The sequence below is a fragment of the Devosia sp. Micro-HW1 genome (assembly GCF_056341075.1).
This window is the reverse complement of the sequence record NZ_CP094375.1, coordinates 115,344-172,106: the sequence shown is the minus strand read 5'-3', so window position 1 is coordinate 172,106 and position 56,763 is coordinate 115,344. Positions and strand designations below refer to the sequence as shown.

Below are 56,763 nucleotides of genomic sequence, written 5' to 3'. Positions count from 1 at the left end.
GGCATTCTGGGTGGCGGTGACGCTGACGCTGTTCACCGGACCGATGCCGGCCCCCACCAGGAACATGTAGACGGCGATCTGCCACGAGGGCGTATCGAGCTGCATGGTGGCCAGGAGGACGCAGCCAATAGCGAGGACGAGGGTCGAGACCTGCGGCGGGATCTTGTAGCGACCCGTGCGGGTCATAACGAAACCCGAGGCCATCGACATGCCGATCATGCCCACCATCATCGGAACAAGCTGCAAGGCCGACTCCGTGGGCGATACGCCCTTGGCCAGCTGCAGATACATGGGCAGGAAGGTGATCGAGCCGAACATGGCCATGCCCACAAGGAAGCCGACGGCGCTGGTCACCGAAAAGGTATTGCTGGCGAACAGGCTCAGCGGCAGGACCGGCTCGGCGGCACGGGATTCAACCCAGATGAAGCCGGCTAGCATGGCTGCTGCCAGGGCAATGAGCCCGATGATCTCCACCGACAACCACTCAAAAGTCGTGCCACCCAGCGAGGTCGCCAGGACGAATGCCGTGAGGCCGCCCGAGAGCAGGACGAAGCCGGCATAGTCGATCGAATGCCTCACGCGTTCCCCACGCGGCTTGAGCGCTACGGCAATGACGACGAGTGCCAGCACGCCCAGCGGCAGGTTGATGAGGAAAATCCACTGCCAGGAGAAATGCTCGACGATGAAGCCGCCCAGCAAGGGGCCGACCACGGTGGCAACGCCGAAGATGGCGCCGAACAGGCCCTGGACCTTGCCTCGCTGACGCGGCGGGATGACGTCGGCCACCACTGTCATGGCGACAACCATAAGGCCCCCTCCGCCGAGCCCCTGAATGGCGCGGGCCACGATGAGGAAGGTCATGCTGGTGGCCATGGCCGACAGCGTCGTACCGACGAGGAAGATGACGATGGCAACCTGCAGAACGATCTTGCGGCCAAAGAGATCACCGAGCTTGCCATAGATCGGCGCAACCACGGTGGAGCTGAGGAGATAGGCGATGACCACCCAGGTGAGGTGATCGAGACCTCCGAGCTGCCCAACAATCGAGGGTACGGCGGTGGACACAATGGTCTGGCCAAGGGAGGAGAGCAGGAGAGTGACGGCGACGGCGCCAATTACCAGCTTTGTAGAAGGATCATCCGACGTTTCCGCCGGTTGAATGGATTGGGACATTGGGGCATTCCTTCGGGGTGCAGGGCGGCGCAAAATGCCGACACTTGCGAAATTCATTCTGAGCGCATACATGTGCCGCTAGCAATTACATGTCAATAGCATGCAATTGTGAGTAGCATGCAAAACTGCGGTGGCTGCCATGCCCTTGAGCGACAAGACCCAACACAGCGCCCTGCTCGCCCAAGCAGGCATCGACCCCGAAACGGCGGAGGCGGTGATGGATATTGACTGGGCCATGCAGAAATGGCGCCGCCGCGCCATGAAGCGCGAATTGGGCACAAGGGCCCTGCAGGATCTCAAGGTGGGAATCGATCTCGCCCAGTTCGATGTGCTCTCGGTCATCGTTGGACATCTGGGCGACCCCGATACGTCACCGGACGAGGTGATGGTGTCCACAGTGGCCGAACGGCTCAATATCGATCCATCGCGCGCGAGCCGGCTGGTGAGCGAAATGGTGGAACAAGGCTATGCGCGCCGGGCCGTGAGCCAGGCCGATGCCCGCCGCACCATTATCGAGCTGACCGAGCGCGGTCAGGCCGTGGTGGAGGCAGTGCGCGCCTACAAGTTCCTGATCCTTGGGGACTTCCTGTCCGAATGGGACAAGACAGAGCTGGCAGCCTTCATCCCGATGCTCAAGCGTTTCGCCACATGGATTGACGGTATCGACCCTTCCACGGAAAAACACGCCACCGAGATTGCAGTGCTGGCGCGGGGGCTTGCGGCCGACGCGCCGTCCAAGCAGACGGCGTGAGGTCAGAGCGCGGCCTGCACGTCATATTCTGCGACGGCGGGGCCCGATACAGGATCGGTGACGCCCATGCCGCCGCCCAGATCCTCCAGCATGGGCCGCAATCCATCCAGAGACTTGATCATGGCGGGGCGGCCGGCAACGATGCTGTCGAAGGCATTCCATTCGCCCAGGACACAGAAGTCGCGTTCGCCGGTCTTGACGAGGGTGAACCGGCGCAGGCCGGCGCGGCGCAGTTCCTGTCCAACCTCGCCCATCAGATCGTCATGATGAGAGACGAACTTCTCCTCAAAGCCCGGCTTTACCCGCATACGAACGATATTATAGGCCGTCATGGAGGCCTCCCTTGCTGGTCGGTCGGGCCCACGCAGGCCGACGCGGAGCGCGCATTCTACCGCCGCGGCGCGGCCGATCCCAGCAGCGATGCTGACGCAAGCAAGGTTCCTGCCCGCCCGTCCTACGCGTTTGCGTGATGACCCCCATGAACAGCATTTGTTAGACAATACAGTGTGCTCGCGTTAGCAGTCGTGCCGCCTCGGGGAGGAGGCGATCCATGACGCAAGCGCGCTTGCCGGTCACGGCCCTATTGGGCACCAGCATGTTCTTTTCCGGCGTCACCTATGCCGCGACCATGCCCTATGCCTCGCTGGTGGGCGTGGACACGCTGGGCATGTCGCCGGGTTTCTTCGCCGCGATCATGAGCTGTGGCGCGATCCTTGGCACATTTGTCTCGCTCGGCCTCGGCTACCTGTCGGACAAGCTGCCCGACCGGCGCCTGCTGGTGCTGATCACAGCGATGGCCGGTATCCTGGCGCATGGGCTGATCTACTTCTTCCCCTCGCAGTGGAGCTTTGCGCTGGCGATGGGCGTCATCATGCCCTTTGGCGGGGCCAGCTATGGGCAGAGTTTTGGCTATCTCCGGGTCTACTACCTCAAGTATCAGCCCGATCGCGTGGACTTCATGGTCACCACCCTGCGGACGGTGTTCACGGTCGCCTGGATCGTCGTGCCGCCTCTGGCCGGCTGGGTGGCGGCGGAGTTCAGCATTTTCGACGTCTATCTCGCCTCGTCGCTGAGCTACGTCGCCGTCGCGGGGGTCTTTGCCCTGCTGATGACCGACAAGGGCACGGCTGTACAGATGCCGGCACCAAAGCGGGCCGAAGGGGCTTCGTGGCTTTCGGTGTTCGAATTGAAGCCGGGCGCCCTGGCAGGCCTTGCCGGGCTCATCGTGATGACGGGGGCCATCAGGCTCATGACGCTGACCATGGCGCTGTTCATCGTCACGGATCTGCGCGGATCCATCACCGATGTAGGGCTCTATGCCGGGATCACGGCGGCCACCGAAGCGCCGTTCATGCTCATGCTGGCCTGGCTGACGACGCGGGTGAGTAAGGAAACGTTGCTGGCCGGCGCAGGCGTGGTCATGGCCATCTTCATGGGACTCGCCAGCCAGTTGACCAGCGTCAGCGCGCTGTTCTGGCTGCTCGTGCTCAACGGGCTGGGGACCGCGGCGCTGATGAGCATCAACATTGCCTATGTGCAGGACGCCATCAAGGGGCGGGTGGGCCTGTCCACCTCGCTCATGGACATTGTGGCCATCGGCGCCCAATTGCTGGGCGCCGGGGCTTTTGGCGTGCTGGCGGCGAACGGCGACTATCGCTTTGCGCTGCTTGTCGCGGCGGTGCTGTCGCTCTCTGGTGCAGGCGTCCTTGTGGTGGGAAACCTGCCGCGGCTGGGCCGGCTGAAGCCGGCCTGAGCCCCTATTCCGCGCGGGACTTCTTGTGGTCCTTCTTCCTTGGCGGACGCGCTTCGCCTTCAGCGGCGGGCTTTGACCACTTGGGCTTGCCCTTGTCCTTGGAGAAGGTCTTTTCCTTGGCGGCGTAAGGCTTGGGGGCCTTGGCCTCGCGGGGGGGACGCGGGGTTTCCATGAAGCTGTCGAAGCCATCGGACTTCGGCTTGCTGTAGCGTTCCTTGCGATCCGCCTTTTCCGGCCGCGGCTTCATCGGATCGTACTTTTCCGGCGGGCCGGGCGGGCGACGCTTCGGCGCCGGACGCTCGGAACGCTCTCCGGGACCGTCTACCGCATTGATATGGACGCCCTTTTCGCCGGTGCCGTTGGCGCCGACATTGCGCAGGAAGCTGTCGACCTTGTCTGCGGCGATTTCGAAGATCGTCTCGGTATCGAAAATGCGAATGGAACCAATGGCTTGCTTGGTAACGCCACCAGCCTTGCAGATCATCGGCAGGAGCCAGCGGGGCTCGGCGCGCTGCTTGCGGCCGAGATTGACCTTGAACCAGGAGCCGCCGGCAAAGGCTTCGCGGGTGCGCGGGGTGCGGTCGCCGAAATCATCAGCAATTGCAGTGACTTCCTCGGGAACCGGGCGGGCAGCGAGCTGCAGGCGCAGGTAGGCGGCGGCCAATGCCTCGGGGGCCCAATTTGCTAGCAGACTGCTAACACTATCCCTCTCGTCATCAGTGATCGCGTCGCTCAGAAGCGCATTGGTGAGGATGCTCTCGCGATAGCGCGCGTCGATGGCCTCGGCGGTCGGCGGCGCAATGTTCTCGGCTTCGATCTTTGCGGTGCGCAGGATCGACTGGGCGACGCGCTTGCGATGGGCCGGCGAGATGACCACACAGGTGCCCTTGCGACCGGCGCGGCCGGTGCGGCCCGAGCGGTGCAGAAGGGTTTCGGCGTTCATCGGCAGATCGGCGTGGATGACCAGGTCGAGATTGGGCAGGTCGATGCCGCGGGCGGCGACGTCGGTGGCAACGCAGATGCGGGCGCGGCCATCACGCATGGACTGGAGCGCACTGGTGCGCTCGGCCTGGCTCAGCTCGCCCGACAGGGTCACGACGTCAAAGCCGCGATTGTGAAGGCGCGCCGACAGGTGCTTTACCGCTTCGCGGGTCGAGGCGAAGACGATGGTGTTGGTGCTCTCGTACCAGAGCAGCGTGTTGATGACGGCATTTTCGCGCTCGGCAGCGGGCACCGACATCAGCTTGTATTCGATGTCGGCGTGCTGCTGGCCGGAACTGGCGGCGGTGATGCGCAGTGCGTCCTTCTGGAAGGTCTTTGCCAGTTCCGCGATCTGCTTGGGAACCGTGGCGGAGAACAGCAGGGTACGGCGATCCTCGGGAGCAGCGTCGAGGATGAATTCGAGGTCTTCGCGGAAGCCGAGATCGAGCATTTCGTCGGCCTCGTCGAGGACGACGGCGCGCAGGGCCGACATGTCGAGGGCACCGCGGGTGATGTGGTCACGCAGGCGACCGGGGGTGCCGACGACAATATGGGCGCCACGTTCGAGGGCACGGCGCTCGGTGCGCTGGTCCATGCCGCCGACACCGGCAGCGGTCTGGGCATGCATGCTGGCATAGAGCCAATCGAGCTCGCGACGGACCTGCATGGCCAGTTCGCGGGTCGGAGCGATGACCAGGGCCAGCGGCGCGCCGGGAGGGGGCAGGATCAGGTCATCGCCAAGCAGCGTCGGCGCGATGGCCATGCCGAAGGCCACGGTCTTGCCGGAGCCGGTCTGGGCGGAGACGAGAAGATCGCGGCCATCGGCCTCGTCTTCGATGACGGCGGCCTGAACCGGGGTGAGGCTTTCATAGCCTTTCGCGGTAAGGGCGGCGGCGATGGGGGCGATGATATTTTCGGGCAGTGACATCAGGGGCTTTCATGAAGCGGAACGGCCCCCGGCAAGCGCGACGTCCACTCCCAGAACTCCGGGACATCTTCGCTCAAAAAGGGCAATTGGTGGTGTGTGGCTCCCGCGTTTCGCGAGGGAGCATCGGCCTTGTCGATGCAGTATAGCACGATCAAGCAAAAAGGCCGCCCGGCGGGCGGCCTGGTGTTTGGTGCGTGAGGAGAAGGCGGCCCGGCCCTTCGCAAGGCTCAGGGCGTAATCCCCTCAAATCGCTCCACCGGAGCGATTTGCCGGCCGGCTAGAGCCGGCCGTCGGGGCTTACCCAACCAGTTCTTCGTCCGAGAAGAAGAACTTGATTTCCTGGGCGGCGGTTTCCGGAGCGTCGGAACCGTGGACAGAGTTTTCGCCGACGGAAAGGGCGAATTCCTTGCGGATGGTGCCTTCAGCGGCGTTGGCCGGGTTGGTGGCGCCCATGATTTCGCGGTTGGCGAGGATGGCGTTCTCGCCTTCCAGGACCTGAACGACGACCGGCGAGGCGATCATCTGCTCGACCAGTTCGCCAAAGAAGGGGCGTTCCTTGTGGACCGCGTAGAAGCCTTCGGCCTGCGCGCGCGTCATGTGGATCTTCTTGAGGGCGATCGGGCGCAGACCGGCTTCCTCGAACTTGGTCAGGATCTTGCCGATCAGGTTACGGCGGACGGCGTCGGGCTTGATGATGGAGAAGGTGCGTTCGATCGCCATGGCGAGAAATCCTGCATTAGCTTGGAAAAGGTGGGGCCTTTTAGCGGGAGAGTTTGACGGGCGCAAGACGGGGGTGGTTCGCTACAAACACCGAACCGCCCTTGGGCCAGACCCGAGGGCCAGTTGCGACATGTGCAATGTGGACAGTGGCCCTCGGGTCTGGCCCGAGGGCGGGCCGGTGGTTCGGGCGAAGGCCCCCTCACCCGGCGCTTCGCGCCGACCTCTCCCCCAAAGGGAGAGGTGAAAAGGCTCAGTCGTGGTCGACGTCGGTGGAGCCGGCGCCGATTACGCGCCCGTCCGGCGCGGTCAGGCTGACGTCGATACGCGACACGATGTGCTCGGCCTGGATGGTCTGCTCGACTTCAATCTCGACCGCCTGCATGGTGCAGACTTCGGCGGTGGAAATGGTCGGGAAGGTCACGGCCAGCGTGCCATCGACCAGCTCGCCCACTTCGGCGGGTCCAACCTCCTCGCAGGCGCCGCCAGTATAATCGAACTCGATGGTGATCTGGTTGGGATTGATGCGCGTGGCATCCAGGTCGTTGAGAGGCTGCGCCTCGCCAGAGGTTTCGGCGGGTGCCGGCGCGGCTTCGGCGGGCTTGGTCTTGTCCTGCGCCATAGCAGGTAGTGACAGGGCAACCAGGGTGGCAGCGAGGGCGAAGGCAAATGGCTTGGCAGTCATGAAAATTCCTCTCGATGATACGGATAAATCAATGCGCCCCGCCCGCTTTGGATGCGGACCAATTCCGGCGACAGGATGACGCCGGTTGCCTTATCGGCGACAAGGACCTAAGTCCGGGGCAACGAATTTTGCGTCCCCTGCCCCATCAGGCGCGTGCGGGGTCCGACGCCAGCGCGAAAAAGACCTGAGCCATGTTGAACATCAATAACCTGACCTATCGCATCCAGGGCCGCGTGCTGCTGGAAGACGCAGCCCTTGTGCTGCCCGACGGGGTCAAGGCCGGCTTTGTCGGCAAGAATGGCACGGGCAAGACCACGCTGTTTCACCTGATCCAGGGCCATATCGCGGCCGATAGCGGCTCGATCGAAGTGAACAAGAAGGCGCGGATCGGCGCGGTGGCGCAGGAAGCGCCGGCCGGCGAGGAGACCGTGCTAGAGGTCGTGCTGGCGGCCGACAAGGAGCGCACGGCGCTGCTGAAAGAGGCCGAAACCGCAACCGACCCGCATCGGATCGGCGACATCCATATGCGGCTGGCCGACATCGATGCGCATACGGCCGAGGCACGCGCCTCGTCCATTCTGAAGGGTCTTGGCTTCGAGCATGACCGGCAGAATGCCCCGACGCGGGAATTGTCGGGCGGCTGGAGGATGCGCGTGGCGCTGGCGGCGGTGCTGTTCAGCCAGCCCGACCTGCTGCTGCTCGACGAGCCGACCAACTATCTCGACCTTGAAGGCACGCTGTGGCTGGAAAAATACCTGGCCACCTATCCCTATACGGTGTTCCTGATCAGCCACGACCGTGACCTCCTGAACAAGGCGGTCAATGCCATCGTGCATCTCGAGCACAAGAAGCTGACCTTCTACAAAGGCAATTACGACACGTTCGAGAGCACCCGTCGCATGCAGATGGAGCTCAACAACAAGCAGCGCGAGAAGACGCTGGACCAGATCGCGCATCTGCAGAAGTTCGTCGACCGGTTCAAGGCCAAGGCGACCAAGGCCAAGCAGGCGCAAGCGCGCGTGAAGATGATCGAAAAGCTGCGACCGCCCGAGGCCATGTTCGACGAGCATGCGGCGCCGTTCCAGTTCCAGCAGCCCAAGGTTGAATTGCCGACGCCGATGATCACGCTGGACAAAGTGTCCACGGGCTATGGCGACAAGGTGATCCTGCGCAATGTGACCCAGCGCATCGACCCCGATGCGCGCATAGCGCTGATCGGCGTCAATGGTAACGGCAAGTCGACCTTTGCCAAGCTCCTGGCGGGCGACATTCCCATCATCGATGGCAGTCTCAAGATCAACAAGAAGCTCGAGATTGCCCATTTTGCCCAGCACCAGATGGACAAGCTCAAGCCTGAGCAGACGCCGCTGGAGCATGTGGCCGAGCTTATGCCGCTCGACAACGAAACCAAGCGGCGGAGCCGGCTGGCCCAGATGGGCCTGACCACCAGCCGCATGGACACCAAGGCCAAGAACCTCAGTGGTGGCGAGCGCGCACGCCTGTTGATGGGTCTCATTACCTTTGGCGGGCCGTCGATGATGATCCTCGACGAACCGACCAACCATCTCGATATCGATAGCCGCGACGCGCTGGTCTATGCGCTCAATGATTATCAGGGTGCGGTACTGATCATCAGCCACGACCGACACCTGATCGAGGCGACCTGCGACACGCTGTGGATCGCCGAGAATGGCACGATCCGCGAGCTGGACGAGGACCTCGACAGCTACCAGCGCAACATTACCTCCAGCAAGGACAAGCCGGGCAAGGGCGCTGCCAATGGCGACGACCGCAAGCAGTCGCGCCAGGAAGCGGCAGCCCGCCGGGCGGAACTGGCGCCACTGAAAAAGAAGATCAGCGATGCCGAAAACAAGATGGGGCGCCTCAAGACCGAAATCGACAAGATCGAGGCGCAACTGGCCGACCCGAGGGTTTACAACGGACCGCCGGACAAGCTGATCGCGCTGGGCAAGGACAAGGCAAGGTTCGCCGGAGACCTTGAGGCGCTGGAAGAAAGCTGGCTGGAGCTGAGCGCGGAGCTCGAAGAGGCGGAAAGGGTTTAGGGGAGGCCGGGTTCGCCGGGTCACCTCCAAGGGCGGAACCGTGTTGCGACAGCTTCGCTTCACCATTCCTGCCACTGTTCTCCACTGTTCTGTTGACTGTGTCGGCTGGCTGGCCTTTGCTGTGGCAAAACAAGCGAGGCCCGAATGACCCGCCTGCCCGCCTTGATCCTGACCGCTCTTATGACCCTGAGCCCCCTGCCCGCCATGGCGCAGGATTTGAGCGGCCTCAGCAAGCAGGAGCGCGCCGATACGCTGCGCTTTGCCGTCAACAACGGGTTGTTCACGCTCTATCATGAAGTGGCGCATCTGCTGATCGACAGACTTGGCCTGCCGGTTCTGGGCAAGGAAGAGGATGCAGCGGACAATATCGCCACCTGGATGCTGCTCGAAAAGAAGACGCCCGATGCCAACCAGGCATTGGAAGACGCCGTGGATGGCTGGGTCCTTACGGGCCTCAGCTATGACGACTATTTCGCGGGGCAGGACTATGTTTCGGGCTACAGCCCCGACCGGCATAGGGCCATGCAGATTGCCTGCCTGATGGTAGGTGCAGACGGCGCCGCCTTCCGTCGCATGGCGCGCGCCTATGACATTCCCGAGGAACGGCAGCAGACCTGCTTTTACGACTACGAGCTGATGGACCAGACGCTCGACCGTCTGCTTGGTGATACCGGAACCGGAACACGGGTCGACGTCACCTATCACGATGGCGGCGCGCGGCTGCGGCTGGCGGAGCGGGTGTTGCGCGGCAGCGGCATCTTCGACGACGTGGCCGAAGAAGTGCGGCAAGGCCACAAGATCAATGGCCGGGTCAAGTTCACGGCGCGGCGCTGCGGCGAGGCCAATGCCTATTATGATGCCTCCACAACCGAGGTGATCTTCTGCTATGAGCTGATGGAGGAATTCATGCAGCTCTATGTCGATGACTTGCCGTATCGTAGCCGCTGAGCGCTGAAGGCCGGGATTGGGCGGGCGCCTCCCGCCCCTGGGGGACTTTTCATGAAGACGATCAAGGCGGTTCTGACCGCCGCTTTGTTGTGCCTGAGCCTTGGCGCGGCACCAGCCCTTGCGCAGGATGACGACCAGGTGCTGGCAGAAGCCATGACCTTTGCCATGCATGACGCGGCATTCACCATGTACCACGAGGTCGGCCACCTGCTCGTGGGCGAACTCGGGCTACCGGTGCTGGGCAAGGAGGAAGACGCGGTCGACGCCTGGGCAACCATCTGGCTGCTGGAATTCGACCAATCCGAGGACAGCTATGACGCGCTGATCAATGCCGCTGACGGCTGGTATTACAATGCGGTCAACTCCACCGGTTCGGGCGTTGAAGACTTCTCCTACTATTCGGACCACAGCCTCGATATCCAGCGCGCCTATGCCATGGTCTGCCTGATGGTGGGCAAGGACATGGATGTATTCGGCGAGACGGCTGACGCCTATGAGATGGACAGCGAACAGCAGGAAGCGTGCGGCTATACCTATGAGCAGGCATTCAGCTCGTGGATGGCGCTGCTGGAGCCGCATCTGAGCGAGGATGACGAAGGTGCCGGGGTCGAGGTGGTCTATGAGGAGGCCGGCGACTATGAGGACTTCGCGCAGTCGCTGAAGGACTATCAGCTGCTCGAATATGTGGCAGAGACGGTGGACATGAGCTTCGACCTGCCGGGGCCGGTGACCATCCGCGCCACCCAGTGCGGCGAGCCGAACGCCTTCTACGACCCCAGCGCCAGCGAGGTGATCTACTGCTACGAACTGGCCGAGCACATGTACTACATGTACCTCTACGACATCATCGGCTGGGGCGACACGGCCAACTGATCGTTTAAGCTGATCTTGACAGTCATGTTATGACGCTCCAGAAACGGGCATCCCTTTTGGAGCGTCAGACATGACCAAGATCAGCCGTCGTACCTTTACCCTGGGCGGTACCGCCCTCGGCCTCGCCGCGGGCCTGCCGAGCATCGCTTTCGGCCAGGAGGTGCGCACCGTCACCACCAAGTACGGCACCTATGACATTCCGGCCAATCCGCAGCGCGTCGTCACCATCGACTCGCGCCTGGACCTGCAGCCGGCCCTGGCCCTGGGTCTTCCCGTCGTCGGCTACGGACATTCCAAGCCCGGCAGCTGGGTTCCGGTGCCCGAGGGGCTCGAATTCTACGGCTCCGAGATCAATATCGAACAGGTGCTGGCTTCTGACCCGGACCTCATCATCTGCGCCGGCTATGATCCGGACAGTGTCTGGTGGCCGGCCAACAAGCTGCGGGAAATCGCGCCGGTCGTTCCCACCGCCAATGACCAGCCGTGGAAGGAGGCGTTCCGCGAACTGGCGACGCTGCTGGGCCACGAGGGCGCGGGCGAGGATGCCATTGCCGAATATGACGCGCTGATCGCCGAGATCAAGGCGAAGCACGGCGACAAGCTCAGCACCAGGACCGTGGTCAGCGTGCAGCCGGCCGAAGGCGTGCTCTATGTGATGAACGGCTCGATGATGCTGCAGACGCAGGTTCTGGCGGACCTGGGCGCCAGGACCATCCCGCCCGGGGCCGACCAGAAGTATGACGCCGGCGAAACGCCGGCCGAGTCCTTCGGCGACGTGCTGGGTGAGGTCGACGGCATCCTGTTGGCCACTACTGCACCCGAGCAGGCCAGCCTGCTCGACAGCCAGGAACTCTGGACCCGCCTGCCCGCCGTTGCCAATGGCGCCCTCGTCGCCTCCAACGGCAATATCAACTATGGCAGCATCTATTCGGCCGTCCAGGTCGCCAGGTTCATCGACGAACTCTACGGCAAGATCGCCTGATCCGTTGCGGCGCGTCCTGCGGGGCGCGCCGTTTCTTCAACTGAAGCCGACATAGCGCCCGGGCCGGTGGTTGAGCGCGACGATCATGTTGAGCACCAGAGCACCCAGGATCGAGTAGATCACCCGGTCCAGCGGCAGGACGAAGAAGGCGATGACGAGGATCACCGCGTCGACGCCGAGCTGGAAATAGCCGGCGCGGATGCCGAAATTCTCCTGCAGGTAGAGCGACAGGATATTGATGCCGCCAACGCTGGCCTTGTGACGGAAGAGCGAGAGAATGCCCAGGCCGATCAGGCCGCCGCCGACCAGCGCCGCGAAGAGCGGATTGATCTGGTCAATGCCGATCCAGCCCGAAATCTGCCCGGAAAAATACGAGACCAGCGCCACGCTGGCCACGGTCTTTGCCGTGAAGGGCAGGCCCATGCGCAGATAGGCCAGCAGGTAGAATGGCAGGTTGATGGCGAAGAACAGCCAGCCGAAAGAAATGCCGGTCATATATTGGAGCAGCAAAGCGAGGCCGGCGCTGCTGCCGGTGGTCAATTGTGCTTCCGTGTAGAAGGCGATGCCGAGCGACACCAGCATGGTGCCGATGAAGATCGCGAATATGTCCTCGTGCAGCAGGTGACGGCTGGGCGTGGAAAGGTCGGGGGTCATGCCTCTGCCTTCTTCTCCCAGCGGCCATTCTGGTCCTGCTGCCAGTAGGTGAGCGTGTTGCTACCCCGTAGCGCGCGCCACGCGTCGCGGGCGGCGGCCACGGCATCGGGATCGTGGCCGGAGAACAGGTAGACCAGGCGCACATAGCCCTCGCCCGATTGCGGCACCGCGCCATCGGCGAAAAAGCGGACGTCAGCGCCATTGGGATTATCCTGCTCCGTGGTGATCAGCACCGGCTGCAGGGCGTCGAGTTCGTCGCCGGCCAGGCCATGGGGCAGAAAACTGTCCTCGCGAAAGGACCAGAGATGGGCGTCGATGGCCTCGGCGCGCTCGCGCGAGCCGACTTCGACCACGGCCCGCCAGCCGCGCTCCAGCGTCTTTTCGAGCAGCAAGGGCATGACCGCTTCGAGCGGACGGGTTTCGAGATGATAGAAAAGGACTTCGGCCATGGGGCCAAACTAGCTGCGGCCGGCGGTTTTCACCAGAGCGTCAGATGCGGATGCGTCATGCGGCAGCGGAGCGCTCAACGCGTCCCGAACCGAGGGGAAGGAACGCCCCCCCGCCACCAGCGCCGCGAACCAGGGGTCGCGGGCGGCGACGGCGACGGCATCGCCCGCCAAAGCGGCAATCCTGAGCTCGATATCCCTGGCCGCCAGTTCGCGATCGAGATCGGCAAACGCCTCCAGGACCGTGACCGAAACGTCCCTCTGCGCGGTCGCATCAACCACCACAACGCGCACCCCCGGCTCTGCTGCCACCTGAACCAGGATTTCCTGTTCGGTCGACTCGGCATTGGCCGTGTAGAGCGGACCGCCAAGCCGGGCGATGAACACCGGACCAAGGCGTTCGCCGCTGACATCCACCCGTGCCAGCGCCTTGAGCACAAGGATCAGCGTAGCCGCCACGCCGACAGCGACGGCTGTGAGCAGACCCGCCGTCATGCCGATGACTGAGGTGAGCATTGCGATCCAGAAGTCACGCCGCGAAATGCGCCACAGGGTGGCAATCGCCTTGATGTCAATCAGGCCGACGACAGCGACGAAAACCAGCGACGCCAGTGTCGCAACAGGCATCAGCGACAGGACCGGTCCGAAAAACAGCCCCACCATGACCGCCAGCGCCGCCGTTACGATGGAAGAGAGCTGCGAGCGGGCGCCGGCATTCTTGTTGACCGCGCTCTGGGAGAAGCCGCCGGCAGCAGGAATGGTGGAAAAGACCGACCCGACCAGATTGGCCGCCGAGGTCGCGAACAGTTCGCGATTGGCGTCGACCGGTGGGTCGCCCGGATCGCGCATGCCCCGCGCCACGGCTGCGGATTCAAGAAATGCCATGACCGATATGGCAAAGGCGCCGGGCAGCAGGGCCGCGATATGGTCGATGGATGGCAGGCCCGGCAGCGGAAAGCCCTGCGGAACCGGGGCGATGAGTCCGATGCCGGCGGCCTGAGGCAGGCCGGTTGCCGCGAGCAGTATCCCCGCTGCAACGACCAGTAGCGGCGCCGGCAGCTTTGGATAGAAGCGCCTGGACAGGAGGAGAGCGGCAATCGAAAACCCGGAGAGCAGCACCGTGGGAAGATTGGCCGAAGGCAGCGCGCCGATAACGGCATTGAGCGAGCGCAGAAAACCTTCTCCCGAGGGTTCGAGATTTTCGCCCATGAGCTTGGGCAATTGTCCCATGGCGACCGTTGCGCCCACGCCGACCTGGACGCCGACAATGGTCGGCCGATTGATGATCTGGATGATCGAGCCCAACCGCAGCAGCCGCGCGGCCAGCAGGATGAGCCCAACGAGCAGCGTCAGGGTGATGAGATCGTGCGGAATGTCATCGGACCCGGCGGTGACGCCGGCAGAGACAAGTGTCGTAGCCGTCAGAGTGGCGATGGTGGACGTGGTCGACACGCTCATGGACCGCGATCCGCCGAGCAGGGCATAGACCAGCATGGGCACAATGCAGGTATAGAGCCCCGCCTGCACCGGAAGGTTGGCAATGGTCGCATAGGCCATGGCCTGCGGGATGACCACGGCGCCGGCCGAAAGGCCCGCAAGCACATCGCGGCCAATCGAGGCGCGTTCATAGCCCTGCATCGTCGGAAGCAGCCACCGTCCTTGCTGGGTGTCGGCGCTCATAGGCAAGCTCCCTGCTCTGCCGTGTGGGCGGGAGCGAGCGGTCGATCCAGGTTGCGTGGAAGGCGATGGTTTGCGACCATGGGCACTGCACCTGTCCCTGCAGTTTTGCGCCAGAGCGTCGCATCCGGCATCTGGGGCGCGCGCTGACGGCGAAGTGCCAGTATGCTCAGGAAAATGTACGGCGCCCCACTTGAACGAGTTGCGCGTGAACGATTGTGCCAGGGCGCGAACTGCCGCAAGGTGCGCGCCGACTCATCCTGGCCCCTTGGCAGACTGGCTCCCCATTTCGCATGAGACGACTGACGCGGTATCTGACACGGCTGTTTGCCACGGACGCACTGATCCTGTTCGGGATCGTGTGTTTCCTGCTCTGGCTGGTCAATTGCCTGCGCTCTTTCGACGTCGTCTCGGTCAAGGGCCAGGGCTTCGGCACACTGGCGGTGCAGGCGCTGTACTCGATGCCGCCGCTGGCCCTGAGCTTTTTCTACATCTGCGTGGGCATTGGCGTGGTGCGCGCATTGACGGCGCTGCAAACCAGCCACGAGCTGCACATCATTCACACCAGCCACGGTCTTGCCAGCCTGTGGCGGGCGGCGGCGGTGACCGGTGGCGGGGCCGTGGCCATGGTGATGCTGTTCGCTCATTTCGTAGAACCGCTGGCCTATCGGCAACTCAACCAGCTTTCGGCGGCCGTGGCGGCCGACCTCGTGAGTTCGACGCTCAAGCCGAACCGATTCACACAGGTGACGCCGGGCGTGATCCTGCTGATCGGCGGACGCGCCGATGGGGGCGAGATCACCAGTTTCTTTGCTGACGACCGCCGGGACCCGGCCACCCGCCGCACCTATATCGCCGAGTCTGCCTGGGTGCGCGGCGTGGGCGACGACTTCGTGCTCGAGCTCAACAACGGCACCTTGCAGTATCTCGAGGCCGACGGCCGCTATTCGGAGATCCGGTTCACCCGTTATGACGTCAGCGTGCAAAGCCTTGCCCAGCAGACGCTCTATGTCGATGCGTTGGCCGAGATGGACAGTGCTGCCCTGATCCAGCGCGGTTTCTCCAATGGCTGGGAGGCCGGCGTCGTGAAGCGGCTGCTCGACCGCTCGGCAGAGGCGCTGCGGGTGATCGGACTGGTCCTGCTGGTCGTGGGGATCGCCGGCTTCCCGAGCGGCAACCGCACCCGGGTGAAGCTGCCGCTGGAAGCCATAGTCATGCTGGTGGCCTTCGGGGAGCGCGGGATCAGCGCCTACAGCCCCTTCGGTGTCGGCACCGGAGCCATCATCCTGACGGCCCTCGCCCTGGCGGTGCTTGCGTGGCGCATGTGGCCGCGCCGGCCCCAACCGGGGGTCATCGCATGATCAGCCGGATCGACCGGGTCGTATTGGCGCGCCTCGCCAGCCGCATCGCTGCGACGGTGTTCATCTTCTACGGGCTGATCGCGCTGGTGGAGTCGCTCGATACGTGGCGCTTCAATTTCGTGGCCGGTCAGCGCGGCACACACATGGCCATTCTGATGGTGGCGATGAGTGCGGTGCGCTGGACCATCAAAACCCTGCCGGTGACCGTGCTGATGGGCGCGATCCTTGGCCTTGTCGACCTCAAGGTCCGGCATGAGCTGACCGTCATCAAATCGAGCGGCATTTCGATCTGGCGGGTCTTGCGAGCCCCGGTCCTGGTGCTGGCGGCAGTCAGCCTTGTCATCGCGCTGGGCGCCGAAACGCTCAGCACGCAGATCAATCGTGACCTCGCCCCGACCCCGCCGGGGCAGGCAGCACAGCTGACCCCGGCCGGCGAGATCTGGCTGGAGCAACATGGCGATGGCGCCAACTACATTCTGATGGCCCGCAGCATGAGCCAGGGCGGCTCGACGCTGGGCGATGTCATCCTGTTCGACCTGGAAGCTTCGGAAATCCCGCGTCTCGAAGCACCCGAAGCGACGCTGGAGGGCGGGAACTGGGTCTTCCCGACCGCGACTGCCCGCACGCCGGACGGGCCGCCGCGCTACCTCGTCAATATCAGGGTGCCTACAACCTCGACGGCTGCCGAAATCAGCCTGAAACTGTCCTCGACCGAGGATATGACTTTCTTCGAGCTGGCGCGCCTGCTGCAACGGGGCGTCAGCGACCCCAGCGTTCGCGCCGCCACGGCCATGCGCGTGATCAAGCTGCTCGCCCTGCCGCTGGTGCTGACCGGATCGCTGATGATCGCCTTCGCCTTTACCGCTGGCTACAGCCGGCGCACCCAGTTCGGGCCCGCAGTGCTCTACGGGATCACGCTGGGATTTATCGTCTTCGTTATCACCGAAATGGCAGACCGCGCGGGCACGACGGGCGTGCTCAATCCGTTCTTCGCGGCTGTGGGGCCGGCGATCGTGGCCATCGTCATCGGCGTGACCGTGCTGCTGCGCCAGGAAGATGGCTGGAACTGAGGGTATACGAGCACCCCCACCCGGCCTCCCCCTGGAGAAGGGGGAGGAGAAGAGCGGCGGGCCCCGCCGGAGATCGGATTTTGGCCGCATTCATCGACCAATTGACAGCGTGGCCACAACGCCCCATTGAAGGCGTTACTCAAGAAGCGGATCCGACAATGACCCTTGCAGACCTCCGGCGCGCCTGTGGCGCCATGTTCATCGGCCTGGCCCTGACCTTCACGGCCGCAGCCCCGGCCATGGCGGCGACTGTCGTCACGGTGAATGGCGAGCCGATCAGCGACCTGCAGGTCGATCAGCGTCTGCGCCTGTTCCGCATGGAAGGCAACAATACCGGCCGCAACGGTGCGCTCGAACAGCTCATCGACGAAGCCGTGCAGCTTCAGGAAGCGCGCCGCCTGGGGATCAACGTCTCCAATTCGCAGGTCGACGAAGCCTTCCTGCAGATTTCACGCAACCTCAATGTCAGCCGCGACAGGCTCCAGGAAATGCTGCTTCAGGGCGGCGTGAGCGGCACCACGCTGCAGGATCGCCTGCGTGCGGCCATTGCCTGGAATGGCGTGGTGCAGAGCGCAGTCGCGCCGCAGGTACAGGTTTCGGAACTGGAACTCGACCAGCAGGCTGCCAGCCAGATCGCCGATTTCCAGACCTTCGACTACATCCTCAAGGAAGTGGTGTTCGTGGGCGGCGGCGGCCGTTCGGGCCAGGCCAACCAGTATCGCTCGAGCTTTGCCGGCTGCGGCACGGCCGTGGAACTCTCGCTGGCCTATAATGACGTTGCCGTCGTCGATGTCGGCCGTCGTCATGCCACCCAGCTGCCGGATGCACTGGCCAAGGAACTGGCAGGCCTCAATGTCGGCGGCATCACCAAGCCGCGTGCTGTCGAAAGCGGGCTTTCGATGCTGGCCGTGTGCGAAAAGGTGCAGGCCCAGGACCTGACCTTCGTCAAGGGTGGCCTGCGCGAGGAAGCTGGTGGCAGCGCCATGGAAGGCGAAGCCGCAAACTATCTCAAGACCCTGCGCAGCCAGGCCAAGATCATCTATCAGTAAGGCCGGGGGCGGCGAGCGCCCGTGACCATCGGCCCATGATCGGGTATTCAGGCGGCCGCAATAGCGGCCGTCTTTCTTTGGGGACCAGTATGTCTGCACCTTTGGCGGTGACCATGGGCGAACCGGCCGGCATCGGGCCGGACCTGCTGCTCGCGCTCTACGCGCAGCGGACCGAGCGTGCCCTGCCGCCATTCCTGGTGTTCGGCCATGTGGGTTTTCTGCGGGCTCGCGCCTTGCGGCTGGGGCTCGACATTGCCGTTGAGGAAGCCTCGCCGGGCTCGGCCGCGACGGTGTTTCCGCGCGCCCTGCCCGTGCATCATATTGCCGGGACTGTCGGCGACCAGCCGGGCACTCCGGACGAAGGCGCAGCGCCGGTCGTCATCGAAGCCATTGCCCAGGCTGTTGCAGCCACCTTGCGCGCCGATTGCCGGGCCGTGGTGACGGCCCCCATCCACAAGGGCGCGCTCTACCAGGCCGGATTCAGACATCCGGGGCACACCGAATATCTGGCAGAACTCTGCGCCAGCAATGGCCAGTCGCCCTTGCCGGTGATGATGCTGGCCCATGAGGACCTCCGCACAGTGCCGCTGACCATTCATGTGCCGATCAGGGATGTGCCCGGGCTCATTACGGCGGACCTCATCGTCGAGACTTTGCGCGTAATGGCGGATGACCTGCGGCGGCGCTTCCACATCGCGGCGCCGCGAATTGCGGTGGCGGGGCTCAATCCGCATGCGGGCGAAGGCGGTTCGATCGGGCGCGAGGATATCGAGATCATTGCGCCGGCCATCGCACGCGCCCAGGCCGAAGGGATCGACGCCATCGGTCCCCTGCCCGGCGACACCCTGTTCTATCCGCCGCACTGGCGGCAGTATGATGCGGTTCTGGCCATGTATCACGACCAGGCGCTGATCCCGATCAAGACGGTGGCGTTCGACGCCGGGGTGAATGTGACGCTGGGCCTGCCCATTGTGCGCACCTCGCCTGACCATGGCACCGCCTTCAGCCTTGCCGGCACCGGCAAGGCTTCTTCTTCCAGCTTCGCTGCGGCCATTGCCATGGCGGACCAAATGACGATGCCAAAGCCATGAGCCAGATCGATAACCTCCCCCCGCTGCGCGACGTCATCGCGACCCATGGCCTCCGGGCCAAGAAGGAGCTGGGGCAGAACTTCCTGCTCGACCTCAACCTGACGGCGCGGATCGCCCGGGTCGGCGGGTCGCTCGAGGGCGTGCGGGTGATCGAGGTTGGTCCCGGCCCTGGCGGGTTGACGCGCGCCCTGCTTGCAGAGGGGGCCCGCGAAGTTGTCGCCATCGAGCGCGATGCGCGCGCCCTGCCGGCGCTGGCCGAGGTGGCCGAAGCCTATCCCGGGCGGCTGACGGTCATCGGCGGCGATGCCATGGAAATGGACTACCGGCTGCTGGCGGACGGGCCGACGCGAATGGTCGCCAACCTGCCCTATAATATCGGGACGCAGCTGCTGACCGGCTGGCTGACCATAGAGCCCTGGCCGCCCTTTTTCGAGAGCATGACGCTGATGTTCCAGCGCGAAGTGGCCGAGCGGATCGTGGCCAGGCCCGGCGATGATGCCTATGGGCGCCTTGGCGTGCTCGCCGGCTGGCGCACGGATGCGCGCATCGCCTTCAATGTGGGACGGCAGGCCTTCGTGCCGCCGCCCAACGTGACCTCGGCCGTGGTGCATCTCGTGCCCAAGCCTGTGGAGGAAGGCCTGCCGGTGAAACTGGTGGAGCAGGTGACCAAGGCCGCCTTCGGGCAAAGGCGGAAAATGGTGCGGCAGTCACTCAAGTCGCTGGGGGTGCCGGTGGAGGGCCTGCTGGCGGCGGCCGGGCTCAAGGGCGACGAGCGGGCCGAGGATTTGCCCATCGAGGCGTTCCTCGCCATGGCGCGGGCACTGCCGGGGCTGCGGTAGCTCTTTCTCCCTCCCCTAGGGGGGAGGGCAGCGTAGCTTGGCCGATAGGCCTTAGCGCAGCTGGGTGGGGTGACGACAAAGCACAGCACCCCCGAGCATTGCTCACCCCACCCTCAGTCCCTCCCCCTCAAGGGGAGGGAGGCGCAAGGACCGAAACTTCGGGTTTTGCCAACGGCTTAACAAACACCAGCCGGATCGCCACCAGCAGCGCCAGCAGCGCGGCGCCGCCGCAGACGAGCATGACGCCGGGCCAGGTCCAGGCGGTCCAGGCGTATCCGCCCAGCGTGCCGAGGATCGAGGCGCCGAGGTAATAAGCCACGAGATACATGGCCGATGCCTGCGCCTTGCCGGTGCGAGCGCGGCGGGTGACCCAGGCACTGGCGACGCCATGTGCGGCAAAGAAACCCATGGTTGCGACGGCAAGGCCGAAAATGATCGCGATGGTGTTGTCGATGAGGGTGACAGCCATGCCCGCACCCATCAGCGCGACGAGGGCCCAGAACACCTTGCGACGCCCGAGGCGCTGCGACAGCGCACCAGCCCAGGTCGAACTCAGGCTGCCCAGCAGATAGACGAGGAAGATGGCCGCGATGGCCGAATGGCTAAGGGCGAAGGGCGGCAGGGCCAGACGGAAGCCGGCATAATTGTAGACCGTCACGAAACTGCCCATGAGCAGGAAGGACGCGGCGAATAGCCAGGGCAGCGCCGCATCGTCGAAGCTGGCGCGGCAGCGACGCCAGAGCTCCGGCAGGCCGATGGGATCGCGCACAAACTGGCGCGGCTTCGGCAACAGCACGGCGACTGCGATGGCGGCGCAGAGGATGAGGCCGGCGAGAATGCCGGTGCCCAGGCGCCAGCCGAGAAAATCGGAAAGCACGCCGGAAATGACACGGCCGGCCATGCCGCCGAGGGCCGTGCCGCCGATATAGAGGCCCATGGAATAGCCTAGGGCGTCGGGCTCCATTTCCTCGGAGAGATAGACCATGGCCACGGCGGGGATGCCGGCGAGGCTGAGGCCCATCAGCGTGCGCAGGGTGATGAGCTGCCACCAGACCTGGGTGAAGGGTAGCAACATGCCCAGAATGGCTGTGGTGAGCAGCGCGCCGACGATAAGGCGGCGGCGCCCGAGCCGGTCGGCGAGCATGCTGGCGGGAATGAGGGCGAAGGCCATGGTAGCCGTGGTTGCCGAAAGGGCGAGAGAGGCCGTGCCAGCATCGCGCACCCAGTATTGCGCAAACATGGGCAGCAGCGGCTGGACCGAATAGAGCGAGGCGAAAACGGAGAAGGCGGAGAGGAAAAAGGCAATGTTGGCGCGGAGGAATTCGGGTGTGCCGCGGCGGATGGCTGGGGGTGGGGTCATGGGGCCCACCTCATCCCTCTCTTACAAGCGGAGAAGGAACACCCCCACCCTTGGTCCTTCTCTCCTCCAATCTCTCCACTGGAGAGATTGGTCCTTCGGCACGGTTCGAAGCCCACAAGGGGGAGGGAGACGATGGACACTGGCGGCTGGTGCCTGCGCCTCCCTCCCCTCGATGGGGAGGGAATGAGGGTGGGGTGACGTCCAACACTCAGCATGTGGACGCCCACCCTAATCCTTAAAGTGAATCAATCTGCGTCTGCAAGTCTTTGACGAAGCTCGTCAAATCCGTCTGACGCTCGCGCTTGAGGCGGGACGCGGCGAGGATCGAGCGCACGTTCTGGACCGACCGTTCCAGATCGTGATTGATGATGACATAGTCGTATTCGGTCGCATGATCGAGCTCGATACGGGCATTGCGCAGGCGCTTTTCGATAGTGCCGACGCTGTCCTGGGCGCGGCGTTCGAGGCGGGCCCGCAATTCCTGGATCGTGGGGGGCAGGATGAAGACGGTCACCATGTCGGCACGGCACTTTTCGTAGAGCTGCAGGGTGCCCTGATAGTCGACATCGAAGAGGATGTCGTTGCCAGCGGCGAGATGCTCTTCGACCTTGGCGCGCGGGGTGCCGTAGAAATTGCCGTGGACTTCAGCGGATTCGAGCAGGCCACCTTCGGCTTCCATGCGCTTGAAGGTGGGAACATCGACGAAATAGTAGTGCGTCCCTTCGACCTCGTCGCTGCGCCGGGCGCGCGTCGTCACCGAGACCGAGAGGCGGATATTGGGATCCTGCTGAAACAGCGAGCGCGAGATGGAGGACTTTCCGGCGCCCGAGGGCGAGGCAATCACCAACATGACGCCGCGACGCTGAAATTCCATGTGTCCGTCTCTACTCGATGTTCTGGATCTGCTCGCGTAGTTGATCGATCAGTGCCTTGAGGTCAAGACCGATGGCTGTAAGCTCCACCGCGTTCGACTTGGAACAAAGCGTATTGGCTTCTCGGTTGAATTCCTGGGCGAGGAAATCGAGACGACGCCCGGCCGGGCCGCCTTCGGCGATGAGCTTTCGCGCCGCTCCGATATGGGCGCGAAGGCGGTCGAGCTCTTCCTGGATGTCCGCCTTGGTGGCAAGAAGCAAAGCCTCCTGGGCCAGCCGATCCGGCGGCAGGGCCAGATCCTGACCCAAAGCGGCAAGCTGATCGCGAAGGCGCGTTTCGATGGCGGCACGGGAGCGGACGGGATGTGTCTCGGCACTGGCGACCAGGGCGGCGATCGAGTCGAGCTGGGCTAGCAGGACCAGGGCGATCTGGGCACCCTCCTGCAACCGCGCGGCCTTCAGCGCATCGATTGCCTCGGCGGCGCAATCGAGGATCAGGGCCTCCAATACATCTTCATCGACCGCCCCTGCCCCATCGTCGGCTTCAAGCACCCCTGGCAGCGCCAGGATCGCTTCGGGCCGCGACACGGCCATGGGCTCCTGCGCGCGCAGCTGTTCAATGGCGGCAAGGACGGTTGCGAGCGCCTGTTGGTTGACGCGCACCTGGCCGCTGGCGCCCCCACGATCAAGCGTGGCCACGAGGTTGATGGAGCCGCGGCTGAGCGCCCTGGAGAGCTGCTGGCGCAGGGCAATTTCGACAGCATCGAGGCCCGTGGCCAGCCGCATGCGCATGTCGAGGCCGCGGCCGTTGACCGATTTCACTTCGATGCGCACCCGCACGGTACCGGCCTGCCGCTCAGCGCGGGCAAATCCGGTCATGCTCGAGAGGGCGCCGGCCACTGTCAGACGTCGCCTTCCGCAGGCTCCGCTTCCGCCTGTTCGGCCTCGAGGGCCTGCCGGGCCGCCTCGGCTTCGCGTTCGGCCTGTGCCTCGGCCTCTATCTCGCGGTAGCGCGCGACATTCTGCTGATGCTCGGCATAGGTCTCGGCAAAGACATGGCCTTCACTGGGTGTCGCGCCCTTGGCGACGAAATAGAGATATTCGTGGGCATCGGGATTGGCGACGGCTCGCAGTGCATCAATACCGGGATTGGCGATGGGCGTGGGGGGCAGACCGTCGATCTGATAGGTATTGTAGGGTGTCGCCTCGTCGATTTCCGAGCGGCGAATGCCGCGGTCGAGCGTCGACTGGCCCTTGGTGATGCCATAGATGATGGTCGGGTCGGACTGAAGGCGCATCGGCACCTGCAGACGATTGACGAAGACGGCCGCGATCTGCGGACGCTCGCTGGCGACGCCGGTTTCCTTCTCGACGATAGAGGCGAGGATGAGCATTTCGGCGGGGGACTGCAGTGGCAGGTCGGCCTGGCGTGTTTCCCATACCTCCGCCAGGGCCTCGGTCATGGCCACCTGCATCTTGTCGAGCACGGACTGGCGGGAATCACCGGGCATGTAGTCGTAGCTGCCCGGCAGGATCGACCCTTCCGGGGGCAATTGATCGATCGTTCCGGTCAACTGGTCATCGGCATTGATGCGATTGACGGCCTGCCAGACAGTCCAGCCCTCGGGAATGGTCACCGCGAAGCGCAACGGATTGCCCTGCGTCAGTTCCTTGAGGATATCCGACATGCTGGAGCCGGCGGGAATGTTGAAATCGCCGGCCTTGACGATAGCGCTTTCCTCGACGCGGCTGCCGAACTGGCTGAAGATCATGGAATTGGTGATGAAGCCCTGCTCCTCAAGGCGCCCGGCCGTGGTCGAGAGCGTATTGCCCGATTCGACCCGGAAAATGCGATCCTCGCTGGTGGGGCCGGTGCCGTAATACTGCGAGGCCACGAAGAAAACCCCGCCTCCGACCACGACAAGCCCGATGACCAGGAGGGTCAGCAGGCCATTGAGTACGTCGATCAAGCCATTGCCCGAGCGGCGGCGGCGCCGGTTCCTGCGGTCGTTCATCTCTTCCCTGTCACTCGCGATTAGAGCCCAGATCAGCTCTGTCATTGTTGTTTTGCCAAACTGTGGCGGGGCGCCGGCATTGTTTGCAATCGCGGCGGGCAAAAACAAGGGGCACATCGCATGGCTAGCGATGTGCCCCCTACAATTTTCATAAAAGTCAGCTGACCTTGCGCATCACCAGCGTGGCATTGGTGCCGCCAAAGCCGAAGCTGTTGGACAGGGCCACGTTGATTTCCTTCTTGAATGCCTTGTGCGGCACGAGATTGATCTCGGTTTCAACGGAAGGATTGTCGAGGTTGAGGGTGGGCGGCGCGATGTTGTCGCGCATGGCGAGCAGGCAGAAGATGGCTTCCACCGACCCGGCGGCACCCAGGAGGTGACCCACGGCCGACTTGGTCGAGCTCATCACCGCCTTGGGCGCAGCATCGCCCAGCACGCGGGTGACCGCGCCCAGTTCGATTTCGTCGCCAAGCGGCGTCGAGGTGCCATGGGCATTGATGTAGTCGATGTCGGATGCCGAGATGCCGGCGCGCTTGATCGCCGCGCTCATGGCGCGGTAGCCACCATCGCCATCGGGCGCCGGTGCGGTGATGTGATAGGCATCGCCCGAAAGGCCATAACCGATCACTTCGCCATAGATCTTGGCGCCACGGGCCTTGGCCCGCTCGTAATCTTCCAGCACGACGATGCCAGCGCCTTCGCCCATGACGAAACCATCGCGGTCCTTGTCATAGGGCCGCGAGGCGGCGACGGGATTGTCGTTGAAGCCGGTCGACATGGCGCGCGCCGCGGAGAAGCCGGCCATTGACAGGCGGTTGATGCAGCTCTCAGAGCCGCCGGCAACCATCACGTCGGCATCGCCCAGGGCGATGAGACGGGCTGCGTCACCAATGGCATGAGCACCGGTCGAACAGGCCGTAACCACAGAGTGGTTCGGACCCTTGAGGCCAAAGCGGATCGAGACCTGGCCCGAGGCCAGGTTGATCAGGCGGCCGGGAATGAAGAAGGGGCTGATACGACGCGGCCCCTTTTCATGCAGCGTGACAGACGCATCATAGATGCCGCCGACGCCACCAATACCCGAGCCGATCAGGACGCCAGTGCGTTCCTGCTCTTCCTGGGTCTTGGGTTCGACACCCGCATCCTGAATGGCCTGCGTAGCCGCAGCCATAGCATAGACTATGAAGGGATCAACCTTGCGCTGCTCCTTCACTTCCATCCATTCGTCGGGGTTGTACTTGCCTTCGGCATAGTCCCCGAGTGGAATACGATGGGCGATCTGGCAGGCAATATCGTCGATCTCGAAATCGTCGATACGCTTGGCGCCACTTTTACCGGCAAGGATGTTGGACCAGGTGGCCTCAACACCACATCCCAGCGGCGTGACTAGTCCCAGTCCGGTTACGACGACTCGGCGCAATTCCATGGTCAGCGGCCTAGCCCCAGCCTTAGCTGGTAGCCTTGGTCAGGAAGGCGACCGCATCGCCGAAAGTCTGGATCGACTCGGCGGCGTCGTCCGGGATCTCGACCGAGAATTCTTCCTCGAAAGCCATCACCAGCTCGACCTGATCCAGGGAGTCTGCGCCCAGATCGTCAATGAAGCTGGCCTTTTCGGTGACCTTCTCGGCATCCACATTGAGGTGTTCCACAACGATCTTGCGGACCCGATCAGCGACATCGCTCATATTTGACTTCCCTTTTTAGAAATCGACGTTTCGTTTCGCTTCTTATTGGCGCAAAGCCAAATCATCAAGCGCACAATTGGTTTGCACAGAGGCAATGTAGGCGGCCTTCCCAGCGCCCGCAAGGCAGGCCGGCACGGGGGACCGGGGCGCGGGGTAACATGTTTCTTTCACCATATCCAGCCGCGTTTTTCCCGGTTTCCAAGGCTTTTGGCCATAAGTTCGCCATGTCTCGTGCGGTTCTCCGGCGCCTGTTCGCGCCGAAGAACAACTAAATCATGGCCATGCCGCCATTCACGTTGAGGGTGTGGCCGGTGATGTACGCGGCAGCATCGCTGGACAGGAATACAGCGCAGCCAGCCACTTCCTGAGCCGTGCCGAGGCGGCCGGCGGGAACAGTGGAGAGGATCGACTCGCGCTGCTTGTCATTGAGTTCGTCGGTCATCGCCGACGAGATGAATCCCGGAGCGATGGAATTGACGGTGATGTTGCGGCTGGCGACTTCATAGGCCAGCGCCTTGTTCATGCCGATAAGGCCGGCCTTGGAGGCCGCATAATTGCCCTGCCCCGGATTGCCCATGACGCCCACGACAGAAGAGATGCCGATGATGCGGCCCCAGCGGGCCTTCATCATGCCGCGCAGGACTGCGCGGTTGAGGTGGAAGGCGGCGGTAAGGTTGACCGCGATGACCTCGTCCCACTCTTCATCCTTCATGCGCATGAAGAGGTTGTCGCGAGTCATGCCGGCATTGTTGACGAGGATGTCGACGCCGCCCATAGCCGCTTCGGCCGCGGGAACGAGCTTGTCGACTTCGTCGAGCCTGGAAAGGTTGGCGGGAAGGATCGGGCAGTCCTTGCCGATTTCGCTGGCCGTATCTTCGAGGGCAGCAACGCGGGTGCCCGAGAGGGCGACGGTTGCGCCGGCAGCGGCCAGGGCCTTGGCGATTTCGCGGCCAATGCCGCCGCTGGCGCCGGTAACCAGGGCGCGTTTACCAGAAAGATCAAACATTTAGGTCTCCTCCGAGGAGAAAGCGATTCAAGCGCTTCAGGCTTTGATTCAGGACTTGAGCTGGGCGACGAGGGCGTCAATGTCGGCCGGAGTGCCAACCGCCTGAGCAGTTGCGTCGGGCGCGATGCGCTTGGCAAGCCCGGTCAGCACCTTTCCTGAACCAAGCTCAATGAGGGTGGTGATGCCGCCTTCGGTGGTCAGCCAGGTGACGCTATCGGTCCAGCGGACGACGCCGGTCACCTGCTCAACGAGACGCTGGCGGATTTCGGCAGGGTCGGAGATGGGGGTTGCCAGCACATTGGCGACCAGCGGGACGACGGGGGCGTTCATCTGCACTTCGGCGAGGGCGGCGGCCATGGCATCGGCGGCAGGCTGCATCAGCGAGCAATGGAACGGAGCGCTGACCGGAAGCAGCAATGCGCGCTTGGCGCCCTTGGCCTTGGCGATCTCGACGGCACGCTCGACAGCTGATGTGGCGCCGGACACGACGACCTGGCCGGGGGCATTGTCGTTGGCGACGTCACAGACTTCGCCCTGCGCCGCCTCGGCCGCGACCGCACGGGCGGTTTCGACATCGAGGCCGAGCAGCGCGGCCATGGCGCCATGACCCACGGGCACGGCCTTCTGCATGGCCTGGCCGCGGGTGCGCAGCAGACGGGCGGCATCGGCGAGACTGAAGGTACCGGCGGCGCAAAGCGCAGAATATTCGCCCAGGGAATGGCCGGCGACGAACTTGGCGTGATCCCTCAGGGAGACACCCTTGCTTTCAAGGACACGGATCACCGCGACCGAGACGGCCATCAGCGCGGGCTGGGCGTTCTCGGTGAGACGCAGGATGTCTTCGGGACCCTCGAACATGGTAGCCGAAAGACGCTCGCCCAGGGCCTCGTCGACTTCCTGGAAAACGGCGCGGGCCTCAGGATAGGCAGCGGCAAGATCCTTGCCCATTCCGACGGCCTGGCTGCCCTGGCCCGGGAAAGTAAATGCGATAGCGGACATGACGCGGTCACCTCTAGCGATTTAAATCTGACAACCCGCAATGGAGCTGCCCGGTTGCGCGGGCTTTGCCGGGAGCTTGTGGCAGAGTCAAGGCTGACGGGCCTTTCCGTGCCGGACGGCTGTGTAAAGCACGATATTTGAGGGAAGTAACGTAGCGGCGGGCGCCGTTGATGTTTTGGGGGTCTCGCAACGCTATCCCTCCCATCCAGACGCGGCTTGCTTCCTGGTCCATGCGAAAAGCACGAACACGTGGGAACCACCCGAGAAAAAGGCGAACTTTTCGCTTCTCAGGGACGTTTCAGGAGTCCAGCCGAAAGGATATGCGATGAAACACCTGCACCCCACGCACGCGCTGCTTGCCTTTACCGCCCTGGTATCGCCAAGCCTGGCACAGAGCCCGGACTCCTATGTGACCGGTGCCAAAGAATTTTCCCAATCTGTTGTGATCAGCGGCCTCGACAATCCGTGGGAAATCACGCTCGGTCCCGATGGAATGCTCTGGACCACAGAGCGTACCGGCAAGCGCATCAGCCGGATTGACCCGGCCACCGGCGAGCAGCAGGAAGCCATCGTCATCGACGAAATTTCGGCACCCGGCGGCCAGGATGGCCTGATGGGCCTGGCACTGCATCCCGAGCTCGGCCAAGGCACGGGAAATGACTTCGTCTATGCGGCCTATACCTATGTGGATGAGGACAAGGGCCCCGATCCGCAAGTGGAAGACGAAAGCAGCCCCTATCACCAGCTCTACACCAAGATCGTGCAGCTCAGCTACAATGAGGAGGATGGCACTCTTGGCGACCCGGTGGACCTGATTACCGGACTGCCGGCAAGCAATGACCACAATTCCGGACGCCTCAAAGTGGGGCCGGACAGCAAGCTCTATTACACGCTCGGCGACCAGGGGAACAACCAGGGCGCAAATGTGTGCCTCGCCATCGAGTCCCAGCGTCTGCCGACGGCGGACGAAGTCAGCAATGAAGACTATGTGGCCTATGTCGGCAAGTCGCTGCGACTCAATCTCGACGGGTCCATCCCCGAGGACAATCCGGAGCTCGATGGCGTGCAGAGCCATGTCTTCACCTATGGCCATCGCAACATGCAGGGCATCGGCTTTGGTCCGGATGGCACGCTCTACGCATCCGAGCACGGCCCGAAGACCGACGACGAGGTGAACATCCTCACATCCGGCGGCAATTACGGCTGGCCCAATGTTGCCGGCTTCAACGACGACATGGCCTATGAACACGCCAACTGGGAGCTGGCGGAGAACCCGCCCTGCGCCGAGACCGAGTTCAGCGAATACGCGATTCCCGACAACGTCCCGCATGAGCCTGAATTGGCCTTTACCGAGGAGATGCAGGACCCGATCGCCACGATGTTCACCGTCCCGACCGGCTGGAACTTCCAGGTCGCGGACTGCAAGGGTACCGATTTCATCTGCTGGCCGACCGTAGGCATCACGAGCATCGAATATTACGAAGGCGGCGACGACCGCATCCCCGGCTGGGGCAAGGTCCTGCTGGCCCCTACCCTCAAGCGCGGCTCCATCTACGTGCTGCCGCTGGACGAGTCAGGCCAGGCGGTGAGTGGCACGGTCGAGCGCTATTTCCAGACCAATAACCGCTACCGTGACGTCGCCGTCAGCGAGGATGGCAAGACCATCTACATCGCCACGGACGCCTCGGGCATTGCAGAGAATGTGGAAGGCGGCACGACCAGCGAGCTGGATAATCCTGGAGAGATCATCGCCTATACCTATGAAGGTGAAGGCGACCCGAGCACCGTGCCCCCGGCAGACGAGCAATCCCTGCGGGGTCAGGGCGACCAGGCGCAGGCCGCCGAAGAAGGCGAGGGTGAGGCCGCGTCAACGGACACTGATGACGCAGCCGCAGCCGACCTGCCCAGCTTCACCGAGGACCAGGTGGCGCAGGGCAAGACGGCCTACAATGCCAGTTGCTCGGTCTGCCACGGCGACACGCTGACCAACAATACCTATGGCCCGCCGCTGGCCGGCCAGTTTTTCCAGGAAAACTGGGAAGGTCAAACGGCAGGAGACCTTGTAGCCAAGGCCCACACCATGCCCCCGTCGGCTCCGGATTCGCTGTCGGATGAGGTCTATGCAGCACTGGCCGCCTATATTCTCTCGGTCAACGGCCTCGAGGCAGGCGAAGAACCGCTTACCCAGGACTCGACCGGCACGATCCAGTTCCCCTAGACCGAAAGCGCATCAGCGAAAGGCCAACTGGCCTTTCGCTTCCTGCCCGGACAGGCCCTACCCTTGCGTTCCATCCGCCTTTCCCCTATAGGGGCGCCAGCAATTCGTTTGGCCGGGGGCTGAACGGAGGGTTTTTTTCATTCATGACAAGGCGCGAGCCTTGCTTGGGAAAAACAGGATCTGTACGCAGATCCGGCCTCCCGTGTTCCCGCTCTTTGCAAGACTGCTTTGACGCCTTTCCGGCTTCGAAGGGGCTCCGCGCCAGGGATTTGCTGAGTATGAAACTCGAAAGGAAGGCGCATCAATGGCCCTCTACGAACACATCTACCTCGCTCGCCAGGACGTTTCCCAGCAGCAGGTCGAAGAGCTTACCGCAAACCTGACCGAAGTGCTCGGCCAGGGCGGCGGCAAGGTCACCAAGAACGAATACTGGGGCCTCAAGGGTCTCTCCTACCGCATCCGCAAGAACCGCAAGGCTCACTACACCCTGCTCAATATCGAAGCGTCCCCGGCCGCCGTTGCCGAAATGGAACGCCAGATGCGCATCAATGAAGACATCCTGCGCTTCATGACCGTGCGCGTTGACGAGCTGGAAGAAGGCCCGTCTGCGATGATGCAGAAGCGCGATCGCGACGACCGCGAAGGTGGCGGCCGTCCCGGCGGCGACCGTGGCGGTTTCTCCGGCGAACGCCGTCCGCGCCGCTTCTAAGACAAGGAACGAGAAAAATGGCTATCAAAGACCTTACCACTTCCCAGGCCCGCCGCCCGTTCCAGCGTCGTCGCAAGACCTGCCCGTTCTCGGGTGAGGGCGCACCGAAGATCGACTACAAGGACGTGCGCCTGCTGAGCCGCTACGTCTCCGAGCGCGGCAAGATCGTGCCGAGCCGCATCACCGCCGTTTCTGCCAAGAAGCAGCGTGAACTGGCCCGTGCCATCAAGCGTGCCCGTTTCATCGGCCTGATGCCCTACGCGGTTCAGTAAAACAGTGGCCGCCTGATTGCCGTCATTGCCCGGCTTGACCGGGCAATTCAGCAAGAGGCGGCATGGACCACCCGATCAAGTCGGGTGGTGACGCTGGGGGAGCATCACGTTCCACATCGTCAACGCTGGGGTCGCAGATGGTCTGCGGCTCCTAACCGCCGGAAGGCGGGACAGCCAAAGGATTGAAATCATGAAAGTCATTCTGCTCGAGCGTATCGGCCGCACCGGCACCATCGGTGACGAGGTCTCCGTCAAGGACGGCTTTGCTCGCAACTTCCTCCTGCCCCAGGGCAAGGCGCTGCGCGCCACGGAAGCCAACCGCAAGAAGTTCGAGAACGAGCGCGCTCATATCGAACAGCGCAATGAAGAGCGCCGCAACGCCGCTGCCGGCATTGCCGAGGGTCTCAATGGCCGCACCGTCACCATGATCCGCCAGGCCGGCGAAACCGGCCAGCTTTATGGTTCGGTCGCTGCCCGTGACGTTGTGGAAGCCCTGGCCGCCGACGGTTTCGTCGTGCAGCGCAACCAGGTCGACCTCGCCGAGCCGATCAAGTCGGTCGGCGTTCACACCGTCGCACTCAACCTGCATGCCGAAGTTGCTGTCAGCATCTCCGTCAACGTTGCCCGTTCGCCCGACGAAGCCGAACGCCAGGCCCAGGGTGAAGACGTCACCGTCCACACGTTCGAAGCCGACGAAGCTGGCGATTTCGCCGCCGGCCAGGCCGACGCTGCCCAGGACGACCGTTTCGAAGAGTAGTCTTCGGATCATCAGTACAGAACTTGCGAAAGGGCCGGGATTTCCCGGCCCTTTTGTTTTGCGCCCTTCGGGCGATGCTGGCTAAAAACTAGTGGTAGTGGGTACGCTGCACCGACTCACCCATAATGCCGCCGCAAGAGCGCCGTAGTTCATTCCCCGTTGTTCACAGAGTTCACAGGGGCGCAAAGTGAAACTTAACCCTCGTGTCGCTAGCCCAAGACTCACGCAGAAAATGCGTGATTAAGAAAGGTTAACCCCCGTCAGGACTCGTTATGGCCCAGCTCGCTCTCGTTCCATCCCAAGACGACAAGACCTTCCGCGTTGCTCCGCACAATGTGGAAGTGGAACAGGCCCTGCTGGGCGCAATCCTGATCAACAACGACGCCTTCTATCGCGTCGCTGACTTCCTGATGCCGGAGCACTTCTACGAACCGATCCACCGGGAAATCTATGAGCTCGCGGGCAAGATCATCCGTGCAGGTAAAGCGGCCGAACCGGCCACGCTCAAGACCCACCTGCCCGACCAGCTGCTGCCCGAAGTCACGATGATGCAGTATCTGTCGCGCCTGGCGGCAGAAGCCACCACGGTGCTCAATGCCGCCGACTATGGCCAGGCCATCTATGACCTCGCCATCCGCCGAAACCTGATCCTGGTGGGCGAGGAAATGGTCGGCGTCGCTTATGACAGCGACGTGGAGATGACGCCCAACAAGCAGATCGAAAAGGTCGAGAGCGAACTGTTCCAGCTGGCCGAAAAGGGTCGCTATGACGGCGGCTTCCAGGCGTTCGGCGCAGCGCTGAGCGCCTCGATCCAGATGGCGGGCGAAGCCTTTCAGCGCGACGGCGGACTTTCGGGTATCGCGACCGATCTCCACGATCTCGACAAGCAGATGGGCGGGTTGCAGCGTTCGGACCTGATCGTGCTGGCGGGACGTCCCGCCATGGGCAAGACGTCTCTGGTGACCAATATCGCCTACAATGTCGCCAAGGCCTGGCGCGCAGAGGTGACGGCCGACGGGCATAGCAAGACGGTCAATGGCGGCGTCGTCGGCTTCTTCAGCCTCGAAATGAGTTCCGAGCAGCTCGCCACCCGTATTCTGGCCGAGCAGGCGGAAATTTCGTCCTCGGACATCCGCCGCGGCAGAATCCACGACAACCAGTTCGCCAAGCTGGTGGATGTCAGCAATATCATGAGCAAGGTGCCGCTCTATATCGACGATACCGGCGGCATCTCGGTGGCCCAGCTCGCCGCCCGAGCCCGACGCCTGAAGCGGCAAAAGGGCCTGGACCTGCTGATCGTCGACTACCTGCAGCTGCTGTCCGGTTCATCGAAGGCGTCGAGCCAGAACCGCGTGCAGGAACTGACCGAAATCACCACGACGCTGAAAGCCCTCGCCAAGGAGCTGGAAGTGCCGATCATCGCCCTCTCCCAGCTGTCCCGCCAGGTGGAATCGCGCGACGACAAACATCCGCAATTGGCGGACTTGCGCGAATCGGGGTCTATCGAGCAGGACGCGGACGTGGTTCTGTTCGTGTATCGCGAAGAATACTATCTCAAGAACAAGGAGCCCAAAGAGGGCACGCCCGAACATCTGACCTGGCAGGGGGAAATGGAAAAGGTGCACGGCAAGGCGGAAGTCATCATCGCCAAGCAGCGTCACGGCCCTACCGGCACGGTTCAGCTGAGCTTCGAGGCGCAATTTACCCGCTTTGGTAACCTTGCTCGGGCAGACTATCTGCCTGAACGCATGGAATAGGCATGGCGCTGACTTCAGGCCTTGGCGGCCAACTGAGCATCGATCTGGGGGCCCTGGCCCGCAATTGGCGAGCCCTGGACAAGGTGAGCGCCGGTGCGCTGACGGCCGCCGTGGTCAAAGCCGACGCCTATGGCACCGGCATCGACATGGCATCGAAGGCGCTGCATGCGGCAGGCGCCCGCTTCTTCTTCGTCGCCACGCCCGATGAAGGCATGGCGGTGCGGGCCGCGGTGCCCGACGCCCATATCTTCGTGCTCTACGGCCTCTATCCCGGCGCCGCCAATCTCTACATCCGGCAGAACCTCATGCCGGTGCTGTCGACCATGGCGATGCTGGACGAATGGCTCGCCAAGTGCGTGGAGCGCAACGAGGCCTATCCCAGTGCCTTCCATTTCGACACCGGCATCAACCGCATCGGCTTCCGGCTCAACGAAGCGGGTCTCGTACGCGAGCGGATCGAAAAGCTCGGCTATGCGCCGCAGATGATCATGAGCCACCTGGCCTGCGCGGACCAACCCAGCCATGAGAAGAACCGCACCCAGCTGGCTCTGTTCGGCTCGGTCATGGCGCAGTTTCCCGGCATTCCCGCGTCTCTGGCCAATTCGGCGGCGCTGATGACGGGACGCGACTACCACTTCCAGATGGTCCGCCCCGGCATCGCGCTTTATGGCGGCCGCGCCGTCAATGGTCGCAAGAACCCGATGCAGCCGGTCGTGACGCTGCACGTGCCGATCCTGCAGGTGACCGAGGGCCGGACCGGCGAAACCGTCGGCTATGGCGCAACCTATACGCTCAACCGCAATTCCAAGCTCGCCGTGCTCGGCTATGGCTATGCCGATGGCTACTTCCGCTCGATGTCGGGCACCAATGCCAGGCCGGGCGGGAAAGTCGTCATCCGAGGCAAGATCTGCCCGGTGATCGGCAAGATCTCGATGGACCTCACCGTGGTCGACGTGACCGAGCTGGGACAGGACCTGCCCGTGGCGGGCGAAGGCGCAGAGGTTCTGGGCCTCACTCTCGGCGTTGACGACCAGGCCGATGCCGGCGGCACGATCGGCTATGAAGTTCTCACGAGCCTCAAGGGACGGTATAACCGCATCTATGTGGGTGACGGGCGGCTGCCGGAGTAGTGGCAGCTCCGACCTTATGGTCACAGTGGCTCCCCCATCCGAGTTCCGCCCTCGGGTTTGACCCGAGGGCCTGTCGAAACGACAGCGAACGTTAAGAGTGGTCCTCGGGTCAGGCCCGAGGACGGCACGGTGGGTGCTTTGAACAGCGCGCCCATCACCCCCTTCTGGTTTTTGTCGCGGCGGCGGTCTTTCTGCTAAGTTTCCTGGCGCTCATAGACGAGGAATCGCCATGGCCAATTCCCCTGACCTCTACGTCATCCTTCTCCGTGCCATCGGCCCGGTGACGCACAAGCTCATGGGCATGGCACAGTGGCGGGAAGCCTCGGCAGCAGCGGGCTTTGTCGATCCAGTGACGGTGCTCAACACCGGCAACATGATCGCTGGCTTTGCCGGCACCGACCGGCAGGCGACGGCGACCATGACGGCGGTGCTGAAAGGGTTCGGACTGGGCGACAATGTCGTGCCCGTGCTGCGGCGCCCCGCCCTTCTCCGGCGGCTCCTCAAGGCCGACCCGGTACCCGAGGCTGCGCGGGAGCGGCCGAGCCAGACCGGGGTCTACTTCTTCGCCGATCCGTCACCGGACTTCTCCTGGCTCGACGCCTACGAGGGGCCCGAGGATGTGCATATCGTCGACAAACACCTGGTCGTGGATTTTACCCGCGACGTGGCCCAGGCGGGCAAGCTGATCCGGCTGATCGACAGGAATTGCGGGACCAACACATCGCGCAGCTGGAGCAGTCTTACAAAGATTGCGGCGGCGAGCGCGTCAAGGCACCCCCACCCAACCTCCCCCTGAAACAGGGGGAGTGCCAGTTTGCCTCGTTGTCGTTGTGCACGCCGGCCGGTCCCTCCCCACCTTCAGGGGAAGGTCAGGTGGGGATGTTCCTCCAATAGACTTATCCCCCCTCCCAAAACCTCCCTCATACTCCTCCCATCAGCCGGGTGGAGATGGGGTTGCAACGATCAACCGTCCGGCGACAGTCGGGAGCACCCTGAATCGTTACGGGGTGTGGGTCCGGAGATGGGTTGGGACAGCAATGTCCTCCCTAGCGAAACTCCCTGCCGGAAATCCTGACGCCCCGAGGCGTCTTGCGCCTCACTATACTAAACCTCAGGAGGCGAATACCGTCTCGGGGCTCCATCACGTGCTGCAACCGCGACGCCGCTGGCGCGCGGGCAAAGGCATATCCAGTTCTCTTTTTGTTCTTGAATGCTGAAGCGTCCGCCGCTACAGCTTGGGCATTGTAGGGGCGGAACACTTGGCCAAAAATCGATCTCAATTTGTCTGCCAGTCCTGCGGCGCCGTCACGACCCGCTGGGAGGGCCGGTGCGGCGCCTGCGGCGAATGGAACACCATTGTCGAGGAACTGACCGATTCCGGCGTCGGCGCTGGCCCAAAGGCCGCCAAATCCAATGGGCGACCGGTCAATCTGGTCCCGCTGAGCGGTGAGACCGAGAGCGCGGCACGCGTCGTGACCGGAATCGCCGAACTCGACCGCGTGACCGGAGGCGGGTTTGTGAAGGGCTCGGCGCTGCTGGTGGGTGGCGATCCGGGCATCGGCAAGTCGACACTTTTGCTGCAGTCGGCAGCGGCGCTGGCGGCCAAGGGCAAGCGCGTCATCTATGTGTCGGGCGAAGAGGCGGTGGCGCAGGTGCGCCTGCGCGCGCAGCGGCTGGGCCTTGGCGAGGCCGGCGTGCTGCTGGCGGCCGAAACAAATGTGGAAATCATTCTTGCGACGCTCGAGAACGGCCCGCCGCCGGATCTCGTCATCATCGATTCCATCCAGACGCTGTGGACCGACCGGGTGGACTCGGCGCCCGGCACGGTGACGCAGGTGCGCACCTCCGCCCAGGCGCTGACGCGCATGGCCAAGAAGAGCGGCGCAGCGGTAGTGCTGGTGGGCCACGTGACCAAGGACGGGCAAATTGCCGGGCCGCGCGTGGTCGAGCACATGGTCGATGCCGTGCTCTATTTCGAGGGCGACTCGAGCCACACGTTCCGCATCCTGCGCGGGGTGAAGAACCGCTATGGCGCGACTGACGAAATCGGCGTCTTTGCGATGACCGAGCGCGGGCTCGAACAGGTGGCCAACCCGTCGGCGCTGTTCCTCGACCAGCGGGACAAGGATGCCGCCGGTTCGGCGGTGTTTGCCGGCATGGAGGGGACGCGGCCGCTGCTCATCGAAATCCAGGCGCTGGTGGCCCCCTCCCCGCTCGGGACGCCGCGCCGCGCCGTGGTGGGCTGGGATTCGCAACGCCTCTCCATGGTCCTGGCTGTGCTCGAGACCCGCTGCGGCGTACGCATTGGGGCCAATGACATCTATCTCAACGTCGCCGGCGGGCTGAAAATCAACGAACCGGCGGCGGACCTCGCCGTTGCTGCAGCGCTGATCTCGTCACTGACCGGGTCGGCGCTCCCAGCCGATGCGGTCTATTTCGGTGAAATCTCGCTGGCGGGCGGCGTGCGCCCGGTGGTGCATGGCGCGCTGCGGCTGCGCGAGGCAGAAAAGCTGGGCTTTGGCTCGGTAGTCACGGGCAAGCTGGGCAAGGCCGACCGCTCCAACGGGCTTGAGGTCACCGAATATGCGCAATTGAGCGACATGGTCAGCCGCATTGCCGCCCAGGGCAAGCGTCCGATCCCGGAACCGGAGCCCGAGGGGTGGTAAACAAAGTGTTTCCGGGGAGATCGCGCCTGACTCTGTCGGCTACCCTTGGCATTGCGACGCAAAGCCGCTAAAGGTCCAGCAAAAGCCGGTCAGGCGAGATAAACAGGGCAAGACCATATGCTGACTGCGTTCGACGTTGCCGTAGGTGTGCTGGTGCTGATTTCAGCGATCCTGGCCACCGCGCGAGGCCTCACCCGTGAAGTGCTGTCGCTCGCGACATGGGCCGGTTCGGCTGCCATCGCCGTCTATATGTGGCAGTATCACCCCGAAATTGCCCGCCAATACGTGGCTGAGCCCGTCATCGCCGACATCGCCACCGTCGTGGTGACGTTCATCCTGGCGCTGATCGTGCTGCACCTGCTCACGATGCGCATCGCTGATTTCGTCGTCGACAGCCGCATCGGACCGATCGACCGTACGCTTGGTTTCGTCTTCGGCGTGCTGCGCGGCGTGCTCATCGCCATCGTGGTGACCATTTTCGGCCTTTGGCTGCTGCCCAACAATCTGCCCGACTGGGCTGCACAGGCGCAGTCCCTGCCCTATCTGCAGAATATGGGCGAGACACTTATTTCCATGCTGCCAGAAGGCCTGGAGCAGCAGGTGAACGATATTCTCCAGGGTGGCGGCGCCAACCTGACCGACGACCCCGACGCTCCGGCCGTACCGCTTGAAGGCGCGCCCGAAGCCGACGAAGGCGGCACTGTCGATCCGACCGATCCGGTGGTCGACCCCGCTCCCGGGGCCTAAAGAGACAGAGCGCGGAACCCGCTTCCGCCGCAGACCTGCCGACCGCTGACGTCATTGGTGGCCGGCAGGAAAAAGCGCTATCTGGCGCACACGCATATTTTCACACGGAGCCCCCCGGTGACCCATATCAGCGATGACGATTTCGATCTCAATGGCGACACGCTGCATGAAGAGTGCGGCGTGTTTGGCATTTTGGGGCATGACGATGCCTCGACGCTGACCGCGCTGGGCCTGCATGCCCTGCAGCATCGCGGCCAGGAAGCCGCCGGTATCGTCAGTTTCGACGGCCGGCAGTTTCACCAGGAGAAGCGCATGGGTCTCGTGGGCGACCACTATACGGACCCTGCCGTGCTGGCCAAACTGGCCGGCAGCATTGCCATTGGCCACACGCGCTATTCGACCACCGGCGAAGTGGCGCTGCGCAACGTGCAGCCGCTGTTTGCGGAACTGGAAGCGGGTGGCATTGCCATTGCCCATAATGGCAATTTCACCAATGGCCTGACCCTCAGGCGCCAGATCATCGCCACCGGCGCCATCTGCCAGTCGACGTCGGACAGCGAAGTGGTGCTGCACCTGATCGCCCGTTCGCGCCACTCCTCGACCACCGACCGCTTCATCGACGCCATCCGCCAGATGGAAGGCGGCTATGCCATGCTGGCCATGACCCGCACCAAGCTGATCGCGGCGCGCGATCCTGTCGGCATCCGCCCGCTGGTGATGGGCGAACTCGACGGCAAGCCGATCTTCTGTTCGGAAACCTGTGCTCTCGACATTGTCGGCGCGAAATATGTGCGCGACGTCGAAAATGGCGAAGTCATCATCTGCGAAATCCAGCCCGACGGCTCGATCACCATTGATGCGCGCAAGCCGGCCCGCAAGGCGCCCGAGCGGCCGTGCCTGTTCGAATACGTGTACTTTGCCCGCCCCGACAGCATGGTTTCAGGCCGCAGCGTCTACAAGGCGCGCAAGAACATGGGCATGCACCTCGCCAAGGAAGCGCCGGTCGAGGCCGACGTGGTCGTGCCGGTGCCCGATGGCGGCACACCGGCGGCTATCGGCTATGCGCAGCAGAGTGGCATTCCGTTCGAGCTTGGCATCATCCGCAACCACTATGTGGGCCGTACCTTCATCGAGCCAACCCAGCAGATCCGTGCCTTTGGCGTGCGGCTCAAGCACTCGGCCAACCGGGCCGAAATCGCAGGCAAGCGCGTCGTGCTGATCGACGATTCCATCGTGCGCGGCACGACTTCGGTCAAGATCGTGCAGATGATCCGCGATGCGGGCGCCACCGAAGTGCATATTCGTGTCGCCAGCCCGATGATCTTCCATTCAGACTATTACGGCATCGACACGCCGGACCCGGACAAGCTGCTGGCCAACCAGTATGGCGATCTCGACGCCATGTGCCGCTTCATCGGCGCGGATTCGCTGGCCTTCCTTAGCATTGACGGGCTCTATGAGGCAGTCGGCGGCGAGAAGCGCAATGCGCAGGCGCCGCAGTTTACCGACCACTATTTCACTGGCGACTATCCGACGCAGTTGACCGATCTGCACGGTCGCACCATGAGCGATCCCAAGCAGATTTCGCTGCTCAAGGAAGCGGGTTAATGACTGACAATACCGAACTGGCCGGCAAGGTCGTCCTCGTCACCGGCGCGTCGCGCGGCATCGGCTATGCCGCAGGCATCGAAGCTGCCAGTCGCGGGGCGCATGTCATCGCTGTGGCCCGCACCGTGGGCGGGCTGGAAGAACTCGACGACGCTATCCAGGCCAAGGGCGGCTCGGCAACGCTCGTGCCGCTCGACCTGCGCGACGGCGAAGCCATCGACCGGCTGGGCGCGGCGATCTTCGAGCGCTGGGGCCACCTTGATGGCCTCGTTGCCAATGCCGGCCAACTGGGCGTGCTGAGCCCGGTGGCGCATATCAAGCCTGATGACTTCGACAAGGTGCTGTCGGTCAACGTGACCGCCAACTATCGCCTGTTGCGCTCGCTGGACGTACTGCTGCGCCAGTCGGATGCCGGTCGCGCGGTGTTCGTCTCGTCCGGGGCGGCCCGGTCGGCGCGCCCGTTCTGGGGCCTCTATGCGGCCAGCAAGGCGGCGCTCGATGCGCTGGTCAAATCCTATGCCGGGGAAATCGCCACCACCAAGGCGCGGGCCAACGTGTTCTATCCGGGCATTGTGCGCACCGCCATGCGGGCCAAGGCCATGCCGGGTGAAGATCCCAATACACTGCCGACGCCGGCCGAGGTTGCGCCCAAGCTCATCGACATGCTGAGCCCCGGCCTTAGCGAGAACGGCCGCCTCTTCGATGTCGGCACCGGCGCTTTCGAAGACATCTGACCCATGCTGACGCTGCGCCCCTATTCCGCCGAAGACCTCGATGCGCTCTACCGCATCTGCCTTCAGACCGGGAATGCGGGTGCAGACGCCACGGACCTGCACAACGACCCGCAATTGCTCGGCCACATCTATTCGGCACCCTATGGCGTGCTGGAGCCTGAGAATGTGTTTGTCGCTGTCGACGACGAAGGGGTAGCCGGATACGTGGTGGGTACCCATGACACCAAGACCTTCGACGCGCGGTTGGAGCGTGAATGGTGGCCGCCCCTGCGCGCGCGTTACGCCAACACCGCCAATCTCACACCGACGGACGAGGCCCGCCTCAAGACCATCCAAAATCCCGGGAGCAATCCCGAAGCGCTGGTGGACGCTTACCCCGCCCATATTCACATGAACCTGCTGCCGCGCCTGCGCGGGCAACGGGTGGGGTCTCGCCTCCTCGACCTCTGGATCGAACAGGCACGGGCGGCGGGGGTGAAAGGCATTCACCTGGGCGCCAGCGCCAGCAATAGTGGTGGCATCGCCTTCTGGACGAAGAGCGACTTCAAGCCGCTATACGAGGCGCCGGGAGTGGTCTGGTTCGGGATGGACCTTTAGGCGGGCCGCAGGAGCTTCTGCACGCCCGCAGTGCCCCTCACCCACCATGCCGTCCTCGGTCTAGACCCGAGGACCGCTGTCCCCCATGCACCATGTGCCTGTTGCGAATGGCCCTCGGGTCGAGCCCGCGGGCGGAACTGTGACGGTAGAAGCGCCCGCACCCCCACCCTTGGTCCCTCCCCACAAGGGGGAGGGAGACGATGAACACTGACGCCGCGGCCCTGCGCCTCCCTCCCCCTTGTGGGGAGGGAATGAGGGTGGGGTGATTTCGAAAGTACCGGACCTATCGCCCTATCGTCATTGCCCGGCTTGTCCGGGCAATCCATGGACCACCGGGACAAGCCCGGTGGTGACGAAGCATGGCAGGTGTCTGGCCCGTTGCTAGCTCGGCACGACGACGGGCGAGATCAGCACCTTGTCGATGCGGTGGCCATCGAGGTCGATGACTTCGAAGTGCCAGCCATTATGCTCAAAACTCTCGCCGATAGCCGGCATGTGGTTGAGCTGGGAGAGGATAAAGCCGGCGAGGGTCTCATAGCGCGCATTCTTGGGCAGGGGCACCTTGAAGCGCTCGGAGAAGTCGCTGGCAGGCATCCAGCCGGCGACCAGCCAGGAGCCATCCTTGCGCTGCGCCACCGCCGGCTCGTCGCCTGGTTCCTCGTTGTAGACGCCTGTGATCACCTCGAGCACGTCGCCATAGGTGATGATGCCTTCAAAGTGGCCGTATTCGTCGACGACAAGCGCCATTTCGGCCCGCGAGGCTCGCATGGTTTCAACCACGTCCAGCGCGTCGGCATGTTCCATGACCACGGGCACCGGCTTGACCAGGCTGCGCAGGTCCGGCTGCTGGCCCGCCGCCATGGCGGGAAGCAGGTCAGACTGGTTGAGGACACCAATAATGGAATCGGCGTCGCCATCCTGAACCAGGACCTTTGTATGCGAGGTCTCGAGGATGGCCTTGAGGCTTTCCTCGTAGGAATCCTGCAGATCTATGGTCACGACGTCGAGGCGCGGGGTCATGATGCCACGGGCCGAACGGTCGGCCAGGCGCATGACGCCTGATATCATCGAGTGCTCTTCGGTTTCGAAGATGCCGGCCGTGGTGGCCTCGGCAATGATGGTGCGAACCTCTTCTTCGGTTACCGATTCTTCGGATTGACCCGACTGGCCGAGCAGGCGCAGCACCAGCTTGCCCGAAATATCGAGCAACCAGACGATGGGCGTGCCGACCAGAGCGAGGATAGCCATGGGCTGGGCAACACGCGAGGCTACGGCCTCGGGATTGCGCAGGGCGACCTGCTTGGGCACCAGCTCGCCCAGAATCAACGAACCATACGTGATGAGCACAACGACGACACCGACACCGGCGACATCAGCAATATTGTCAGGCACGCCAATGCTTTCCAGCCAGTCGGTGAGACGCAGGCCGAGCGTGGCGCCGGAGAAGGCACCCGACAGAATGCCGACCAGGGTAATGCCGATCTGCACGGAGGAGAGGAATTTGCCGGGATCTTCGGCCAGCTTGATGGCCGTGGCGGCGCCCTTGTTGCCTTGATCGGCAAGAACTTTCAGGCGAGCGGGGCGGGAAGAGACAACGGCCAATTCGGACATGGCCAAGGCGCCGTTCACCAGGATCAGAACGACGACGATAAGGATTTCTGTAAGCAACAAAGTGCAATGTTGGCACGCCGCGACCAATGGCGGGGTGTTACGACCGCCCCATTATAGGGCAAACGCACGACAATTGAATAGGTCGACGCAAGGGGGTGGGGACAACCTGCCCCGGCACGGATGCCATTGCCTCGTCGATTTTCCTTCAGCCGCAGGCCGTTGGAGGGCAACAGACCCGCCGCCAGCCCGCCGGGAACCGGCGGACAAGGCGAGCCCTGACCCTACTTCTTGTCGGCGTAGGGGTTCTTGCCACCGCGCAGCCAGAGACGGATGGGCGTGCCCTTCATATCGAAGGCTTCGCGCAGACCGTTGACCAGATAGCGCTGATACGACGCAGGCACCGCGTCGGGGCGCGAAGCGAAGATGATGTAGCTGGGCGGCCTGGTCTTGGCCTGGGTCATGTAGCGCATCTTGAGGCGGCGACCCGACACGGCCGGCGGCGGATGGCCTTCCAGCATGCCGGCGAGCCAGCGGTTGAGGCGCGAAGTGGAAACGTGAGCGTTCCAGCTCCGCTCGATCTCGAACACGGCGTCCATCAGGCGGTCGATATTCTTGCCAGTGAGGCCGGAGAGGGTGACCAGCGGAATGCCGCGGAGCTGCGGCAGCAGCCGCTCGCACTCCTCGCGCAGTTCCCTAAGCTTTTCGTTCTTGTCCTCGATCAGGTCCCACTTGTTGAGCGCGATGACCATGGCCCTGCCCTCGCGCTCGACGAGATCGGCCAAGGCCAGGTCCTGCTTTTCGAACGGGATGGTGGCATCGAGCAGCAGGACGACGACTTCGGCATACTGGATGGAGCGCAGGCTATCGCCCACGGCCAGCTTTTCGAGCTTTTCGGTGACCCGCGAGCGGCGACGGATGCCCGCCGTATCCACGAGGTTGATGGTGCGGCCTTCCCATTCCCACGGCACGAGAATGCTGTCGCGGGTTATGCCGGCCTCGGGGCCGACGAGGACGCGGTCTTCGCCCACCATGCGGTTGACCAGGGTCGACTTGCCGGCATTCGGGCGGCCGACAATGGCGACGTTGAGATAGCGTTTCGGGTTCCAGCGCAGGGTGGCGTCGTCACCCTCGCCTTCGAGCATGTCGGCGGTGATATCGACATCAACCTCGGGCAGCATGTCGAGATCGCCGGCGGCATCCGTCTCGTCGGCAGCGGCCTTTTCTGCCTCGGCCTTGTCAATGGCGGCAGAGACGATGGAATAGAGCTCGGACAGGCCAAGTCCATGCTCGGCCGACAGGGCAATGGGCTCGCCGAAGCCGAGTTTGAAGGCTTCCACGAGGCCGTGTTCGGCGGACTTGCTCTCGGCCTTGTTGCCGACCAGATGCACATGCTTGCCGGCCTTGCGCAGGACCTGCGCGAAGCGCTGGTCGAGCGGCATGACGCCGGCGCGGGCATCGATCATGAAGAGGATGATGTCGGCTTCGCGGATGGCCAGCTCGGTCTGCTGGCGCATGCGGTCTTCAAGCGAGCCATCCTTGACGTCTTCGTAGCCGGCCGTATCCAGTACCTTGAAGGTGAGATCGGCGATATGGCCCTCGGCCTCGCGGCGATCGCGGGTCACGCCAGGCGTATCATCGACCAGCGCGATCTTGCGGCCAACGAGCCGGTTGAACAGCGTCGATTTGCCGACATTGGGACGGCCAACAATAGCCAGTGTGACCGTCATGGCGGTGATCCTTCTCTGCCGGCCGATTATTCGGCGGCGGGTTCTGCTGCCGGCTCGGCGGCAGGTTCGACGACGGGCTCGGCAGCCGGTTCGGCGGCGTCATCCTGAACGATGGCGTCGATGGCCCCGGCTGCGGCCTCAGCAGGCTCTTCGGCCGCGGTCACGCCTTCCGAGAGCATCTCGGCAAGGTAGTAGGCCATGCGGTTGCGCAAGGGCGACTGGGCCAGCGGATCGTTGATGACAGCTTCAAAGCTGGACTGGGCAGCAGCGAAATCGCCGGCCTTGTACTGGACGAGGCCGAGCAGCTCGCGGGCGACGCGGCGCATCTGGGAGTCGTCTGTGGCAAGGGTGGCCACGCGGGACTCGACATCGGCCAGCGTGCCGCTGTCGACGAGAAGATTGGCGGCCAGCAGCATGGCCAGCTCGCGCAGACGCGGATTTGGCAGCGTGGACGAGAGCGAGTCATAGGCCGCAACGGCAGCGGCATCGTCGCCCTGCTCGGCGAGGAGCGCAGCCTTGCGGAATTCGGCCAGAACCGGATAGCCACCCGAGCCATTGGCCGCGAGTGTTTCGAGCTCAGCCTGGGCAGCAGCAAGGTCGCCGGCCTCGGCCTTGTCCAGGGCCGAGTAGAGCTGTTGGGAAGCTGCAGACGACTGGCTCTTGGTGTACCAGGCCCAGCCCTCATTGACGGCAACGAGCACCACGATGGCGACGGCGCCGCCGATGACGAAGGGCGCAAACCGACGCCACAGGGAGCGCATGCGATCGGTGCGCAGTTCCTCGTCGATTTCCTTGAAGATGTTCTCGTTGGACATGGCCGGCCTAGGGTCGAAAGAAGTTGAGGGGGACCATTATCACGCAGTCCCGGGAAAGCAAACCGGCTCGCCTTGGCGAGCCGGAGCAGCGGTTGGTTCGGACAGGCGCGATGCGCTGATCCCTATTCCCACTCGATTGTCCCAGGTGGCTTGGACGTCACATCGTAGACAACGCGGTTGATGCCGCGGACTTCATTGATGATGCGGGTCGCCGTCCGCCCCAGGAAGTTCATGTCGAACTGGTAGAAATCGGCCGTCATGCCGTCGACCGAGGTCACGGCGCGCAGGGCGCAGACGAACTCGTATGTGCGGCCATCGCCCATGACGCCCACGGTCTGCACTGGCAGCAGAACGGCAAATGCCTGCCAGATCTTGTCGTACTGGCCCGACTTGCGGATTTCGTCGAGATAGATGGCGTCGGCCTGGCGCAGGATGTCGAGCTTTTCGGGGGTAATGCCGCCCGGACAGCGGATGGCGAGGCCCGGACCCGGGAAGGGGTGGCGACCAATAAAACTTTCGGGAATGCCCAGTTCGCGTCCGAGGGCGCGGACTTCGTCCTTGAACAACTCGCGCAGCGGCTCGACGAGCTTCATATTCATGCGCTCGGGGAGACCGCCCACATTGTGGTGCGACTTGATGGTGACCGAGGGACCACCGGTGAACGACACGGATTCGATAACGTCGGGGTAAAGCGTGCCCTGAGCCAGGAATTCGGCGCCACCAAGCTTGTTGGCTTCCGCCTCGAAAACTTCAATGAAGAGGCGGCCGATGATCTTGCGCTTGGTCTCGGGGTCCGACTGGCCGTCCAGTTCATCCAGGAAGAGCTTGGACGCATCGACATGGACGAGCGGGATGTTGAACTGATCGCGGAACATGGTGACGACCTGTTCGCTTTCATTCAGACGCATCAGGCCGTGATCGACATAAATGCAGGTGAGCTGGTCGCCGATGGCTTCGTGAATCAGCACGGCGGCTACGGAAGAGTCGACGCCCCCGGACAGACCGCAGATGACACGACCCGTGCCGACCTGTTCGCGGATCTTCTCGACCATCTTCTGGCGATAGGCCGACATGGTCCAGTTGCTGGAAATGCCGCAGATATGGTGCACGAAATTGGCGTAGAGCTTGCCGCCATCGGGTGTATGGACCACTTCAGGGTGGAACTGCACAGCCCAGATACGGCGGGCTTCGTTGGCAATCATGGCGAAGGGCGCATTGGGCGAGGTCCCCACGACCTCGAAACCCTCGGGGAGCGCGACGACCCGGTCGCCATGGCTCATCCAGACCTGGTGAGCGGTACCGACTTCCCAGATGCCGTCGAACAGGGCTGCCGGCTTCTGGACGGTCACTTCTGCCCGGCCAAACTCACGATGGTGCCCAGCTTCGACCTTGCCACCCAAAGCCACGCACAGTGCCTGCTGGCCATAGCAAATGCCCAGGATCGGGATATTCGCATCGAGAATGGACGGATCGATGGTCGGAGCGTTCTCATCCAGTGTCGAGGCGGGACTGCCCGAGAGCACGACGCCCTTGGGATTGAGGGCGGCCATGGCGGCGCCCGCCGACTGGAAAGGATGAATTTCGCAATAGACGCCTGTCTCTCGGATGCGCCGCGCGATCAATTGCGTGACTTGCGATCCGAAGTCGACAATGAGAATGGTGTCGTTACGGGAGGCGGTATCTGGGTGCTGCATGGCGAGCCTTTAGCCAGAGGATGCGGATTCCGCAAGCGGGGCGTTGGAGGAACGCCCATGCAATATTGGGGGGACAATGGGGAATCAAGACTCTCGCCTCTATGTCGCCGATTTCGTGCGAGCCAGCGCCTGCCTGATCGTGCTGTTCCACCACCTGGCGCAGCGCGTCAGTGACCGGTCGGAAATCTGGAATGACGCATGGCTGGTGCTCAATAATGGCGGCGGCTTCGGCGTTGGCCTGTTTTTCGTGTTGAGCGGCTTCCTGCTCTCGCTGCCGTTCTGGAAATCGCTGGACCGAGGCACGCCCCTGCCCTCCCTGCGGACCTATTTCCTGCGCCGCGCGGCGCGGATCCTGCCGGGGTTCTGGCTGGTGCTGACACTGACCTTTGTCCTGAGCGTCACGGTTTTCGGAGCAAGGCTCGATGTGTGGCTGTGGCTGCGGTACCTGTCCGGCGTGCTCGTCATCAGCGACTGGCACTGGACGACCCTGTTCCCGGTCGAGGTCAATGGACCGCTCTGGTCAATCGGCTTTGAAGTCAGCTCCTACATCATGCTGCCGCTTGGTTTTATGGCGCTCTTTGCGCTGGGCGGCAGGCTGTCCCCGATCATGCGGCGCCTCGCATGGGCACTGGTCATCGGGCTTGCGCTGGTGGCCCACACCCTTTTCGTCTCGCTGGTCGAGGTTGACGCTTATCGCAAGGGTTGGGAATTCGGGCTGCAAGGCGGCGCCAAGGTGTGGATGCCGCGCTTCAATCCGTTCGGCTTCTTCGCCATTTTCGCCCTTGGTGCGCTGGCTGGTGGGGTGCAGACGCTGCTGGCAGACAAGCGTGGCTGGCTGTTCGATGGCCTCTGCCTTGCCGGTGTCGCCGGCTCTACCTGGTACATGATCGCGGTGTCCCTACGGCAGGCGGGCGAACTTTATGGCTGGTTGCAGGTGCCCTATCAGTTTCCGATCATGCCAATGCTGGTCGCCCTGATCCTTATTGCCGGCCCATCTTCCGTTCTGGTGGGCCGGCTGCTGGATAATGGGATGGTGCGCGGCCTGGCGCAGGTATCGTTCGGCGTTTATGTGTGGCACTACCTGTTCATTGAACTCGTCCGCCAATTTGTAGAGCCGGAGATGGTTCATGGGCGGATGACCGACCTCGCCAGCTTCTTTGCCCTTACGGCCGGGATTGTCCTTGCGAGCCTTGTGGTGGCCGCTGCCTCGTTTCGATGGCTGGAAGCCCCTGTGATGTCCTGGGCACGGGGTCTCGAGAGGTCCCCGCGCCCGTTGGCGTCGCCACAGCCGGCCTAGTTCAGCAGGGCAATGGACAGGTTGAGATAGCCGGCGAAGCTCACCCAGGCGAGGTAGGGCAGGAACAGCCAGACGGCGAGGATGTCGTGGCGACGGGCATTGGCGATGAAGCCGATAATCGTGAACCACATGCCAACCAGCACGACAAAAGCCAGCCAGGGTTGCTGCGCCAGGAACCAGATGGGCGACCAGGCCCAGTTCAGAACCATTTGGGCGAACCAGAATTTCATCGCGACCGAACGCGGCGCTTCCATCCAGATGCGCCATCCGGCGACGGCAATCATCGTATAGAGCGTGAACCAGACGGGCCCAAACACCCAGTTCGGCGGATTAAGCGGCGGCTTTTCAAGATTGGCGTACCAGACGCCCGGCTGGGACTGGGTCCCAATCAACGCGCCAATACCGATCACCGCGACCAGGAATATGGCGAGGGCAATCCAGGCGGAGGGTGTACGATTGTCTGTGGTGGAATGCATCGGTCTCTCCAAGATGGGTTTACCTAAGGAACGATGCAGACAAGCGGACGGTTCACCTGGCCTGACTTTGTGGGCCCTAGTTCAGCAGGGCGAATGCGAGGTTGATATAGCCGGCATAGCTCGCCCAGACGAGGTAGGGCACGAATAGCCAGGTGGCGAGGGCGTCGTAACGACGCGCCGAGAGCATGAAGCCGACAATTGAAATCCACATGCCAAGGAGAACAGCAAACGCCAGCCAGGGCTGCTTGGCAACGAAGAAGACGGGCGACCAGAGCCAGTTGCACAGCATCTGCGTGACCCAGAACCACATGGCAACCGAGCGGGGTGCGGCCATCCAGATGCGCCAGCCGGCGACGGCAGTGATCATGTAGAGGGCGAACCAGACGGGCGCGAACGCCCAATCGGGCGGCGTGAACGGCGGTTTGCTCAGCGTATCGTACCAAGCTCCGGATGGTGCCTGGGCGCCGACGAGACCGCCGACACAGACGACCAGGGCGATGAACACCGCCAACGTGGCCCAGGATGTCGGGTTTTGGTAGTCCGTCTCGGCGGTGGTCGAGGCATAGGGCATTGCGTCTCTCCCCAGAGAAATTTGGGACACAACGCAAAACCGGGAGACAGGTTCACAAGAAAGCGCCCGTAAGCATTCTTCCGCCTCCCGGGCAGGACCAAGGTCCAGCTATGCGCCCGCCTTGCGCAGCAAATGGCAATAAAAGCCATCCGTACTGGTGCGGCGCGGGGTGAGGCAGATACCACCACCTGATGTGACCAGACCGGCAGGAATGTCGGTGATCAGCGCCTGACGCCAGGCAGTCGCCATGTCCATCGTCGAGAATCCGGGATTGGACGCGAGAAAGGCCGCAACCTGATCATCGTTCTCCTCGGGCAGGATGGAACAGGTGATGTAGACCAGGGTGCCGCCGGGCTTGAGATAGGTCGCAGCCTCGGCAAGCAGAGCGGCCTGTTCGGATTGGCGCTGGGCGAGCAGGTCCGGGGTCAGCTTCCACTTGGTATCGGGGCGACGGCGCCAGGTGCCGGTTCCGGTACAGGGTGCATCGACGACGACCCGGTCGAGTTTTCCTACCAGATCGTCGAGAGCGCCGGGATTGGGGGCGCGAACCTGGGCATTGCGGACGCCGTTGCGCTTGAGGCGGTCGTAAATGGGGGCGAGGCGGGAGCGGTCGCTGTCATAGGCAAAGATCTGCCCCTTGTTGCCCATTGCAGCGGCCAGGGCCAGGGTCTTGCCCCCTGCCCCGGCGCAGAGGTCGAGAACCTGCTCGCCTTCGCGGGCACCCGATAGTGCCGCCACGATCTGGCTGCCCTGATCCTGCACCTCGAACCAGCCCTTCTGATACCCCTCGTCGGTGGTCACGTTGGGCGTGCGGGCATCGCGCTGGCCGGATGGCATGGTGATGCCAAACGGGGCAATGGCGGTAGGCTGTGGCGAAAAGCGGGCCAGCGATTTCATGACCTTTTCGGGCGCCGCCTTGAGCGCATTGACGCGAAGGTCAAGCGAAGGCCGGCCGGCCATGGCCTGGCCCTCGGCGATCCAATCAGCCCCGAAGGTGCGTTCGAGCGACGGCGCCAGCCAGTCCGGAAAATCGGACTGGGCGATGGCAGGTGCCTGGCGGAGGTCGGCGGTCGCCCCGGCTGCCTCTTCGGCGTTCAATGCTGCAGGGGCGTGGCTGTCATCGGCAAAGGCCGCATTGAGGCTTTCCGGCGTCTCACCCCAATCACGCATGGCGACAGCAAGGACGAGCGCACGCGGGCTGTCGCTGCCCATGGCGGCAGCGTGCGACGCACGACGGCGCAGCGCGTCATAGACGAGATTGCCGATGGCAGCGCGGTCGCCCGCGCCGGCAAAACGATTGTTGAGCCCCCAGGCCTTAAGCGCTTCCGAAACGGGACGGTGCCGCGTTTCGACGTCAGTCAGGACTTCGATGGCAGCAGAAAGACGGCCGGGGAGACGCATGGATCAACTTTCGGGGAAATGGCAGACATTGACGCGATTGCCGGCGATGTCGACGAAGTCGAACCAGCTCATCGGGCCATCGGCCTTGATCTCGGTGACCTCGCGCCCGTCTTCGGACAGGGCAGCATGCAAAGCCTGCGGATCAGTGGTGAAGAAATTGAACGCGACATAGGCCTGCTCGGGCATCTTGTCGACGGGGATCAGCGTCAGAGCCGTACTGGTGCGGCCGGCACCCGCAAGGCGCATACCGATATAGCCGGCGGAGCGGAAGACCTGCTCGAAACAGAACATGCGGGCATACCACTGGGACGCGGCCTCGGTATCGAGGGCCGGCACGAAAATGGTGTCGATGCGGGAAACCGGGGGCATGGCGGTCAGCTCAGGAGAATGACGCGGATGACGAGCCATAGCCAGAACAGGCCAAGGACGGCAAGGCCGGTCGAATAGGCGGCAAAGCGGCGCGGCACGTTGTTGCTGGTGACATGGATGGCGGCATGGACAATGCGCAGGGCGACGAAAAGCCAGGCGAGAATGACATCGAGCCAGGAGACCAGCCCGAGTTGCACAAGCAGCAGCGCCCCGACGAAAAACAGCACCGGCAGCTGGAACTGGTTGTCGAAACTGTTGGACAGCAACCGCGCCTTGAGCGGATAGCCGGTGCGGTCAACAGCAATGTCGGCCATGGGAATTTCGCCCCGCATAACCCGGGGCACGCGTTCGCGCCCCATCAGGACGAGAATGGCGAGAGCCAGAAACACCTGCGCGGCCACGGCGAGGATCAGCAACTTGTCAACGAGCGGCATCAGCTCTCCGGAATTGCTCTGCAATGCGGGCTAAGGAGTGTCTCGCAGACCCTGGCCCCAGCGCCACACTGTTTCGGTCGCGGTTTCGTGGTCCTGCACGATCACCTCGGCAGATGTGTCACCGGACTTTTCCGCATCTTCGATGGCGGCCTCGATCGCGGCCGCGCGGGACTTGAACGGTGCCGAGGTTGTGCCCTGGTGAGTATGCTGCCAGGCCCCCTCGCGCAGGGTGACGATGTAGTGGTTTTCACTCATTTGCGCCTCCTCCATCCGCCCACAACGCCCGGCGGAGCGGGGCGTTGCAGGCGGTGAAAGAGTATCGATCAGCGTCCACTGCGGTAGTTGGGAGCCTCGCGCGTGATGGTCACATCGTGGACATGGCTTTCGCTGAGAGCGGCGCCGGAAATCTTTACAAAGACGGAGTTCTCGCGGAAGTCCCGAAGGGTGTGGGCACCGGTATAGCCCATGGAGGCGCGCAGGCCCCCGGCGAGCTGATGCAGCACAGCATTCACGGGGCCCTTGTAGGGCACCTGACCCTCGATGCCCTCGGGGACCAGCTTCATCTGATCGCGGACATCCTGCTGGAAGTAGCGATCGGCCGAGCCGGCACCCATGGCCCCGACCGAGCCCATGCCGCGATAGGACTTATAGGAGCGGCCCTGATAGAGGAACACCTCGCCCGGCGCCTCGTCCGTACCGGCGAGAAGCGAGCCGACCATGACGCAAGACGCGCCGCCGGCCAGAGCCTTGGCCATATCGCCGGAGAACTTGATACCGCCATCGGCAATGACGGGTACGCCCGACTTCGCGCCTTCTTCGGCGCAGGCCATGACGGCAGCGAGCTGCGGCACACCCACACCCGCGACGATGCGGGTGGTGCAGATGGAGCCGGGGCCAATGCCGACCTTGACCGCATCGGCGCCAGCATCGATCAGCGCGCGGGTGGCTTCGGCTGTGGCGACATTGCCGGCAACGATGCGGGTGGAATTGCTCTCGCGCTTGACGCGTTCCACGGCCTCGGCGACGCGCACAGAATGTCCATGGGCGGTGTCGATGACGAGGAGATCGACGCCGGCATCGATGAGGGCCAGCGAACGCTCGAAGCCATTGTCGCCCACTGTCGAGGCGGCGGCGACCCGCAGGCGCCCCTGCTCGTCCTTGACGGCATTGGGGTGAAGCTGCGCCTTTTCGATATCCTTGACCGTGATGAGGCCGATACAGCGATAGTCTTCGTCCACGACCAGCAGCTTTTCGATGCGATGGCGGTGCAGAAGGACCTTGGCTTCTTCCTTGGAGACGCCCTCGCGCACGGTGATCAGGCGCTCGCGGGTCATCAGTTCGGCAACCGGCTGGGCCGGATTGGAGGCGAAGCGCACGTCGCGATTTGTGAGAATGCCCACCAGCTTGCCAATGGCGCGGCCGCCCGAGCCGCCGTTTTCGACCACCGGAATGCCTGAAATGCGGCTGCGCTGCATGAGCTGGAGGGCATCGGCCAGGGTCGCATCGGGTCCGATGGTGATCGGGTTGACCACCATGCCGCTTTCGAAGGACTTGACCATGCGAACCTGCTCGGCCTGCTCGGCAGCGGTGAGGTTCTTGTGAATGACACCCATGCCGCCGGCCTGGGCCATGGCAATGGCCATGTTGGCTTCTGTGACCGTATCCATGGCCGAGCTCAGAATCGGAAGATTGAGCGCTATGTCCTTGGTAACATAGGTAGAAATATCGGTTTCGGTGGGCAGGATGTCGGAGCGCGCCGGCTGCAGCAGCACGTCGTCGAAAGTGAGCGCCGCGTCGCCGGTAACGGTGGTAATAATCTTCGCCAAGGCCAGACCCTTCCTGCCTTCTGATAAAATACAGAGCTGTTGGAATATGAACCGGCGGAGAGGACCCGCGGGTTCAGGTTGGCGAGGGTCAATAGCACCCGGGACAGGCTTTGCCTAGTGCCCCGACTTGCGGCATGATCGAAGTGCATAGCAGGGAGACGCAAATGCGCCTGAGCGGTCTTGTTGTGGGGATGATGGCGCTGTCGGCCGCCAGTGTTGCCGCGGCCCAACTGAGCGATTTCCTTCCAGCCGAGGATGGTGCCACAGCCTGCTGGCAGCGCCTCTATGACGAGGCGCACCTGGCGTCGCATCCGGACCAGAAGGTGACAGGGATGACGCTCCTCATGACCTACAAGGTCTTTGAGGATGCGGAGGACGGCATGTATTTCTTCGGGCTGGACGCCGCCCTGCGCGACGGCACCGAAGGCACGACCAGCGGCGGCTGCTCGATGTATGAGGGCGAAGTGCGTTGTGGCGTCGAGTGCGACGGTGGCGGGATCGCAATCGAGATGCGAAACAACGGCTCGGTGCTCGCCGACCTCGAGGCCTATGGCTATGTCCGCATGGAAAGCGAATGCGGCAGCGAAGGCGAGGAAGCGAGTTTCCCGCTCGAACCGGGCCTCGACGACAAGCAGTTCCTGCTGCATGTGGCCGATGCCAAGGTGTGCAAACGACTGGTGCCCCAGTGGTAATCGCGTAACTACCATACAAGATTGATCATTTTAGGACTATGCGGACTCGTATGGGGAGCCCATAGTGCGACAGCCGCATTCGCGGCCTGATCCGACCTATCCCGGTTCTTCGCCTTGATCCGCGTTACCCCGCTCATTCTGGCGGTCGCCCTGTTCATGGAACAGATGGACTCGACCGTCATTGCCACATCGCTGCCCGCCATTGCGACCGACATCGGCACCGAACCGATTGCGCTCAAACTCGCGCTGACGGCCTATTTCGTGGCGCTGGCCATCTTCATCCCGATCAGCGGCTGGATGGCGGATCGCTTTGGGGCGAAGAACATCTTCCGGCTGGCGATCTTCGTGTTCATGCTGGGATCGCTGGCGTGCTCATTTGCGTTTTCCCTGGAAACCTTTGTCGCTTCGCGCTTCTTCCAGGGAATCGGTTCATCGATGATGACGCCGGTGGGACGCCTGCTGCTGGTGCGCTCGACGCCGCGCAACGAGCTGGTGGCCGCCATGGCCTGGCTGACTATTCCGGCCCTCGTGGCGCCGGTGACGGGGCCACTGATCGGGGGGTTCCTCACCACCTACCTCAGCTGGCACTGGATCTTCTGGATCAATATTCCGATCGGGATCGCCGGCATTATCCTCTCAAGCATCTATCTCAAGGTGCCTGATGAGCGCACGCCGCGTCCGGTCGACATCGTCGGCTTCTTCATTGCGGCAGTTGCCTTCTCCGGCTCGGTATTCGGACTTTCGGTCATCAGCCTACCGGCGCTGCCGATCATCTATGGCTACCTGACGCTGGCAGTGGGAGTGACGGCCGCCCTGCTCTACCTGATGCATGCCCGGAAGACGAAGTATCCTCTGCTCGATCCGAAGCTCTTCCGGCACCCGCTGTTCCGATCCTCGATCACCGGCGGCTCGTTCTTCCGCATCGGCGTAGGCGCCATGCCGTTTCTGCTGCCGCTGATGCTGCAGCTTGCCTTCGGCCTCAACCCTTTCCAGTCGGGCGCGATCACCTTCATTTCGGCCATTGGCGCGATCATCAGCAAATTCGTGGTGGAGAAGATTTTCGCCCGTTTCGGCTTTCCGCGCGTGCTTGGCTTTGCCGCCGTGCTCGGGGGCGCATTGATTGCAGCGCAGGGCCTGTTCACCGCCGAGACTCCTGCGGCGGTCATGATGACCGTGCTCCTGGCCGGAGGGGTTCTGCGCTCGCTATTCTTCACCGGGTCCAACGCCATCGGCTATGCCGACGTTTCGGATGAGGAGGCCAGCCAGGCCACCGCCATCGTTGCGGTGGCCCAGCAGCTTTCCGTCGCCTTCGGGGTAGCGGTGGCCGGTGCCATTCTCGAAGTCAGTTCCGTTTTCAGCGGCGGCCACCTGACACTGCTCAATTTCCAGATCGCATTTTTCACGGTCGGGGGCATGAGCGCCCTCGCCGGCTTTGTCTATTTCCGCCTGCCCCACGATGCGGGCAGCAATGTTTCCGGCCACAAGGCCATTGCCAGCGAGCGGCCCAATTCCGGGTCGAACTGATCTTGTCGCGCACCATGCCCCTCATTCTCGCCACCGCACTGTTCATGGAAAACATGGACTCGACGGTGATCGCTACCTCGCTTGCCGCCATCGCGGCGGACATCGGCACCGATCCGATTTCGCTGAAGCTGGCACTGACCGCCTATCTCGTGGCGCTGGCCATCTTCATCCCGATTTCAAGCTGGATGGCCGATCGGTTCGGGGCGCGGCGCGTGTTCCGCGTGGCCATGCTGGTCTTCATGGTGGGCTCGGTCTGCTGCGCCTTTTCGGGCTCGCTGGCCCAGTTCGTCGGTGCGCGCTTCCTGCAGGGCATGGGCGGGGCAATGATGGGCCCGGTGGCGCGCCTCGTGCTGGTGCGGATGACGCCACGCCACCAACTGGTCGATGCCATGGCATGGCTGACCATTCCCGCGCTGATCGGGCCGATTGTCGGTCCGCCCTTCGGCGGTTTCCTCACCACCTATTTCTCGTGGCACTGGATTTTCATCATCAACGTGCCGATCGGCATTCTCGGCATCGTGCTGGTGGGTTTCGTGCTGCCCAACGAGACGCGCAACCGGCCGCGCAATATCGACGGCAAGGGCTTTGTGCTGGCGGGTCTGGCCTTTGCGCTCTTTGCCTTTGGTTGTTCGGTGGTGAGCCTGCCTGCCCTGCCCCCCGTCATCGGCGCGGTTGCCGCTGCCGCCGGCATTGGGCTTGGCTATTTCTACACCCGCCATGCACTGGCGACGGAATATCCACTGCTGGACCTGCGGCTGCTCAAGGTGCGCAATTTCCGCATCGCCATCGTGGCCGGCACCTTCTTTCGCCTGGGCCAGGGCGCGACGCCGTTCCTCTTCCCGCTGATGCTGCAACTGACCTTCGGCCTGTCACCATTCGAAAGCGGCATGGTGACGTTTGCAGGGGCCATTGGCGCGCTGGCGGCCAAGTTTGTCGCCAACTGGATGTTCGCCAATTGGGGGTTCAAGTACCCGCTGGTGATCTCCACGGCCATCGGCGCGGCGGGTATCCTGGTCATGGGCTTTTACGACCCATCGACACCCATTCCACTGATCCTGGCCATCCTCGTCTTCACCGGCTTTTGGCAATCGATGTTCTGGACCGGTTCGAATGCCTTCACCTTCGCCGATATCGAGGACAAGGACGCGGGCCA

Annotated in this window: 54 protein-coding genes (2 of these 54 running past the window's edge); 27 read left to right on the top strand and 27 right to left on the bottom strand. The window is 63.3% G+C overall.

Annotation, left to right across the window (positions count from 1 at the left end; all coding sequences use genetic code 11):
* Positions 1-1,173, bottom strand: the 5' portion of a protein-coding gene (locus MQW79_RS00780; RefSeq protein WP_476586245.1) for an MDR family MFS transporter. It extends 411 nt beyond the left edge of the window; 1,173 of the gene's 1,584 nt are visible here — the first part of the coding sequence; the start codon lies at positions 1,171-1,173; its stop codon lies off the left edge, out of view.
* 145 nt (positions 1,174-1,318) lie between these two features.
* On the opposite strand from MQW79_RS00780, the gene MQW79_RS00775 reads away from it, so the two are divergent.
* Positions 1,319-1,924, top strand: coding sequence for a MarR family winged helix-turn-helix transcriptional regulator (locus MQW79_RS00775; protein ID WP_476586244.1), 606 nt, complete (start codon positions 1,319-1,321; stop codon positions 1,922-1,924).
* A 2-nt stretch (positions 1,925-1,926) separates the two neighbouring features.
* Here MQW79_RS00775 and MQW79_RS00770 read toward each other — a convergent pair whose 3' ends face one another.
* On the bottom strand, positions 1,927-2,256 hold the full coding sequence (locus MQW79_RS00770) for a DUF718 domain-containing protein (protein WP_476586243.1): 330 nt from the start codon (positions 2,254-2,256) through the stop codon (positions 1,927-1,929).
* A 218-nt stretch (positions 2,257-2,474) separates the two neighbouring features.
* On the opposite strand from MQW79_RS00770, the gene MQW79_RS00765 reads away from it, so the two are divergent.
* Positions 2,475-3,677 carry an MFS transporter gene (locus MQW79_RS00765; RefSeq protein WP_476586242.1) on the top strand — a complete coding sequence of 401 codons (1,203 nt, stop codon included), beginning with the start codon at positions 2,475-2,477 and terminating at the stop codon, positions 3,675-3,677.
* Between the two features lie 4 nt (positions 3,678-3,681).
* Here MQW79_RS00765 and MQW79_RS00760 read toward each other — a convergent pair whose 3' ends face one another.
* The 3 genes from MQW79_RS00760 to MQW79_RS00750 form a co-directional block, all read right to left on the bottom strand.
* Entirely contained in the window at positions 3,682-5,586 is a 1,905-nt protein-coding gene (locus MQW79_RS00760) for a DEAD/DEAH box helicase (RefSeq protein WP_476586241.1), read from the bottom strand.
* Positions 5,587-5,883: 297 nt separating this feature from the next.
* The gene (ndk, locus tag MQW79_RS00755; RefSeq protein ID WP_476586240.1) at positions 5,884-6,306 is read right to left on the bottom strand and encodes a nucleoside-diphosphate kinase; all 423 of its coding nucleotides are present in this window, start codon (positions 6,304-6,306) and stop codon (positions 5,884-5,886) included.
* A gap of 250 nt (positions 6,307-6,556) precedes the next feature.
* Entirely contained in the window at positions 6,557-6,988 is a 432-nt protein-coding gene (locus MQW79_RS00750) for a hypothetical protein (protein ID WP_476586239.1), read from the bottom strand.
* A 191-nt stretch (positions 6,989-7,179) separates the two neighbouring features.
* Here MQW79_RS00750 and MQW79_RS00745 point away from each other — a divergent pair, with 191 nt between their 5' ends.
* The 4 genes from MQW79_RS00745 to MQW79_RS00730 all read left to right on the top strand — a co-directional run bounded on the left by MQW79_RS00745 (position 7,180) and on the right by MQW79_RS00730 (position 11,854).
* The gene (locus MQW79_RS00745; protein WP_476586238.1) at positions 7,180-9,051 is read left to right on the top strand and encodes an ABC-F family ATP-binding cassette domain-containing protein; all 1,872 of its coding nucleotides are present in this window, start codon (positions 7,180-7,182) and stop codon (positions 9,049-9,051) included.
* 144 nt (positions 9,052-9,195) lie between these two features.
* Positions 9,196-9,999: a DUF4344 domain-containing metallopeptidase gene (locus MQW79_RS00740; RefSeq protein WP_476586237.1), complete on the top strand. Its 804-nt coding sequence runs from the start codon at positions 9,196-9,198 to the stop codon at positions 9,997-9,999.
* Positions 10,000-10,050: 51 nt separating this feature from the next.
* Positions 10,051-10,872 carry a DUF4344 domain-containing metallopeptidase gene (locus tag MQW79_RS00735; protein ID WP_476586236.1) on the top strand — a complete coding sequence of 274 codons (822 nt, stop codon included), beginning with the start codon at positions 10,051-10,053 and terminating at the stop codon, positions 10,870-10,872.
* Between the two features lie 70 nt (positions 10,873-10,942).
* Positions 10,943-11,854 carry an ABC transporter substrate-binding protein gene (locus MQW79_RS00730; protein ID WP_476586235.1) on the top strand — a complete coding sequence of 304 codons (912 nt, stop codon included), beginning with the start codon at positions 10,943-10,945 and terminating at the stop codon, positions 11,852-11,854.
* A 36-nt stretch (positions 11,855-11,890) separates the two neighbouring features.
* Here MQW79_RS00730 and MQW79_RS00725 read toward each other — a convergent pair whose 3' ends face one another.
* From MQW79_RS00725 to MQW79_RS00715, 3 genes are read right to left on the bottom strand one after another with little or no spacing between them, the layout of a single operon-like run.
* Positions 11,891-12,508, bottom strand: a complete 618-nt coding sequence (locus MQW79_RS00725; protein WP_476586233.1) for a DUF6198 family protein — start codon at positions 12,506-12,508, stop codon at positions 11,891-11,893.
* On the bottom strand, positions 12,505-12,957 hold the full coding sequence (locus tag MQW79_RS00720) for a DNA polymerase III subunit chi (RefSeq protein ID WP_476586232.1): 453 nt from the start codon (positions 12,955-12,957) through the stop codon (positions 12,505-12,507). Before MQW79_RS00720 ends, MQW79_RS00725 begins: the two co-directional genes overlap by 4 nt.
* Positions 12,958-12,966: 9 nt before the next feature.
* A complete protein-coding gene (locus MQW79_RS00715; protein ID WP_476586231.1) occupies positions 12,967-14,634 on the bottom strand; it encodes a SulP family inorganic anion transporter in 1,668 nt (555 codons plus the stop codon).
* A gap of 290 nt (positions 14,635-14,924) precedes the next feature.
* Here MQW79_RS00715 and MQW79_RS00710 point away from each other — a divergent pair, with 290 nt between their 5' ends.
* The 5 genes from MQW79_RS00710 (at position 14,925) to rsmA (ending at position 20,041) form a co-directional block, all read left to right on the top strand.
* The gene (locus MQW79_RS00710; protein WP_476586229.1) at positions 14,925-15,992 is read left to right on the top strand and encodes an LptF/LptG family permease; all 1,068 of its coding nucleotides are present in this window, start codon (positions 14,925-14,927) and stop codon (positions 15,990-15,992) included.
* Positions 15,989-17,062: an LptF/LptG family permease gene (locus tag MQW79_RS00705; protein WP_476586227.1), complete on the top strand. Its 1,074-nt coding sequence runs from the start codon at positions 15,989-15,991 to the stop codon at positions 17,060-17,062. Before MQW79_RS00710 ends, MQW79_RS00705 begins: the two co-directional genes overlap by 4 nt.
* A 158-nt stretch (positions 17,063-17,220) precedes the next feature.
* Positions 17,221-18,111: a peptidylprolyl isomerase gene (locus MQW79_RS00700; protein ID WP_476586226.1), complete on the top strand. Its 891-nt coding sequence runs from the start codon at positions 17,221-17,223 to the stop codon at positions 18,109-18,111.
* An 89-nt stretch (positions 18,112-18,200) separates the two neighbouring features.
* Positions 18,201-19,202 (top strand): 4-hydroxythreonine-4-phosphate dehydrogenase PdxA, encoded by a 1,002-nt coding sequence (gene pdxA / locus MQW79_RS00695; RefSeq protein ID WP_476586225.1) that lies wholly within the window; start codon positions 18,201-18,203, stop codon positions 19,200-19,202.
* Entirely contained in the window at positions 19,199-20,041 is an 843-nt protein-coding gene (rsmA, locus tag MQW79_RS00690) for a 16S rRNA (adenine(1518)-N(6)/adenine(1519)-N(6))-dimethyltransferase RsmA (protein WP_476586224.1), read from the top strand. Before pdxA ends, rsmA begins: the two co-directional genes overlap by 4 nt.
* Before the next feature lie 127 nt (positions 20,042-20,168).
* Here rsmA and MQW79_RS00685 read toward each other — a convergent pair whose 3' ends face one another.
* The 8 genes from MQW79_RS00685 to fabD all read right to left on the bottom strand — a co-directional run bounded on the left by MQW79_RS00685 (position 20,169) and on the right by fabD (position 27,978).
* Complete coding sequence (locus MQW79_RS00685) at positions 20,169-21,401, bottom strand: MFS transporter (RefSeq protein WP_476586222.1); 1,233 nt, start codon at positions 21,399-21,401, stop codon at positions 20,169-20,171.
* A gap of 235 nt (positions 21,402-21,636) precedes the next feature.
* On the bottom strand, positions 21,637-22,275 hold the full coding sequence (gene gmk / locus MQW79_RS00680; RefSeq protein ID WP_476586220.1) for a guanylate kinase: 639 nt from the start codon (positions 22,273-22,275) through the stop codon (positions 21,637-21,639).
* A 10-nt stretch (positions 22,276-22,285) separates the two neighbouring features.
* Positions 22,286-23,173, bottom strand: a complete 888-nt coding sequence (locus MQW79_RS00675) for a YicC/YloC family endoribonuclease (protein WP_476586218.1) — start codon at positions 23,171-23,173, stop codon at positions 22,286-22,288.
* Positions 23,174-23,175: 2 nt separating this feature from the next.
* Positions 23,176-24,288, bottom strand: a complete 1,113-nt coding sequence (mltG, locus tag MQW79_RS00670; protein ID WP_476586217.1) for an endolytic transglycosylase MltG — start codon at positions 24,286-24,288, stop codon at positions 23,176-23,178.
* Between the two features lie 157 nt (positions 24,289-24,445).
* Positions 24,446-25,708 carry a beta-ketoacyl-ACP synthase II gene (gene fabF, locus MQW79_RS00665; RefSeq protein ID WP_476588268.1) on the bottom strand — a complete coding sequence of 421 codons (1,263 nt, stop codon included), beginning with the start codon at positions 25,706-25,708 and terminating at the stop codon, positions 24,446-24,448.
* 28 nt (positions 25,709-25,736) lie between these two features.
* Positions 25,737-25,973, bottom strand: a complete 237-nt coding sequence (locus MQW79_RS00660) for an acyl carrier protein (protein ID WP_046103861.1) — start codon at positions 25,971-25,973, stop codon at positions 25,737-25,739.
* Positions 25,974-26,241: 268 nt separating this feature from the next.
* The gene (gene fabG / locus MQW79_RS00655; RefSeq protein ID WP_476586215.1) at positions 26,242-26,979 is read right to left on the bottom strand and encodes a 3-oxoacyl-[acyl-carrier-protein] reductase; all 738 of its coding nucleotides are present in this window, start codon (positions 26,977-26,979) and stop codon (positions 26,242-26,244) included.
* Positions 26,980-27,027: 48 nt separating this feature from the next.
* Positions 27,028-27,978, bottom strand: coding sequence for an ACP S-malonyltransferase (gene fabD / locus MQW79_RS00650; RefSeq protein ID WP_476586213.1), 951 nt, complete (start codon positions 27,976-27,978; stop codon positions 27,028-27,030).
* Between the two features lie 325 nt (positions 27,979-28,303).
* Between fabD and MQW79_RS00645 the strand changes: the two genes are divergently transcribed.
* The 12 genes from MQW79_RS00645 to MQW79_RS00590 all read left to right on the top strand — a co-directional run bounded on the left by MQW79_RS00645 (position 28,304) and on the right by MQW79_RS00590 (position 41,173).
* Complete coding sequence (locus MQW79_RS00645; RefSeq protein WP_476586212.1) at positions 28,304-30,196, top strand: glucose/sorbosone family PQQ-dependent dehydrogenase; 1,893 nt, start codon at positions 28,304-28,306, stop codon at positions 30,194-30,196.
* 304 nt (positions 30,197-30,500) lie between these two features.
* The gene (gene rpsF, locus MQW79_RS00640; RefSeq protein ID WP_476586211.1) at positions 30,501-30,905 is read left to right on the top strand and encodes a 30S ribosomal protein S6; all 405 of its coding nucleotides are present in this window, start codon (positions 30,501-30,503) and stop codon (positions 30,903-30,905) included.
* 17 nt (positions 30,906-30,922) lie between these two features.
* Positions 30,923-31,177: a 30S ribosomal protein S18 gene (rpsR, locus tag MQW79_RS00635; protein ID WP_067450285.1), complete on the top strand. Its 255-nt coding sequence runs from the start codon at positions 30,923-30,925 to the stop codon at positions 31,175-31,177.
* A 190-nt stretch (positions 31,178-31,367) separates the two neighbouring features.
* Positions 31,368-31,934, top strand: a complete 567-nt coding sequence (gene rplI, locus MQW79_RS00630) for a 50S ribosomal protein L9 (protein WP_476586210.1) — start codon at positions 31,368-31,370, stop codon at positions 31,932-31,934.
* A 272-nt stretch (positions 31,935-32,206) separates the two neighbouring features.
* Positions 32,207-33,691 (top strand): replicative DNA helicase, encoded by a 1,485-nt coding sequence (locus tag MQW79_RS00625; protein ID WP_476586209.1) that lies wholly within the window; start codon positions 32,207-32,209, stop codon positions 33,689-33,691.
* 2 nt (positions 33,692-33,693) lie between these two features.
* A complete protein-coding gene (gene alr / locus MQW79_RS00620; RefSeq protein WP_476586208.1) occupies positions 33,694-34,821 on the top strand; it encodes an alanine racemase in 1,128 nt (375 codons plus the stop codon).
* Positions 34,822-35,050: 229 nt separating this feature from the next.
* Entirely contained in the window at positions 35,051-35,617 is a 567-nt protein-coding gene (locus MQW79_RS00615) for a DUF1697 domain-containing protein (RefSeq protein WP_476586207.1), read from the top strand.
* 463 nt (positions 35,618-36,080) lie between these two features.
* Positions 36,081-37,487, top strand: a complete 1,407-nt coding sequence (radA, locus tag MQW79_RS00610; RefSeq protein WP_476586206.1) for a DNA repair protein RadA — start codon at positions 36,081-36,083, stop codon at positions 37,485-37,487.
* A 117-nt stretch (positions 37,488-37,604) separates the two neighbouring features.
* Positions 37,605-38,234 (top strand): CvpA family protein, encoded by a 630-nt coding sequence (locus tag MQW79_RS00605; RefSeq protein ID WP_476586205.1) that lies wholly within the window; start codon positions 37,605-37,607, stop codon positions 38,232-38,234.
* A gap of 117 nt (positions 38,235-38,351) precedes the next feature.
* Positions 38,352-39,842 carry an amidophosphoribosyltransferase gene (gene purF / locus MQW79_RS00600; RefSeq protein WP_476586204.1) on the top strand — a complete coding sequence of 497 codons (1,491 nt, stop codon included), beginning with the start codon at positions 38,352-38,354 and terminating at the stop codon, positions 39,840-39,842.
* Positions 39,842-40,576, top strand: a complete 735-nt coding sequence (locus MQW79_RS00595; protein WP_476586203.1) for an SDR family NAD(P)-dependent oxidoreductase — start codon at positions 39,842-39,844, stop codon at positions 40,574-40,576. The genes purF and MQW79_RS00595 overlap by 1 nt, the downstream gene beginning before the upstream one ends.
* Positions 40,577-40,579: 3 nt before the next feature.
* On the top strand, positions 40,580-41,173 hold the full coding sequence (locus MQW79_RS00590; RefSeq protein WP_476586202.1) for an N-acetyltransferase family protein: 594 nt from the start codon (positions 40,580-40,582) through the stop codon (positions 41,171-41,173).
* A gap of 381 nt (positions 41,174-41,554) precedes the next feature.
* On the opposite strand, the gene MQW79_RS00585 is transcribed toward MQW79_RS00590, so the two are convergent.
* The 4 genes from MQW79_RS00585 to guaA all read right to left on the bottom strand — a co-directional run bounded on the left by MQW79_RS00585 (position 41,555) and on the right by guaA (position 47,020).
* A complete protein-coding gene (locus MQW79_RS00585; protein ID WP_476588267.1) occupies positions 41,555-42,841 on the bottom strand; it encodes a hemolysin family protein in 1,287 nt (428 codons plus the stop codon).
* Positions 42,842-43,065: 224 nt separating this feature from the next.
* On the bottom strand, positions 43,066-44,511 hold the full coding sequence (gene der, locus MQW79_RS00580; protein ID WP_476586201.1) for a ribosome biogenesis GTPase Der: 1,446 nt from the start codon (positions 44,509-44,511) through the stop codon (positions 43,066-43,068).
* Between the two features lie 26 nt (positions 44,512-44,537).
* On the bottom strand, positions 44,538-45,326 hold the full coding sequence (locus MQW79_RS00575; RefSeq protein ID WP_476586200.1) for a tetratricopeptide repeat protein: 789 nt from the start codon (positions 45,324-45,326) through the stop codon (positions 44,538-44,540).
* A gap of 122 nt (positions 45,327-45,448) precedes the next feature.
* Positions 45,449-47,020: a glutamine-hydrolyzing GMP synthase gene (gene guaA, locus MQW79_RS00570; protein ID WP_476586198.1), complete on the bottom strand. Its 1,572-nt coding sequence runs from the start codon at positions 47,018-47,020 to the stop codon at positions 45,449-45,451.
* Between the two features lie 76 nt (positions 47,021-47,096).
* Between guaA and MQW79_RS00565 the strand changes: the two genes are divergently transcribed.
* The gene (locus MQW79_RS00565) at positions 47,097-48,317 is read left to right on the top strand and encodes an acyltransferase family protein (protein WP_476586197.1); all 1,221 of its coding nucleotides are present in this window, start codon (positions 47,097-47,099) and stop codon (positions 48,315-48,317) included.
* On the opposite strand, the gene MQW79_RS00560 is transcribed toward MQW79_RS00565, so the two are convergent.
* From MQW79_RS00560 to guaB, 7 genes are all read right to left on the bottom strand, one after another.
* Positions 48,314-48,793 (bottom strand): TspO/MBR family protein, encoded by a 480-nt coding sequence (locus tag MQW79_RS00560; RefSeq protein ID WP_476586196.1) that lies wholly within the window; start codon positions 48,791-48,793, stop codon positions 48,314-48,316. The genes MQW79_RS00565 and MQW79_RS00560 overlap by 4 nt on opposite strands.
* 76 nt (positions 48,794-48,869) lie before the next feature.
* Positions 48,870-49,364, bottom strand: coding sequence for a TspO/MBR family protein (locus tag MQW79_RS00555; protein ID WP_476586195.1), 495 nt, complete (start codon positions 49,362-49,364; stop codon positions 48,870-48,872).
* 108 nt (positions 49,365-49,472) lie between these two features.
* Positions 49,473-50,765, bottom strand: coding sequence for an RsmB/NOP family class I SAM-dependent RNA methyltransferase (locus MQW79_RS00550; RefSeq protein WP_476586194.1), 1,293 nt, complete (start codon positions 50,763-50,765; stop codon positions 49,473-49,475).
* A gap of 3 nt (positions 50,766-50,768) precedes the next feature.
* Complete coding sequence (locus MQW79_RS00545; protein WP_476586193.1) at positions 50,769-51,134, bottom strand: VOC family protein; 366 nt, start codon at positions 51,132-51,134, stop codon at positions 50,769-50,771.
* A gap of 5 nt (positions 51,135-51,139) precedes the next feature.
* Complete coding sequence (locus MQW79_RS00540) at positions 51,140-51,568, bottom strand: MAPEG family protein (protein ID WP_476586191.1); 429 nt, start codon at positions 51,566-51,568, stop codon at positions 51,140-51,142.
* Positions 51,569-51,598: 30 nt separating this feature from the next.
* The gene (locus MQW79_RS00535; protein ID WP_476586189.1) at positions 51,599-51,823 is read right to left on the bottom strand and encodes a DUF2188 domain-containing protein; all 225 of its coding nucleotides are present in this window, start codon (positions 51,821-51,823) and stop codon (positions 51,599-51,601) included.
* Positions 51,824-51,891: 68 nt separating this feature from the next.
* Entirely contained in the window at positions 51,892-53,394 is a 1,503-nt protein-coding gene (guaB, locus tag MQW79_RS00530) for an IMP dehydrogenase (protein ID WP_476586187.1), read from the bottom strand.
* Between the two features lie 164 nt (positions 53,395-53,558).
* On the opposite strand from guaB, the gene MQW79_RS00525 reads away from it, so the two are divergent.
* From MQW79_RS00525 to MQW79_RS00515, 3 genes are all read left to right on the top strand, one after another.
* Positions 53,559-54,086 (top strand): hypothetical protein, encoded by a 528-nt coding sequence (locus MQW79_RS00525; RefSeq protein WP_476586186.1) that lies wholly within the window; start codon positions 53,559-53,561, stop codon positions 54,084-54,086.
* Positions 54,087-54,200: 114 nt separating this feature from the next.
* Positions 54,201-55,610, top strand: a complete 1,410-nt coding sequence (locus MQW79_RS00520; RefSeq protein WP_476586185.1) for an MFS transporter — start codon at positions 54,201-54,203, stop codon at positions 55,608-55,610.
* Between the two features lie 2 nt (positions 55,611-55,612).
* Positions 55,613-56,763, top strand: the 5' portion of a protein-coding gene (locus MQW79_RS00515) for an MDR family MFS transporter (protein WP_476586184.1). It continues 235 nt past the right edge of the window; 1,151 of the gene's 1,386 nt are visible here — the first part of the coding sequence; it begins with the start codon at positions 55,613-55,615; the stop codon falls past the right edge of the window.

Excerpts from the sequence above, each read along its gene's own strand:
- MQW79_RS00555 (WP_476586195.1), bottom strand. The coding sequence starts at position 49,364 with ATGCCCTATGCCTCGACCACCGCCGAGACGGACTACCAAAACCCGACA.
- MQW79_RS00745 (WP_476586238.1), top strand. The coding sequence starts at position 7,180 with ATGTTGAACATCAATAACCTGACCTATCGCATCCAGGGCCGCGTGCTG.
- MQW79_RS00590 (WP_476586202.1), top strand. The coding sequence starts at position 40,580 with ATGCTGACGCTGCGCCCCTATTCCGCCGAAGACCTCGATGCGCTCTAC.
- alr (WP_476586208.1), top strand. The coding sequence starts at position 33,694 with ATGGCGCTGACTTCAGGCCTTGGCGGCCAACTGAGCATCGATCTGGGG.
- gmk (WP_476586220.1), bottom strand. The coding sequence starts at position 22,275 with ATGGAATTTCAGCGTCGCGGCGTCATGTTGGTGATTGCCTCGCCCTCG.
- pdxA (WP_476586225.1), top strand. The coding sequence starts at position 18,201 with ATGTCTGCACCTTTGGCGGTGACCATGGGCGAACCGGCCGGCATCGGG.
- MQW79_RS00645 (WP_476586212.1), top strand. The coding sequence starts at position 28,304 with ATGAAACACCTGCACCCCACGCACGCGCTGCTTGCCTTTACCGCCCTG.
- MQW79_RS00705 (WP_476586227.1), top strand. The coding sequence starts at position 15,989 with ATGATCAGCCGGATCGACCGGGTCGTATTGGCGCGCCTCGCCAGCCGC.
- rsmA (WP_476586224.1), top strand. The coding sequence starts at position 19,199 with ATGAGCCAGATCGATAACCTCCCCCCGCTGCGCGACGTCATCGCGACC.
- MQW79_RS00760 (WP_476586241.1), bottom strand. The coding sequence starts at position 5,586 with ATGTCACTGCCCGAAAATATCATCGCCCCCATCGCCGCCGCCCTTACC.
- rpsR (WP_067450285.1), top strand. The coding sequence starts at position 30,923 with ATGGCTATCAAAGACCTTACCACTTCCCAGGCCCGCCGCCCGTTCCAG.
- MQW79_RS00765 (WP_476586242.1), top strand. The coding sequence starts at position 2,475 with ATGACGCAAGCGCGCTTGCCGGTCACGGCCCTATTGGGCACCAGCATG.
- MQW79_RS00575 (WP_476586200.1), bottom strand. The coding sequence starts at position 45,326 with ATGTCCAACGAGAACATCTTCAAGGAAATCGACGAGGAACTGCGCACC.
- MQW79_RS00730 (WP_476586235.1), top strand. The coding sequence starts at position 10,943 with ATGACCAAGATCAGCCGTCGTACCTTTACCCTGGGCGGTACCGCCCTC.
- MQW79_RS00545 (WP_476586193.1), bottom strand. The coding sequence starts at position 51,134 with ATGCCCCCGGTTTCCCGCATCGACACCATTTTCGTGCCGGCCCTCGAT.
- MQW79_RS00700 (WP_476586226.1), top strand. The coding sequence starts at position 17,221 with ATGACCCTTGCAGACCTCCGGCGCGCCTGTGGCGCCATGTTCATCGGC.
- mltG (WP_476586217.1), bottom strand. The coding sequence starts at position 24,288 with ATGAACGACCGCAGGAACCGGCGCCGCCGCCGCTCGGGCAATGGCTTG.
- MQW79_RS00750 (WP_476586239.1), bottom strand. The coding sequence starts at position 6,988 with ATGACTGCCAAGCCATTTGCCTTCGCCCTCGCTGCCACCCTGGTTGCC.
- MQW79_RS00605 (WP_476586205.1), top strand. The coding sequence starts at position 37,605 with ATGCTGACTGCGTTCGACGTTGCCGTAGGTGTGCTGGTGCTGATTTCA.
- MQW79_RS00725 (WP_476586233.1), bottom strand. The coding sequence starts at position 12,508 with ATGACCCCCGACCTTTCCACGCCCAGCCGTCACCTGCTGCACGAGGAC.
- MQW79_RS00625 (WP_476586209.1), top strand. The coding sequence starts at position 32,207 with ATGGCCCAGCTCGCTCTCGTTCCATCCCAAGACGACAAGACCTTCCGC.
- MQW79_RS00735 (WP_476586236.1), top strand. The coding sequence starts at position 10,051 with ATGAAGACGATCAAGGCGGTTCTGACCGCCGCTTTGTTGTGCCTGAGC.
- MQW79_RS00540 (WP_476586191.1), bottom strand. The coding sequence starts at position 51,568 with ATGCCGCTCGTTGACAAGTTGCTGATCCTCGCCGTGGCCGCGCAGGTG.
- MQW79_RS00560 (WP_476586196.1), bottom strand. The coding sequence starts at position 48,793 with ATGCATTCCACCACAGACAATCGTACACCCTCCGCCTGGATTGCCCTC.
- MQW79_RS00595 (WP_476586203.1), top strand. The coding sequence starts at position 39,842 with ATGACTGACAATACCGAACTGGCCGGCAAGGTCGTCCTCGTCACCGGC.
- MQW79_RS00740 (WP_476586237.1), top strand. The coding sequence starts at position 9,196 with ATGACCCGCCTGCCCGCCTTGATCCTGACCGCTCTTATGACCCTGAGC.
- MQW79_RS00525 (WP_476586186.1), top strand. The coding sequence starts at position 53,559 with ATGCGCCTGAGCGGTCTTGTTGTGGGGATGATGGCGCTGTCGGCCGCC.
- MQW79_RS00685 (WP_476586222.1), bottom strand. The coding sequence starts at position 21,401 with ATGACCCCACCCCCAGCCATCCGCCGCGGCACACCCGAATTCCTCCGC.
- MQW79_RS00615 (WP_476586207.1), top strand. The coding sequence starts at position 35,051 with ATGGCCAATTCCCCTGACCTCTACGTCATCCTTCTCCGTGCCATCGGC.
- MQW79_RS00715 (WP_476586231.1), bottom strand. The coding sequence starts at position 14,634 with ATGAGCGCCGACACCCAGCAAGGACGGTGGCTGCTTCCGACGATGCAG.
- MQW79_RS00770 (WP_476586243.1), bottom strand. The coding sequence starts at position 2,256 with ATGACGGCCTATAATATCGTTCGTATGCGGGTAAAGCCGGGCTTTGAG.
- MQW79_RS00550 (WP_476586194.1), bottom strand. The coding sequence starts at position 50,765 with ATGCGTCTCCCCGGCCGTCTTTCTGCTGCCATCGAAGTCCTGACTGAC.
- MQW79_RS00710 (WP_476586229.1), top strand. The coding sequence starts at position 14,925 with ATGAGACGACTGACGCGGTATCTGACACGGCTGTTTGCCACGGACGCA.
- rpsF (WP_476586211.1), top strand. The coding sequence starts at position 30,501 with ATGGCCCTCTACGAACACATCTACCTCGCTCGCCAGGACGTTTCCCAG.
- ndk (WP_476586240.1), bottom strand. The coding sequence starts at position 6,306 with ATGGCGATCGAACGCACCTTCTCCATCATCAAGCCCGACGCCGTCCGC.
- der (WP_476586201.1), bottom strand. The coding sequence starts at position 44,511 with ATGACGGTCACACTGGCTATTGTTGGCCGTCCCAATGTCGGCAAATCG.
- guaA (WP_476586198.1), bottom strand. The coding sequence starts at position 47,020 with ATGCAGCACCCAGATACCGCCTCCCGTAACGACACCATTCTCATTGTC.
- fabD (WP_476586213.1), bottom strand. The coding sequence starts at position 27,978 with ATGTCCGCTATCGCATTTACTTTCCCGGGCCAGGGCAGCCAGGCCGTC.
- MQW79_RS00535 (WP_476586189.1), bottom strand. The coding sequence starts at position 51,823 with ATGAGTGAAAACCACTACATCGTCACCCTGCGCGAGGGGGCCTGGCAG.
- MQW79_RS00660 (WP_046103861.1), bottom strand. The coding sequence starts at position 25,973 with ATGAGCGATGTCGCTGATCGGGTCCGCAAGATCGTTGTGGAACACCTC.
- MQW79_RS00565 (WP_476586197.1), top strand. The coding sequence starts at position 47,097 with ATGGGGAATCAAGACTCTCGCCTCTATGTCGCCGATTTCGTGCGAGCC.
- fabG (WP_476586215.1), bottom strand. The coding sequence starts at position 26,979 with ATGTTTGATCTTTCTGGTAAACGCGCCCTGGTTACCGGCGCCAGCGGC.
- MQW79_RS00720 (WP_476586232.1), bottom strand. The coding sequence starts at position 12,957 with ATGGCCGAAGTCCTTTTCTATCATCTCGAAACCCGTCCGCTCGAAGCG.
- rplI (WP_476586210.1), top strand. The coding sequence starts at position 31,368 with ATGAAAGTCATTCTGCTCGAGCGTATCGGCCGCACCGGCACCATCGGT.